The organism is Pseudomonas sp. P2S-1 (genome assembly GCF_057197725.1).
In genome coordinates this window covers 3,286,949-3,344,619 of record NZ_CM170068.1, presented here as the reverse complement: position 1 = coordinate 3,344,619, position 57,671 = coordinate 3,286,949, and the positions used below count along the sequence as shown (strand labels likewise).

Sequence of the window (57,671 nt, the reverse complement as noted above, 5' to 3'; positions counted from 1 at the left end):
GCGGCCGGGACCACCGGGATCGGCTGGCGGGTGATGTCGATGCCGAAGGTCAGGCAGCGTTCGTACACGGTGGGGAAGTGGCTTTTGACGAACTCCGCCGGCTTGTGGCTGATGTCCAGGTACACGCAATCGACACCCAGGCGCTTCATTTCATGGTCGATGGCCCGGGCCACGATGTCCCGCGGGGCCAGTTCGGCGCGCGGGTCGAAGCGCTCCATGAAGCGCTCGCCGTTGGGCAGCCTGAGCAGGCCGCCTTCGCCGCGCAGGGCTTCGGTGATCAGGAAGCTCTTGGCTTGCGGGTGATACAGGCAAGTGGGGTGGAACTGGTTGAATTCCAGGTTGGCGACCCGGCAGCCGGCGCGCCAGGCCATGGCGATACCGTCGCCGCAGGCACCGTCGGGGTTGCTGGTATAGAGGTAGACCTTGGCTGCACCGCCGGTCGCCAGCACCGTGAAGCGCGCGCCGAAGGTGTCTACTTCGCCACTGGCGCGGTTGAGCACGTAGGCGCCCAGGCAGCGCTCGCCGTCGAGACCGAGGCGGCGTTCGGTGATCAGGTCCACCGCCACGCGCTGTTCCAGCAGCTCGATGTTCGGACGCTGGCGGGCCTGGTCGAGCAGGGTCTTGAAGATCGCCGCACCCGTGGCATCGGCAGCATGGATGATGCGCCGGTGGCTATGGCCGCCCTCGCGGGTCAGGTGGAACTCGAAACCGCCGTCGTCTACGCTGGCGTGCTCGTCGCGGGTAAAGGGCACGCCCTGGTCGATCAGCCACTGGATCGCCTCGCGGCTGTGCTCGACGGTAAAGCGCACGGCGTCTTCATGGCACAGGCCGCCGCCGGCATTGAGGGTGTCCTCGACGTGGGACTGCACGGTATCGGTGTCGTCGAGCACTGCGGCGACACCGCCCTGGGCCCAGAAGGTGGAACCGTTGGCCAGGTCGCCCTTGCTCAGGACGGCGATGCGCAGGTGCGAGGGCAGGTTCAACGCAAGGCTCAGGCCCGCGGCACCGCTGCCGATCACGAGGACGTCATGTTGTAATTGTTGGCTCATGTCTTGGAATTTCCGCGCGGAGCGACCACGTAGGACACTGGAATAAGGGCAGTGGTATCGGCACAATGGTCAAGCGTTTATGGCATTGTGGAACTATCGTGAATCGGGGTGGGCTGCCTTTATAGCAGTCCCGGTGCCCTGATTTCCACGTCATGACATTCAACTGCCTGCAACCGATGGGAACTTTCCTGGAATCATGAATATCCATAGAGGGTTGCCTGTAGGTCAGCAGCCGTGATGACGGGAGGCAACAGCCGGTTTCAGCCGTTGCTCATGTATAGAAGACTGATTTTATGACGCAGCCGGCCAGGACCGCGCTGCGTTTTTCGTGCGAGCCAATCAAGGGCCGCAGGAAACTTGTCTGGAGGGGGAGAACTTTTGCACAAAGCCCGAGTCTATGGTTGCAAGCCTGAACGATGGCCAAAGCGACACTCCTCCAGGTTCACCGAGGAGTGTTCATGCTAACCCAGGAAGAGGATCAGCAGCTGGTCGAGCGCGTACAGCGCGGCGACAGGCGAGCTTTCGATCTGTTGGTGCTGAAGTATCAGCACAAGATTCTCGGGTTGATCGTGCGATTCGTGCACGACACCCATGAGGCCCAGGATGTGGCGCAGGAAGCGTTCATCAAGGCCTACCGTGCTCTTGGCAATTTCCGGGGTGACAGCGCGTTTTATACCTGGCTGTACCGGATTGCGATCAACACGGCGAAGAACTATCTGGTGTCCCGCGGTCGGCGGCCACCGGACAGCGATGTGAGTTCTGAGGATGCAGAGTTTTACGACGGCGATCATGGCCTCAAGGATCTCGAATCCCCCGAACGCTCGCTGTTGCGCGATGAGATCGAAGGCACCGTCCATCGAACCATCCAGCAGCTGCCAGAAGATTTGCGTACGGCGTTAACTTTACGTGAATTCGATGGTCTGAGTTACGAGGACATTGCCAGCGTCATGCAGTGTCCGGTGGGTACCGTGCGCTCTCGGATTTTCCGCGCTCGGGAGGCCATAGACAAAGCCCTGCAGCCTCTGTTGCAGGAAACCTGAGACAGCGGCGACAGCCAAGAGAGGAACCGCCATGAGTCGTGAAGCTTTGCAGGAATCGCTGTCCGCGGTGATGGATAACGAAGCGGACGAACTGGAGTTGCGTCGGGTACTGAGTGCCGTCGACGACCCCGAAACCCGTGCCACCTGGTCGCGTTACCAGGTAGCCCGTGCAGCGATGCACAAGGAACTGCTGATGCCGAAACTGGACATCGCCTCGGCAGTCTCCGCAGCGCTGGCTGAAGAAGCCACGCCGGTCAAGGTCGCTCGCGGACCATGGCGCAGTGTAGGCCGTCTGGCTGTCGCTGCCTCGGTCACCCTGGCCGTACTGGCGGGTGTTCGCCTGTACAACCAGGACGAAATCACCGGTGCGCAACTGGCTGCCCAGCAACCGGCTACCCAAGGCCTGGTGACCCCACAGGTACAGGGCCCGGCAGTCCTGGCCGGCTACAGCGAAAGCTCCGAGCAGGCTCCAGGCCCGATGGCCAACGGTGTTCTGCAAGGCCAGAGCGGCTGGCAAGACCAGCGTCTGCCAGGCTACCTGCGCCAGCACGCCCAGGAAGCTGCCGTGAAAGGTACTGAAAGCGCGCTGCCCTACGCTCGTGCAGCCAGCCTGGAAAACCGCTAAGGGCTTGAACACCTAAGGAGGATCATGCGCGCGCTACCTCTCATACCGCTCCTGTTAAGCGGCTGTCTGACCTTGCCGGCCCACGCCGCCAATTCGTCGACTGACGCCGCTGACTGGCTCAACCGCTTGGCCCGGGCCGAACAGCAGCAGAGTTACCAGGGTACTTTCGTTTACGAACGCAACGGCAGCTTTTCCACCCACGATATCTGGCATCGCGTCCAGAATGGCAAAGTCAGCGAGCGGCTCCTGCAGCTCGACGGCCCGGCCCAGGAAGTCGTGCGCGTGGATGGCCAGACCCAGTGCGTGAGCGGGGCCCTGGTGGCCGGAGTGGGCAATGCGACGCAGTCGTCGGCACGAGTGCTCGATCCTCTGAAACTGATGAACTGGTACGACCTGAGTGTCGCCGGGCAATCCCGGGTAGCCGGGCGCGATGTGGTGATCGTCACCCTGCGTCCGCGTGACCAGCACCGCTACGCTTTCGAGCTGCACCTGGACAAGGAAACCGCCTTGCCGCTGAAATCCCTGTTGATCAACGACAAGGAACAGTTGCTCGAACGCTTCCAGTTCACCCGTCTCGATACCCGCGACGTGCCTGATGATGCCGAGCTGAAGGCCAGCGCCAATTGCCATCCGGTTGCCCAGGCTGCCGTACCGGCCCACGAGGCGGTTGCCGGCTGGCGTTCGGATTGGCTGCCGCCGGGCTTCGAACTGGTCAACAGCAGCGTGCGCAAGGATGCCGACGGCAAGCACAGCGTCAGCAGCCTGATGTATGACGACGGTCTGGCGCGGTTCTCGGTGTTCCTCGAGGCCCTGGACGGCGGTGGCGGTTTCGACACGCGCACCCAGCTTGGCCCGACGGTCGCGGTTTCGCGGCAACTGACGACGCCGAAGGGCGAAGTGATGGTGACGGTGGTGGGGGAGATCCCCATCGGTACCGCCGAACACGTGGCCTTGTCGATGCGCCCGCAGGACGCCAAGGCAAGCCAGTAACGCAACCGGAGTTGTATCTGTCCAAGGATGACAAAGGATGAAAGGCATGTCCCAGAGCCGCTGACATGATTGGTAAGCCTTCAAGTTTGCAAATCCATCCAGATTTTTCTATAGGTCAGGCCTTCCGGGGTCTGGCCTTTCCTGCTGTTGCAGCCTCAAGAAATGCCGATGTTCCAGGCCTGGTCGCAGCCTTCGGGTTGCCGCCGGGCCTTTTGCATTGGCAGGTCCCTACTGCTTAACCACGCTCGTTGTGACGGGAGCCGTATGTCAATACCACGCTTGAAATCCTATCTATCGCTGTTTGCCGCCGTGTTCATGCTCGGCCAGATGGCCACCGCGCAAGCCGAAGCCCTGCCGGACTTCACCACCCTGGTCGAGCAGGCCTCGCCAGCGGTGGTGAACATCAGTACCAAGCAGAAGCTGCCGGAGCGCAAGTACGCCACCGGGCAGATGCCGGACCTGGAAGGCCTGCCGCCGATGTTCCGCGAGTTCTTCGAGCGCAGCATCCCGCAACAGCCACGCCAGCCGCGCGGTGATCGCCAGCGCGAAGCGCAGTCGCTGGGCTCGGGCTTCATCATTTCCGATGACGGCTATGTACTGACCAACAACCACGTGATCGCCGACGCCGACGAAATCATCGTCCGTCTGTCGGACCGCAGCGAGCTGCAGGCCAAGCTGGTCGGCACCGACCCGCGCACCGACGTGGCCCTGCTCAAGGTCGAGGGCAAGAACCTGCCGACCGTGAAACTGGGCGACTCGTCGAAACTGAAAGTGGGTGAATGGGTACTGGCCATTGGTTCGCCATTTGGCTTCGACCACTCGGTGACCAAGGGTATCGTCAGCGCCAAGGGCCGCACCCTGCCGAACGACACCTACGTGCCGTTCATCCAGACCGACGTGGCGATCAACCCGGGCAACTCCGGTGGCCCGCTGTTCAACATGAACGGCGAAGTGGTGGGTATCAACTCGCAGATCTTCACCCGTTCCGGCGGCTTCATGGGCCTGTCGTTCGCCATCCCGATCGATGTGGCCATCGATGTGTCGAACCAACTGAAGAAAGACGGCAAGGTCAGCCGCGGCTGGCTGGGCGTGGTGATCCAGGAGGTCAACAAGGACCTCGCTGAATCCTTCGGCCTGGACAAGCCGGCCGGTGCCCTGGTGGCCCAGGTCCTGGAAAACGGCCCGGCAGCCAAGAGCGGCCTGCAGGTGGGTGACGTGATCCTCAGCCTGAATGGCCAGCCGATCGTCATGTCTGCCGACCTGCCGCATCTGGTAGGTGGCCTCAAGGATGGTGCCAAGGCCAAGCTGGAAATCATCCGCAACGGCAAGCGCCAGGACCTCGACGTCACTATCGGCGCCTTGCCTGATGAAGACGCGGAAGTCACCACCACCCCGGGCGGCGCCGTCGAGCGCAGCAGCAACCGTCTGGGCGTGAGCGTGTCGGACCTGACCGCCGAGCAGAAGAAAACCCTCGAACTGCAGGGCGGCGTGGTCATCAAGGACGTCCAGGATGGTCCGGCGGCGCTGATCGGCCTGCGTCCGGGCGATGTGATCAGCCACCTGAACAACCAGGCGATCACCTCGGCCAAGCAGTTCACCGAGATCGCCAAGGAGCTGCCGAAGAACCGTTCGGTGTCCATGCGCGTGCTGCGTCAGGGGCGTGCGAGCTTCATTACCTTCAAGCTCGCCGAATAACAGATAGCCACAAGCTGTAAGCCATAAGCTGCAAGAAAGAGCGGATTGCGTTGCCTCCGCTTCTTCTTGCAGCTTTTCGCTTTTATGTGGGGCGAGGTTGCAAAGAGCTGTAGAAACGCCGCGAACTGCTGTTTCTTGCAGCTTGAAGCTTGAAGCTTGCCGCTTCGACAAACAGACCGCCCCGGCGAACGAATCTCCCACAACCCTTCGGCATCAGGTACAATTCCCGGCTATTTTTCGGCGGGCGTCCGGCCCGCGGCCTTTTTGAGTGTTGATCCGTGAGTGATTTGAGTCATATCCGCAATTTCTCCATCATCGCCCACATTGACCACGGCAAGTCGACCCTGGCTGACCGGTTCATCCAGATGTGCGGCGGCCTGAGCGACCGTGAGATGGAGGCGCAGGTCCTCGATTCCATGGACCTCGAGCGCGAGCGCGGGATCACCATCAAGGCCCACAGCGTCACCCTGCACTACAAGGCAGGCGACGGCAAAACCTACCAGCTGAACTTCATCGATACCCCCGGCCACGTCGACTTCACCTATGAAGTCAGCCGCTCGCTGGCCGCCTGCGAGGGTGCGCTGCTGGTGGTCGATGCCGGCCAGGGCGTCGAGGCGCAATCGGTCGCCAACTGCTACACCGCCATCGAACAGGGCCTGGAAGTCATGCCGGTCCTGAACAAGATGGACCTGCCCCAGGCCGACCCGGACCGCGTCAAGGACGAGATCGAGAAGATCATCGGCATCGACGCCACCGACGCCGTGGCCTGCTCGGCCAAGAGCGGCATGGGCGTGGACGAGGTGCTCGAGCGCCTGGTGCAGACCATCCCGGCGCCGGAAGGCGAGATCGACGCACCGCTGCAGGCGCTGATCATCGACTCCTGGTTCGACAACTACCTGGGCGTCGTGTCCCTGGTTCGCGTGCGCCACGGCCGCGTGAAGAAGGGCGACAAGATCCTGGTCAAGTCCACCGGCAAGGTGCACCTGGTCGACAGCGTCGGCGTATTCACCCCGAAACATACCGTCACCGCCGACCTCAAGGCCGGTGAAGTGGGCTTCATCATCGCCAGCATCAAGGAAATTCTCGGTGCGCCAGTGGGCGACACCCTGACCCTGTCCTCGACCCCCGAAGTCGAAGTGCTGCCAGGTTTCAAACAGATCCAGCCGCAGGTGTATGCCGGCCTGTTCCCCGTCAGTTCCGACGATTTCGAAGATTTTCGTGATGCGTTGCAGAAACTGACCCTGAACGACTCGTCGCTGCAGTACACCCCGGAAAGCTCCGACGCCCTGGGCTTCGGCTTCCGTTGCGGCTTCCTCGGCATGCTGCACATGGAGATCATCCAGGAGCGCCTGGAGCGCGAATACGACCTGGACCTGATCACCACCGCACCGAGCGTAATCTTCGAGGTCAAGCTCAAGACCGGCGAAACCATCTACGTCGACAACCCGTCGAAACTGCCGGACGTGTCCTCGGTCGAAGACTTCCGTGAGCCGATCGTCGCCGCGACCATCCTCGTGCCGCAGGAGCACCTGGGCAACGTCATCACCCTGTGCGTCGAGAAGCGTGGCGTGCAGCGCGACATGCAGTTCCTCGGCTCGCAGGTGCAGGTGCGCTACGACCTGCCGATGAACGAAGTGGTCCTCGACTTCTTCGACCGCCTCAAATCCACCAGCCGTGGCTATGCTTCGCTGGATTACCATTTCGACCGTTATCAGTCGGCCAACCTGGTCAAGCTCGATGTACTGATCAACGGCGACAAGGTCGATGCCCTGGCATTGATCGTGCACCGCGACAACGCGCACTACAAAGGTCGCGCGTTGACCGAGAAGATGAAGGAACTGATTCCTCGGCAGATGTTCGATGTCGCGATCCAGGCAGCCATTGGCGGCCAGATCGTTGCCCGGACCACGGTCAAGGCGCTCAGAAAGAACGTACTGGCCAAATGTTACGGTGGCGACGTGAGCCGTAAGCGCAAGCTGCTGGAGAAACAGAAGGCTGGTAAGAAACGCATGAAACAGGTGGGCAACGTGGAAATTCCACAAGAAGCCTTCCTCGCCGTGCTCCGGTTGGATAGCTAGGTCCTATGTCACTAAATTTCCCGCTGTTGCTGGTCATCGCAGTCTTTGTCTGTGGACTGTTGGCGTTGATCGATCTGTTGTTCCTGGCCCCGCGTCGGCGGACCGCCATCGCCACCTACCAGGGCAGCGTCAGCCAGCCCGACGTGGCGGTGGTCGAGCAGTTGAACAAGGAGCCGTTGCTGGTCGAGTACGGCAAGTCGTTCTTCCCGGTGCTGTTCATCGTGCTGGTGCTGCGCTCGTTCCTGGTCGAGCCGTTCCAGATCCCTTCGGGGTCGATGAAGCCGACCCTGGAAGTGGGCGACTTCATCCTGGTCAACAAGTTCTCCTACGGCATTCGCCTGCCGGTGATCGACAAGAAGGTCATCGAGGTCGGTGACCCGCAGCGCGGCGATGTGATGGTGTTCCGCTACCCGAGCGACCCGAACGTCAACTACATCAAGCGTGTGGTCGGCCTGCCGGGCGACGTGGTGCGCTACACCAGCGACAAGCGGCTGTACGTCAACGGCCAGCAGGTCGCCGAGCAATTGATCGGCACCGAGCCGGGCACCCTGGGCAGCGCCGAGCTGTACAAGGAAAAACTGGGCGAGGCCGAGCACCTGATCCGCAAGGAGATGAGCCGCTACCGCATGCCGCCTGACCAGCAATGGACCGTGCCTGCCGGGCACTACTTCATGATGGGCGACAACCGCGACAACTCGAACGACAGCCGCTACTGGGACGATCCGTCGATTCCCAAGGAGCTGCTGGGCATGGTTCCGGACCAGAACATCGTCGGCAAGGCCTTTGCCGTATGGATGAGCTGGCCCGAGCCGAAGCTCAGCCACTTCCCGAGCCTGTCCCGGGTCGGGCTGATCAAGTAACACCTTCACGGCGCTGTCCTCCCGGACGGCGCCGAATGCTTTTCTGGCATAGGCTGTAACGAGGGACCGGACGCGGTTCCCAGCCATCCAGGCCAGCAGCAATGAATCCAAAACGTTTTTCAGGATCCGCATTTGAACAAGGCTTTGATTTCGACGGCCGCCGGCCGGACTGAACCGAACGGCACCGGCGCATCGGCGTCGCCGCTGAACCACCACGAACCTCGTGTGGGGTCACTGTGAGCCCTTCCCTGAGTCGCCTGGAGCGCAAGCTCGGCTACACCTTCAAGAACCAGGAGCTGATGCTGCTGGCCCTGACCCACCGCAGCTACGCCGGGCGCAACAACGAGCGCCTGGAGTTCCTCGGTGACGCCATCCTCAACTTCGTCGCCGGCGAAGCCCTCTTCGAGCGCTTCCCGCAAGCCCGCGAAGGCCAGCTGTCGCGCCTGCGTGCGCGCCTGGTGAAGGGTGAGACCCTGGCCCTGCTGGCCCGCGGTTTCGAACTCGGCGACTACCTGCGCCTGGGTTCCGGCGAGTTGAAGAGCGGCGGCTTCCGTCGCGAGTCGATCCTTGCCGACGCCCTCGAGGCGCTGATCGGTGCCATCTACCTCGATGCCGACATGCAGACCGCCCGCGAGCGCGTGCTGTCCTGGCTGGCGGGCGAGTTCGATAGCCTGACCCTGGTGGACACCAACAAGGACCCGAAAACCCGCCTGCAGGAATTCCTGCAGTCCCGGGCCTGCGAACTGCCCCGCTATGAAGTGGTGGATATCCAGGGCGAGCCGCACTGCCGGACGTTCTTCGTCGAGTGCGAAGTGACCCTGTTGACCGAAAAAAGCCGGGGGCAGGGTGTCAGCCGGCGTATCGCCGAGCAGGTTGCTGCCGCTTCGGCACTGATCGCCCTGGGCGTGGAGAATGGCAATGACTGAACAGAACACTACCCGTTGCGGCTACGTCGCCATCGTCGGCCGTCCCAACGTGGGCAAGTCGACGCTGCTCAACCATATCCTCGGGCAGAAGCTGGCGATCACCTCGCGCAAGCCGCAGACCACCCGGCACAACATGCTCGGGATCAAGACCGAGGGTGATGTCCAGGCGATCTACGTCGATACCCCGGGCATGCACAAGAGCAACGAAAAGGCGCTCAACCGCTACATGAACAAGACCGCCTCGGCGGCGTTGAAGGACGTCGACGTGGTGATCTTCGTGGTCGACCGCACCCGCTGGACCGACGAGGACCAGCTGGTTCTCGAACGCGTGCAGTACGTGCAGGGCCCGGTGATCCTGGCGATCAACAAGACCGACCGCATCGAAGAGAAAGCCGACCTGATCCCGCACCTGCAATGGCTGCAGGAGCAACTGCCGAACGCCGAGATCGTGCCGATTTCCGCGCAGCAGGGGCACAACCTCGAATCCCTCGAAGCGCTGATCGCCAAGCACCTGCCGGAGAACGAGCACTTCTTCCCGGAAGACCAGATCACCGACCGCAGCAGCCGCTTCCTCGCCGCCGAATTGGTACGCGAGAAGATCATGCGCCAGCTCGGTGCCGAGCTGCCGTACCAGATCACCGTGGAAATCGAGGAATTCAAGCAGCAGGGCCACGTCCTGCACATCCATGCGTTGATCCTCGTCGAACGTGACGGGCAGAAGAAGATCATCATTGGCGACAAGGGTGAGCGCATCAAGCGCATCGGTTCCGAAGCGCGCAAGGATATGGAAGTGCTGTTCGACGCCAAGGTCATGCTCAACCTCTGGGTCAAGGTCAAGGGCGGCTGGTCCGACGACGAACGCGCCCTGCGTTCCCTGGGCTACGGCGACCTGTAATCCCCCGGGCCCGCTACCGTCCGGTAGCGGGCCGACTTTCCTGCGAACGCCATCATGGAACAGCCAGAGGCCCTGCCGGCCTACGTTCTGCATAACCGTGCCTATCGCGAAACCAGTGCCCTGGTGGATTTCCTCACGCCGCAGGGGCGCTTTCGTGCGGTCATGCGCCGGGCCCGGGGCAAGGGCGGCAGCCTGGCGCGACCGTTTCTGCCGCTCGAGGTCGAGCTGCGCGGGCGCGGCGAGCTGAAGAACGTCGGGCGCCTGGACAGTGTCGGCGTGGCCGCCTGGCTGAATGGCGATGCGCTGTTCAGCGGGCTCTACCTGAATGAACTGCTGATCCGCCTGCTGCCGGCCGAAGACCCGCATCCCGCCTTGTTCGCCCACTACGCCGCGACCTTGCAGGCTCTCGCCGAAGGGCGCCCCCTCGAGCCGCTGCTGCGCAGTTTCGAATGGCGCCTGCTGGACGAACTGGGCTACGCCTTCGCCCTCGACCAGGACGTCAACGGCGACGTCCTGGAGCCGGATGGCTGGTACCGCCTGCTGGTGGATGCCGGGCTGGAGCGGGTCTACCTGCTGCAACCGGGGCTGTTCAGCGGCCGCGACCTGGCGGCCATGGCCGAGGCCGACTGGGACGCACCGGGTGCGCTGGCTGCGGCCAAGCGCCTGATGCGCCAGGCGCTGGCGGTGCACCTGGGCGGTCGTCCGCTGGTCAGCCGCGAACTGTTTCGCAAGCGCTGAGCACGACGTATGCTGTCGGGCTCAACTTTCAGGAGAGCTTCTTCGTGACCCACAGCAACCGCATCCTTCTCGGCGTCAACATCGACCACGTGGCGACCCTGCGCCAGGCCCGTGGCACCCGATACCCCGACCCGGTCAAGGCCGCGCTGGACGCCGAAGAGGCGGGTGCCGACGGCATCACCGTGCACCTGCGCGAAGACCGCCGGCACATCCAGGAGCGCGACGTGCTGGTGCTTAAGGACGTGCTGCAGACGCGGATGAACTTCGAGATGGGTGTCACCGAAGAGATGATGGCTTTCGCCGAGCGCATCCGTCCGGCGCATATCTGCCTGGTGCCCGAGACCCGTCAGGAGCTGACCACCGAGGGTGGCCTGGATGTGGCGGGGCAGGAAGCGCGGATCAAGGCGGCGGTGGAGCGCCTGTCGAAGCTGGGTTCGGAGGTGTCGCTGTTCATCGATGCCGACGAGCGGCAGATCGAGGCGTCGCGCCGGGTGGGTGCGCCGGCTATCGAGTTGCATACCGGGCGTTATGCCGATGCGCATACCCCGGCGGAAGAAGCCGATGAGCTGAAGCGCATTGCCGATGGTGTGGCGTTCGGCTTGAGCCAGGGGTTGGTCGTCAATGCCGGGCATGGCCTGCATTACCACAATGTCGAGGCGGTGGCGGCGATCAAGGGGATCAATGAGCTGAACATCGGGCATGCGTTGGTGGCGCATGCCTTGTTCGTTGGTTTCAAAGGTGCCGTGGCGGAAATGAAGGCTCTGATCCTGGCCGCTAGCCGGGGTTGATCTTTCGGGCCTCATCGCTGGCAAGCCAGCTCCCACAGGGACCGCGTGCACCGCTGAACCTGTGGGAGCTGGCTTGCCAGCGATAGGGCCCTGAAATTCATTCAGGAAAAACCAGGCTGAACCGGGTCGGCCCATTCACCGCACTGATCACCTCGACCCGTCCGCCGTGCACCTGCATGATCGACCTGACGATCGCCAGCCCCAGCCCGGTTCCCCCGTCCAGCCGCGAACGACCGCAGCCCACCCGGTAAAACCGCTCGAACAGATGCGGTACGTGCTCCGCCGCAATTCCCGGTCCCTGATTCTCGACCCAGCAGCTCAGCCCGGCTTCCTGCGGCTCTATCCCGATCCGCACCGCTTGTCCCTCGGCGCCATGCCGGATGGCATTGCTCAGCAGGTTCGACAGCGCCCGCTGGATCATCAACCGATCCCCACGCACCGTGCCCCAGCCGCGCACCTTCAGTTCGATACCCTTGCTCTGCGCACTCAGCTCGAACAACTCCACCACCCGTCGCACCTCCTCGCCCAGCGCCACCGGATTCAACGGCACCCGGGTCGACGGCTGCTCTACCTGGGCGAGAAACAGCATGTCGGTGATGATCCGAGTCAGCCGGGTCAGTTCCTCGATGCTGTCCTCCAGCGCGACCTTGTAGTCCTCCGGCGGCCGTGCGCGGCTCAGGGTCACCTGGGCCTTGCCCATCAGGTTGCTGATCGGCGTGCGCAACTCGTGGGCGAGATCGTCGGAGAACTGCGCGAGCTGGCCGACGCCGTTTTCCAGGCGATCGAGCATGACGTTGATGCTCCGCGCCAGGGTTTGCAGCTCCAGCGGCAGGCCGTCTTCCGGCAGGCGATGGTTCAGTTCCTGGGCCGACACTTGCTCGGCAATCCGCCGGAAACGCCGCAGCGGCGCCAGCCCGCCCTGTACCAGGCGCCAGGCGCAGACGCCGATCAGCAACAGCAGCAAAGGCAGGGCGTACAGGGTAGAGCGCAGGTAGGCGTGGAGCAGGTCGAGGTCTTCGCTGCGGTTGACCGTCAGCAATACCTGCACCGCCGTGCCGTCCTGCAGGCGCATGCTGCGGGCGGCGGTGAGCAGCTGGTTGTTCTGGCTGTCGCGCCATTCGCTGAAGCCAAGGCGCGGTCCCACGATGATTGCTTCGACGGGGGCCTCCAGTATCGGCCCCAGACTGAGGCGCGCCGGGTGCCGGGCGCTATGCTCGACCACGCTGAGGCTGAGGTTGTCATGGCCCATCACCACATCCAGCAGCGGATGGGCGCGGGCGCTGAGGTCGCTGACCTTGAGGTCGATATTCAGGCTGTGCTCGATCTGCTCCATCTTGCGTTCCAGATGGTCGCGGGCGCGCTGGTCCAGCTCGCGGTCGAGGGCGAACACCGCCAGTGCCGCCAACAGCAGGACCAATGCGGCGCCCATCAGGATCACGCTCAGGCCCAGGCGCAGGGACAGCCGCGCCGGTTTCATTCGCGGGCTTCCAGCACGTAGCCGACGCCACGCAGGGTGTGGATCAGCTTGTCCTCGAAGGGATCGTCGATCTTCGCCCGCAGGCGGCGGATCGAGACTTCCACCACATTGGTGTCGCAGTCGAAGTTCATGTCCCAGACCAGCGAGATGATCTGCGTGCGCGACAGCACCTCGCCGCTCTGGCGCATCAGCAGGTGCAGCAGGGAGAACTCCTTGGCGGTCAGGTCGATGCGCTGGCCGTTGCGCCAGGCGCGGTGGCGGCCGGGGTCGAGCTCCAGATCGGCGACTTTCAGGGTGGTGGGTTGCAAGGGTTGTTCGCTGCGGCGCAGCAGGCTGCGCACCCGGGCCAGCAGTTCGGGGAATTCGAAGGGCTTGAGCAGGTAATCGTCGGCCCCCAGGTCGAGGCCCTTGACCCGGTCGGACAGGCGGCCGTGGGCGGTCAACATCATGATCCGCGTCGCCGACTGCGCGCGCAGGCGCTGCAGCACGGTCCAGCCGTCCAGTTCCGGCAGGTTGACGTCGAGGATCACCAGGTCGTAGGCCTGTTGCCGGGCCAGATGCAGCCCGTCGGCGCCGGTGCGGGCGCAGTCCACCACATAACCGTTTTCGCTCAGGCCCTGTTGCAGGTAATCGGCGGTGCGGACTTCGTCCTCGATGATCAATAGGCGCATGGCAGGCTCTGGCAGGGGAAAGGCGGCGATTCTCGAGCCTGAAGTAGCTTCAGGGTCAAGCGAGGGGAGGGGTATGGTATGACAGGGTGTTGCAGAGAGGGGGAAGGTTACGGATTTGTAATGTTGCAGCCATTTAGGGGTTAGGTGTTCTTCAGGGCCTCATCGCTGGCAAGCCAGCTCCCACAGTGACCGCGTGCACCGCCGGACCTGTGGGAGCTGGCTTGCCAGCGATGAGGCCGGAACTGCCAACCTTACTTCCGGGCGACCAGTACCGCTCGCCGAGGCGCCGGCAAGCCTTCGATGGTCCGGCTGTGATCCTGCGGATCGAGGAAGTCCCCCAGCGACTGGTACTTCATCCACTCGGTGCTGCGCTGTTCTTCCACGCTGGTGGTGCTCACATCCACGCAACGCACATCGCTGAACCCGGCCCGCCGCAGCCAGCGCTCCAGCGCCGGTACCGACGGCAGGAACCAGACGTTGCGCATCTGCGCATAGCGATCCTCAGGCACCAGCACCTGGTTCTCGTCACCCTCGATCACCAGGGTTTCCAGCACCAGTTCGCCGCCCTTGACCAGGCAGTCCTTGAGTGCCAGCAAGTGCTCGATCGGCGAACGTCGGTGATAGAACACGCCCATGGAGAACACCGTGTCGAAGCCTTCCAGCGCCGCCGGCAGGTCTTCCAGGGCGAAAGGCAGGTGCCAGGCCGGCAGGTCCGGCAGGTAGCGCTGCACCGCCTGGAACTGGCAGAAGAACAGCCAGTTGGGGTCGACGCCGATCACGCTGTCGGCACCGGCGCCGAGCATGCGCCACTGGTAGTAGCCATTGCCGCAGCCGACATCCAGCACGCGCTTGCCACGCAGGTCGAGGTGCGGGGCGACCCGCGACCATTTCCAGTCCGAACGCCATTCGGTGTCCACATGCACGCCAAACAGGTCGAACGGCCCTTTGCGCCACGGCGACAGGCCCATCAGCGCGGTACGGGCCTGCTCGCGGGTGGCGTCATCGCAGGCGAAGTCCAGGCGCAGGCCGTTAACCAGGTCGACTTCAGTCGGCATCAGCGCCGGCAGCCGATCCAGCGCGCTTTGCCAGCGCTCCAGGTCGCCATGGCCTTTTTCCAGCTTGGCATCGAGTTGCGCTTGCAGGCCTTGCGACCATTGGGCCAGAGGAGTACCCGCCAGGCGGCGGACCAGAGGAGAAAGATCGATCATGGCAGGGCAATCAGGGAGGCGAAGTTCAGGCACTGGAACCACGGCACCACCTTGGAGAACCCGGCGGCTTCAAGGCGCGCGCGGTGTTCTTCGAGGCTGTCGGGTTTCATCACGTTTTCGATGGCACTGCGTTTCTGGGCGATTTCCAGTTCGCTGTAGCCGTTGGCGCGCTTGAAGGCGATATGCAGGTCGGTGAGCAGGGCATGCTCGCCTTCGTCTTCGAAGCGCAGTTTTTCCGAGAGGATCAGCGCGCCGCCCGGCACCAGGGCCTGGCGGATCTTGCCGAGCAAGGCCAGGCGTGCGGCCGGCTCGATGAACTGCAGGGTGAAGTTCATCGCCACCACCGAGGCCGGTTGCAGCTCCAGCGCGGTGATATCGGCTTCCAGTACCTGCACCGGGAGCAGCTCCTGGTACATGGCGTCCTGGGCCTTCAGGTATTCCGCGCAGCGTTCGACCATGGCCGCCGAGTTGTCCACGGCCAGCACCCGGCAGCCTTCGCTGCGCACATGCCGACGCAGGGCCTGGGTCACCGCGCCAAGGGAACTGCCGAGGTCGTAGAGCAGGGTGTCGGGCTGGGCGAACTGCGCGGCGAGCACGCCGATGTTCTCGACGATGGTCGGGTAGCCGGGCACCGAGCGCTTGATCATGTCGGGGAACACCCGCACTACATCTTCGTTGAAGGTGAAGTCGGGCACCTGATCCAGCGCGGCGGAGAATAGACGATCGGGTTCTTGGCTCACGGTCTGTACACGGGATGGTCGAAAACGGGGCGACATTCTAGCCAAGTGGGGAAGCCGTGCCTATGCGTTGCCGGACGGATGCCCGGCTTCGCCCGGGTTTGCCGGAGCTTTCCCGCCTTGTGCGGCGAACCCCGCCGGCTTCGGCCCGGCCCGGCGGCGCCTAGGGTGGTCCACCTGCCTTGTGCAACAGGGCAGCCATTTTTGCCAAGGACCAGACCATGACCACCAAGGAAAACGAGTCGTTGCAGGCCCTCGATGCCCAGCAGCGTGCCGAATTCGTGCCCAAGCAGTATTTCGACGTCATTTCCAGGAGCGTCGACAACAACCGCATGCAGCCGGCGCTGATCTTCACCGCCGACAACCTGAGAAGCATCAAGCGCTACGCCCACTATGTGCTACGCCTGCCCAACAGCGTCGAGGCGATCAACGGCGCCCATGACCTGTCCTTGCTCGGCATCGATGCCGAGCAGGTGCACCGGCTCTACACCAACCTGCGTACCCATGTCGGCGCCTGGGACGTGCTGGAACGGGAAACCAAGGACCTCGGCACCCGCCTCGGTCTGTTCGCCGAGTCCTTTATCGAGGATGGCCGGAAACTGATCGACAAGCTCGCCACCACCGAGGCGTATCGCACGCTCAAGGCCCGTGTGCGCGATGCGGTCGACGAAGCCGCCCTGGCCGGGGTGACCTATCGGCGTCTCGGCGAGGAAGAGCGCCGGCAGGTCGCCAGCTTCGGCAACCACCTCCAGTTCATCAGCGAGGACATTGCCGAAGTGCGCCGGGATATCACCGCGGTCAAGGACCGCGCGCAATGGTTCACCGATGCCGTGGTCCGTCAGTTGCGCCCGGAAACCGATGCGCTGACCCGCCAGATCAAGGACATCAGCCCGGAAAGAGTCATCGATGAACTGCGCCAGCAACTCGCCCCGCTGGACAAGGAAATCGAGGAGATGGATATCGCCTACCAGAAGCTCGTCGGCCTGGCCTTCACCGGGCTGGTCTTCGGCCCCATCGGCGTGGCGATCACCGGCGGCATCTACGGCGCCCAGGCCGAGGCGGCACGTTCGACCAACAAGCGCCTGCGCCTCGAGCGCGAATGGCTGGTGCAGCAGATCAAGGCGATCAGCCCGATGGTCGGGGTATTCGAAACCACCACCCTGCAGATCGCCGACCTGAAATTCCGCCTGACCGAAGTGCAGACCGCCGCGAAGAACCTCGAGGATGTCTGGAGCATGCTGGGCGTGTATGTCGAACAGTCCGGCGAAGAGCTGGGCCTGATCGGCACCGACGTCGAACTGGCGACCTTCATCCTGCGCTTCGAGCGGGTCCTGCGCCCGTGGCAGAACATCCGTGACATCTCTTCGCAACTGTCGAAGCTCTTCAATGAAACCGTGGACGAGATCAGCAAGGAAGGAACCTTCTCATGAACCAGCCGAACGCCCAGTCGTTGCCCGATATCAGCCGGATGAACGACCTGAAGGAAGATTTTCTCAAGCAGCTCTACAGCACCAACGGGGCCCTGCTGCCGTCGCTGCGTGAGCAGTTGAACGGCCTGTCCACTCGGCTGCTCGACACCGATCGCCTGCTGTCCGAACGGGTGCTCAGCGGCCTGGTGCTGGTCGGCAACCACAAATGGGCCGACCTGGCGCTGGTCCTCGCGCAGAATCCCGGGCAGGCCCAGGTGCTGGAGCAGGATGCCCTGCGCGACAGGCAGCGCCTGCAAGCCAAGGGCGAGGAAATCGCCGAGGCCCTGGCGCTGCTGGGCAAGACCCGGCTTCCTGTGGTGGATGAGCGCAGCGACTCGCTCGCCGAACAGCGCGACGCGCTGAGTGCCTCGATCGCCAACCAGGAAGCGCGGATCGACGACTTCACGGTACAGATCGATGCCATGAGCGAAGTGATCCGCGCCTTCGAGGTGCCGGACGTGCAAAGGATCTTCAAGAGCATGATCCCGACCGAGGCGGAAATCGCCCTGGTACAGAAACTGCTGCTCAAGGGCGTGGACCCGGACAACCTGGTCGCGGCGGCGCGGATCTTCGTCGACAAGGTGGCCGGGCTGCTCGAAGGGCGCAAGCTGAGCGAGGTGATCAGGCTGCGCACGCGCAAGGTGCACGAGCGCGGGGTACTGACCGACGAAGTCTGTGACTGGAGTGCCCGCCGTGCGGCGCTGGAGTGCGAACTGGGGCAACTGCCCAAGGTCGCGGCCCTGGGCGGCGTGCGTGACCAGTGGCTGGAACAGGCCGGGACCTTGACCCGGGGCTGGACCGAGCGGGTCGAGGCGGTTGGCGAGCAGACCGAACTGCAGGCCATGGCCGACGCCCTGTGCGTAATGGAGACGTGGCTGCTGGCGGTACGGCGGCGCTACGAAGAGCTCTAACGCACCTTGATCACGCAGTCGAGATGGCGCGCTGGTGCTTCTTCCGGGGCCCAGGGTTGCTGGTAGACCAGGACCAGATGGCCCTCGCCGGCGGCCTTGGCCCGGAAGCGCCAGGTGGACAGGCCGTCGCTGCCGACCATGCCGTCGCTGTCGTTGCTGCGATAGACCTCCGGGCCCAGGGCGCCGAGTAGCGCTGACGCGGAGTCCTGCAACTGCCAGCGATAGCCGGTGCTGGGGTTGCTGGGCAGGGTGAGGGTCAGGGCCTGGCCGATGTTCAGGTCGATCGGGCACTGGCTCTGCTTTTCCACCACCACCGGTTCGGTGCGGGTGGTGTCGTGGGAGCAGGCGGCGAGCAGGGTGAGGCCCGACAGCAGGGCGGTACGGCGGATCGTCATGCAGCACTCCGGAGCGCGATGGGCTTTGGTATCGGCTCCGGAGCTTAAACCGGATGGGTTGTCGGGTTCTACCCGAAGTGATCGGGTGACTTCGAGGGCCCTATCGCTGGCAAGCCAGCTCCCACAGGGTCCGCGGTGCATGCGATCCCTGTGGGAGCTGGCTTGCCAGCGATGAGGCCCTCAAAAACTCAGCTGAACAAGACCTTTGCCACATCCCCGAAGCGCTTGGCGAAATGCACTGTCAGCCCGTCCTTCAGGTACTCCGGCAACTCCAGGAAATCACCCCGGTTCGCTTCCGGCAGGATCAGCTCGAAGATCTTCTGCCGCCGCGCCGCGATCACCTTCTCGCGTACCCCGCCAATCGGCAGGACCGCCCCGGTCAGGGTCATTTCGCCGGTCATCGCCACGCCTTTCTTCGGCACCTGGTCCCGGGCCAGCGACAGCAGCGCGCTGGCCATGGTCACGCCGGCACTCGGGCCATCCTTCGGCGTCGCTCCTTCCGGTACATGCAGGTGGACGAAGGCTTCGTTGAAGAAGGTCGGATCGCCGCCGAACTGCTTCAGGTGCGAGCTGATGTAGCTATAGGCAATTTCCGCTGATTCCTTCATCACGTCACCCAGTTGCCCGGTGAGCTTGAAGCCGCGGTTCAGGGTGTGGATCCGCGTCGCTTCGATCGGCAACGTGGCGCCACCCATGCTGGTCCAGGCCAGCCCGGTGATCACGCCCTTGCCGGCCAGCACCTGCTCGCTGCGGAACACCGGCATGCCGAGGGCCGCTTCGAGGTCCTTGGGGCCGATCTTGATGTTCGCGTCCGGCTCGTCGAGCAAGCGCACCACCGCCTTGCGCACCAGCTTGCCCAACTGTTTCTCCAACTGGCGTACCCCGGCCTCGCGGGCATAGCCCTCGATCACCGTGCGCAGCGCGGCATCGCTGATGCTCAGGCTGGTCTTGGCCACGCCGGCCTTCTGCAACTGCTTGGGCCACAGGTGGCGCTTGGCGATCGCCAGTTTTTCCTCGGTGATGTAGCCGGACAGGCGAATCACTTCCATCCGATCAAGCAACGGGCCGGGAATCGAGTCGAGGGTGTTGGCGGTACACACGAACAGCACCTTGGACAGGTCCAGGCGCAGGTCCAGGTAGTGGTCGAGGAAATCGACGTTCTGCTCCGGATCGAGGGTTTCCAGCAGCGCCGAGGCCGGGTCGCCCTGGTAGCTCTGGCCCATCTTGTCGATCTCGTCGAGCATGATCACCGGGTTCATCACCTCCACGTCCTTCAGCGCCTGCACCAGCTTGCCCGGCTGGGCGCCGATGTAGGTGCGGCGGTGGCCCTTGATCTCGGCCTCGTCGCGCATGCCGCCGACGCTGAAGCGGTAGAACGGCCGGCCCAGGGACTCGGCGATGGACTTGCCGATACTGGTCTTGCCCACCCCCGGCGGGCCCACCAGCAACACGATGGAGCCGCTGATCTCGCCCTTGTAGGCGCCGACCGCGAGGAATTCGAGGATGCGGTCCTTGACGTCATCCAGCCCGGAATGGTGCTGGTCGAGGACCTTGCGCGCGTGCTTGAGGCTCAGCTTGTCTTCGCCGTACACGCCCCAGGGCAGGGCGGTGGCCCATTCCAGGTAGTTGCGGGTGACGGCGTATTCCGGCGAGCCGGTCTCGAGGATCGCCAGCTTGCCCATCTCTTCGTCGATGCGCTTCTGCGCGGCGGCGGGCAGGGTCTTGCCGTCGAGGCGCTGCTTGAACTGCTCGAGGTCGGCGCTGCGGTCGTCCTTGGTCAGGCCCAGCTCCTGCTGGATGACCTTGAGCTGTTCCTTGAGGAAGAACTCGCGCTGGTGCTCGCCGATCTGCCGGTTCACCTCGGCGGAAATCTCGTTCTGCAGGCGCGCGACTTCGACTTCCTTGCGCAGCATCGGCAGGACTTTTTCCATGCGCTTGAGGATTGGCACGCAGTCCAGCACTTCCTGGAGTTGCGGGCCGGTGGCCGAGGTCAGCGCGGCGGCGAAATCGCTCAGCGGCGACGGGTCGTTGGGGCTGAAGCGGTTGAGGTAGTTCTTCAGCTCTTCGCTGTACAGCGGGTTGAGCGGCAGCAGTTCCTTGATCGCATTGATCAGCGCCATGCCGTAGGCCTTCACCTCGTCGGTGGGCTCGGGGCTCTGGTGCGGGTATTCGACTTCCACCAGGTACGGTGGGCGATGGTGCTTGAGCCAGGTGCGGATGCGCACCCGCGTCAGGCCCTGGGCGACGAACTGCAGCTTGCCGTTCTCGCGGCTGGCGTGGTGCACCTTGACCAGGGTGCCATACAGCGGCAGCGCCGAGGTGTCGAAATGCCGGTGGTCCTGCAGCGGCTCGTCCATGAAGAACAGGGCCAGGCTGTGGTGCGGGGTCTTGGCCACCAGGTCGAGGGTTTCCGCCCAGGGTTCTTCGTTGACGATCACCGGCAGCACCTGCGCGGGGAAGAACGGGCGGTTGTGGATCGGGATCACATAGACCTTGTCCGGCAGTTGCTGGCCGGGCAGGGCGAGGGTGCGGCCGGTCGGGTCGGTGTCGTCGAGATGCTCGACTTCGGCGTATTCGTCGGGATGTTCCGGGAGATCCTGCTGGTCGCTCATGGGGCACCTGCGTGAATGACTATGGTGCTTAGATGGGGCGGTAGAAGGGTGGTTTCAATGCCTGACGGCTTTTGTCGGGAAGGCCGCAGGAAACAAGGAGCTTAGTGCATGTACGGAGAGTTGATCGCGAAGTGCTACTGTTGGCGTCTGTCGCCCGTGTCGGGCCAAAGGAGTCGCCAATGGAAGCTGCACTGAAGCGCATCACGCGGGAACTGCAGGACATCAGCAAGGATCCGCCGGCCAATTGCTCGGCAGGGCCCCAAGGCGAAAGCCTGTTTCACTGGAAGGCCACGATGATGGGGCCGATGAACACGCCCTACGAGGGCGGGGTGTTTTTTCTCGATGTGCAGTTTCCCAAGGACTATCCGTTCAAGCCGCTGAAGCTGGCCTTCGAGACCCGGGTCTGGCATCCGAATATCGGTGAGAACGGAGAGATCGGGCTGGAGGTGCTCGACGAGAACTGGAGCCCGGCGCTGACCTTGTCGAAGGTGCTGTTGAGCGTGCAGGCGCTGCTGGCGGATCCGGAGCCGCGGGGGGCGCTGAATCTGGAGGCGGCCGGGGAGTATCAGCGGGTGCGGGCGCAGTTCGACAAGACGGCGCGGGAGTGGACCCGGACGTTTGCCATGTAGATTTGCAGTGGGTTTGAGGGCCCTATCGCTGGCAAGCCAGCTCCCACAGGTTTCGCGGTGCACGCGGTCCCTGGACTGCCCCCGAAAAGTTGGACAGCTTTAGCCAGCGGCCTGAGCCCTGTAATCGACGGGGCTTAGGCCATTTAGCCTCAGCTTGATGCGGTCATGGTTGTAGTAGCGGATGTACTCATCTAGGCCGGTGATCAGCTCTTCGACGCTCTCAAACCGTTTCAAGTAGAAAAACTCCGACTTGAGCGTGCCGAAGAAGCTTTCCATAGCGGCGTTATCCAGGCAATTCCCTTTGCGCGACATGCTCTGCTTTACGCCGCGCTGCTCAAGCTTTTCTCGGTATTGGCGCTGCTGATAATGCCACCCCTGATCAGAGTGAATGACCAGCTTCGGCTCCTTTCCCAAGCTACTCAGGGCTTTTTCCAGCATGTTCCCCACCAGCTCATAGCTGGGCCGGCGAGCGATCTCGTAGGCCACGATCTCACTGTTGTACAGGTCCATCACTGGTGAGAGGTAGAGCTTTTGCTGAGCCACTTTAAACTCGGTTACGTCAGTTACCCACTTCTGATTGGGCCGCTGGGCGATGAAGTTCCGCTCCAGCAGATTCTCGGCAATCCTGCCTACCTCTCCTCGATAGGACCGATATTTTTTAGGCCGCACTACCGCCTGCAAACCTTGGTCTGCCATCAGTCGCTCCACAACCTTCTTGTTCACCAGGACGCCTTGATTCTTGATCGCCAGCGTCACGCGCCGATACCCATAGAGCCCTTTTTCCTTGTGATAGACCTGACTCACTAGTTCTTTCAGATGGGCGTGTTTATCCGGCCTTTGAAGGCTTTTGAGCTGGTAATAGAAGGTGCTGTTCGACAACTCAACCAAGTCCAGCAACGCTGACAGCGGGAACCGGGTTCGGAGTCTGGAAACGATCAGCGTTTTTTCTCTTGCCTTCGCTCCTTCTCCTCTCTCAAAGCCTTCAGCTCCTTTAGGACAGCGTTCTCCATGCGCAGATACTCGAGTTCCGCCATGAGCTGATCTCGTGGCTTCAGCGCGTCGTCGGTATCAGTGGGTTTGAGTGGCTTAATCTTCTTGGACACGTCGGTAGGCTTTTTTCGTTGAGAGGCAGAGGAGGCAAGGTTGCCACTGTAGTACTGGTCCTCCCAAATGCCTATCCGAGAGGACTGGCCCAAGCCAAAATGCGCTGCCGTTTGACGCAGGGAAAGCCGGTGCTCGCGCATGTGCTGCACAACTCTGCGCTTGAAGTCGATGTGGTAGCGCTGACTATGAGGTATGGAACTGATAGTGGAGCGAGCTTTGTAGCTGGCCACCCAGCGCCTCAGCAGGCTGAAATCGATGTTGAAATGCTGGGCTACCTTTCGAAAACCATCACTGCCCTCTAGATAGGCAGTGATGGCTGCCAGCTTGAACTGTTCGGTGTACTTCATAACTCCCCCAAGGGTTGGATTAGTCTCCAATTTCTTGGGGGCAGTCCATCCCTGTGGGAGCTGGCTTGCCAGCGATGAGGCCCTCAAGAGCAATCAGTTAGGCAATTTGTAAGCGATGATGTAGTCGCCCATCTTGGTCCCCAGGGAGCCATGCCCGCCGGCCGTCACCAACACATACTGCTTCCCGTCCTTCCCGGTATAGGTCATCGGCGTCGCCTGCCCACCCGCCGGCAGTCGCGATTTCCACAGTTCCTTGCCGGTATTCACGTCATACGCCCGCAGATACTGGTCCAGGGTCCCGCTGAGGAAGCCCAGGCCACTGGCGGTGACGATCGAGCCGCCCATGCTCGGCACACCGATCGGCAGGCCAATCGGGATCGGCGAGCTGTCGCGGCTGGTGCCGTTCTTGTGCTTCCACACCACCTTGTTGCTGAGCAGGTCGATGCCCGCCACATAGCCCCAGGCCGGGGCCTGGCAGGGTACGCCCAGCGGCGACATGAACGGGTGCATGGTCACCGCATACGGCGCACCGGTATTGGGCTGCACGCCGCTGGTCTCGCTCTCGCGCTTGCTGCCCTCGGCCACCTCGGCACGCGGCACCATCTTCGAGACGAAGGCCATGTAGTTCGGGCTGGTGAACAGCAATTGGCGCACCGGATCCACCGACACGCTGCCCCAGTTGAACACCCCGACGTTACCCGGATAGACCAGCGAGCCCTGCTCCGACGGCGGGGTGTACTGGCCTTCGTAGCGCAGCTGGCGGAACTGGATGCGGCAGAGCATCTGGTCGAACGGGCTGGCGCCCCACATGGCCTGTTCGGTCAGGTCCGGGCCGAGCAGGTTGAGGTCGGAACGGGCCTGGGTCGGCGAGGTGTGGTCGCCCGGCACCGCGCCTTGCGGCGTCGGGATCTCGTGGATCGGCACGATGGCGGTGCCGTCGCGACGATCAAGCACGTACAGGCTGCCTTGCTTGGTCGGGGCGATCAGCGCCGGCTTGACGCCATCGGCGGTCTTCAGGTCGAGCAGGGTCGGCTGGCTGCCGACGTCCATGTCCCACAGGTCGTGGTGGGTGAACTGGTAGTTCCAGCGCACCTTGCCGGTGGCCAGATCCAAGGCGACGATACCGGCGCTGAATTTCTCCGCGCCTGGGGTGCGGTCGGCGCCCCACTGGTCCGGGGTCTGGTTGCCCAGGGGCAGGTAGACCATGCCGAGGTTCTCGTCGACGCTGGCCAGCGACCACATGTTCGCCGAGTTGCGGCTGTAGGTCTTGCCCGGGGCCAGCGGCTTGGTGTCGTCCGGGTTGTTGCTGTCCCAGTTCCACACCAGGTGGCCGTCGTGCACGTCATAGGCGCGGATCACGCCGGACGGCTCGTTGGTCGATTCGTTGTCGGTGACGTGGCCACCGATGATCACCAGGCTGCGGGTAATCGCCGCCGGCGAGGTGGAGTAGTAGCCGCCGGCGGTGAACGGGCCGATGCCCTGGGTCAGGTCGATGGTGCCCTGGTTGGCGAAGCCTTCGCAGACCTTGCCGTTGTCGGCGTTGAGCACGATCAGGCGGGCGTCGGCGGTCGGCAGGTAGAGGCGGCGCGGGCAAGCGCGGGCCACGGCCTGACCGGCTTCGCTGATCTTCGGCGCGGGGCTGCCGTCGGCGTTGACGTAGCTGTTCTCGTCGTAATAAGAGACGCCGCGGCAGGTCATGTGGGCGAAGCCCTTGAAGCTGCCGGTCGGGCTCTTGACCTGCGGGTCGAAGCGCCAGATTTCCGCGCCGGTGTCCGGGTCCAGGGCCAGCACCTTGCTGTGCGCGGTGCAGGCGTAGAGCTTGCCGTTGACCTTGAGCGGGGTGTTCTGGTTGGTCAGCTCGACCGGGTCATCCGCGCTGGGCATGTCGCCGGTGCGGATGCGCCAGGCTTCTTCCAACTGGTAGATGTTGGTCGGGGTGATCTGCCGCAGTGGCGAATAGCGGTCACCGTACTCGGTGCGGCCATAGGCCTGCCAGTCGCCGGCAGGCATGTCCGGGGCGGTGTTGAACAGGGTGGTGGTGTCACGCCCCAGCTCGCCCTTGATCTCGCCCGGGTGGGTGAACTGGCTGCCAATGGCGGTGGCGCCGGAGGCGATCACGGCGACACCGAGGATCGCCAGGTTGATACGCGCCGGCTGGCCGGCCAGGCCGCGCAGCGGACGCCGCGCCCAGGGCAGCAGCAGGACCACGCCGAGGGCGAACCACAGGGACAGGCGCGGCACCAGTTGCCACCAGTCCAGGCCCACTTCCCACAGGGCCCATGCCGTGCTGGCCAGCAGCACCAGGCCGTACAGGCCGAGGGCGTGCTTGCGCAGGGCCAGGAGCATGATCCCGGACACGGCGAAGCCGATGCCGGCGATCAGGTAATACAGCGAGCCGCCCAGTTGCATCAGCTTGATGCCGCCGGCGACCAGGGCCATGCCCATCAGCAACAGCAGCACACCGAGCAGTCTCGGTAGCCAGCGGGTTCCGTCTGCGCTCATTGAAGGTTCTCCATCAGTGTTGAAATCGTCAGGCCCGCGGGCCGGTTAAAAGTGGCTCTGGATCTTCAAACCGCCGACCAGCGCATCGTCCACCGCCTGTACCCCGCCCGGATGGCGGATGTACTGCAGGTTCGGGCGCAGGGTGAGCCAGTTGGCCAGGTGGATGCCGTAATACAGCTCGGCGCTGTATTCGGTGTCCTGGACCGGCAGGAAGGCGGGATCGTCGAAATCGTCGAGGCCGGCGGCGCGGTTGTGCGCCTGGGCGTTCTTGCGGAAGGCGGGGTTGACGTGCACGCGGGCCACGGCGAAACCGATATCGTCCTGCGCCCTGGCGTCGAACGGCCCCCTGTACACCACACCTGCCTGAACGTAGTTGTCGATGGCATTGGTCTTCTTGTCGTGCAGCGTGGCATTGGCGAAAACGCTCAGGCCACGGGAATGATCGCTGGCCAACGACGTCACCTGCTGCTGTGCCCCCAGCCAGAAACCGTGCTTGCTCGAACGGCTGCGGTAGTTCTGGCCGCTCAGTGCGGCGGACTGGTCGTTGTCGTCGCGGTAAACATCCTTGGCATTGGCATTACTGTAGTAGTAGCCCGCCCGATATTCCCCTTTAAGGCCTCTGATTGCCGGGCTCCAGACCAGTTCAACCGGGAACATGGCGCCCTGGGTGCCGCTGCCGCTGAGTTTGAAGCCATTGTTGCGCTCCAGGTTGGACGGGTTCTGCTCGAAGGCGCCGACCTGGGCGTAGAGCTCGGGCGTGAGGTTGTAGCGCACCCGTGCCGCCCACTGGCTGACCGGCCAGTTGTACCAGCTGTCGCCGACCCAGTTGCCGACCTGGGAGCCGCAGAAGGCCAGGTTCTGGAAGTCGCAGGGGAAGCTGTTGAAGTCCTCGCCTTCGCCGAAGCGGCCGAGTTTCACGTCGAGGGCGCCGTCGAAGTACTTTTGCTTGATCCACAGTTGCGTCAGCCGCCAGGTCTGGCCGCGGCCCCAGACTTCCTGGGCCGAGGTGAAGCCGCCGACCCGCGGGTCGTTGATGCGGTCGTTGCTGATGTTGTTGCCATGACGCTCGGTGACGGTCAGCTGGAACTCGGTGGCGTGCCAGCCGAGGATCTTCTCCAGGTCCAGATGGCTGCCGAAGGCGAACTGGTCGCTGTAGCGTGCGGTGCGGTCATGGTCGTAGCCGCCGTGCAGGTTGCTGCCCATCTCGCCGGTGTAGTCGAGGCTGAAATCGTAGCCGCGTTCGGCCAGGTCGCTGCGGGTGCCGTTCCAGTCGCCGAGCATCCAGGGGGAGTCGGCGTCGAACATCGGGGTGGCCTGGCTGGTGGCGGCCAGGGCGCATAACAGCGGCGCAACGAGGAGACGGGAAGCAGTGTGGCAGGGCATGAGATAGCGCTATCTTTTGATTGTTGAAGAAAACGGCAGATATCCCGGCGGGGGGAGTTCGCCAGGATTCTTCGGTAAATTCGGGGTGATTAAGCGTTTCAGCTTGGGGCGGGGAGGATATAGAGGATTGATGGGGTTGGAAAGGTTGGAGGTTGTCAGGGTGTTTTGTGGGATTGGTAATAATCCTGTGGTGATCATCAGGGCCTCATCGCTGGCAAGCCAGCTCCCACAAGGTCTTGCACCGCTCTTGAGGGCAGCGGTGAACCTGTGGGAGCTGGCTTGCCAGCGATTGGGGGCGCCCCGGATCAGAAGGTCGTACGCAGCCCCACCTCCACACTCCGCCCCGCAGCCGGCGCCACATCCCGCAGGATCGAGCTGGCATAGCGCACAGTCTGGTCAGTCAGGTTTTCACCGCGGACAAACGCCAGCCACTCGCTTTCACCCACATTGAACCGATACCCGACACTGGCCCCCAGGGTGGTGTAGCCATCGGTGCTGGTCTCGTTGGCCGGCTTGCGGTGTTGCGACGCGGCATGCTGCACGTCGACCCGCGCCTGCCAGCGATCCAGATTCCACACCAGCCCGCTGTTCAGGCGCAGCGGCGCAATGCGCGGCAGGTCCTCGCCGGTATCCAGGTTCTTGGCCCGGGTGTAGTCGCCGGACAGCTCCAGGGCGAAGCTGCCGTAGCGGTTTTCCAGCAACTGCCAGCGGTCCTGTGCCTCGATCCCGTAGAAGCGCGCACGCACGCCGCTGTACAGGTACTCGGGAAGATCACCGTCGTCATGATCATGATCATGATCATGGTCGTGGTCATGATCGTCGTCGCCATGGTCATGCCCTTCGCGCAGTTCGCCGCTGGACAGCAGGCCGATGTAGTTGCGGAAGTGGCTGTAGAACACGCCCACGCTGCCCTTGTGCGTGCCGTTGTCGAAGCGCAGGGCGAGGTCGCCGGAGATCGCCTTTTCCTTCGACAGGTTCGGATCGCCCACTTCGTAGGCCCCGGTGGCGACGTGGGCGCCGTTGGCGTACAGCTCGTAGAAGGTCGGCGCGCGCTCGGTGTAGCCGAGGCTGGCGGCCAGCGACCAGATCGGCGTCAACTGGTAGACCGCACCGGACGACAGGCTGGCGGCGGTGAAGCTGCTGGAACTGTCGGCTTCGGCGAAGCGTTCGTTGCCTTTCGCGTCCGGATCGACCTTGGTGTGTTCCAGGCGCCCGCCCAGGCTCAGGGCCAGGCGGTCGGTGGCCTGCCATTGTTCGAGGACGAACAGGGCGACGCTGTCGGTATCGGTCTGCGGTACGAAGGCTTCTTCGCCGAGGGCGGAGAATTCGTTGCGGTTGACCTGCGCGCCGATCACCCCTTCCACCGGCCCCAGCGGCTGGTGACGGGCTTCGACCCGGGCCTCGTAGCCCTTGTTCTTGAAGGTGGTGTGGACCTCGCCTTCCTCCAGCTCGCTGTGCTTGTAGTCGGTGTAGCCGAGGTCGACCTTCACCGAACTGAACGGCCCTTCCAGATCACGGATTTCCGAGGCGAAGCCGTAGTGGTCCTGTTCCATGGCCAGGCGCACGCCGGACTCGGCCACCGAGCCATAGTTGCCGTCGTAACGGCTGTAGGACACGCCGGTGTAGCCGTGCTCCCAGGTGTAGGAACCACCGATGGCGCCGCCGTCCTGGCGACCGTCGCTGTTTTCCAGGCGATGGCGGCTGCCGGGTTCGTCGGCATCGCGGACCTTCGAGCTCTTCGCGTAACCGGGAATGCGCAGGTCGTTGAACTGGCGGCTGTTGGCGTCCAGGTGCAGGGCGAACTGGCCGTTGCCGGCTTCCAGCTTGCCCGCCGCGCTGCGGGTGGTGTCGGCGCCGCCGTAGCGCAGTTCGCCGGCACCGTGGATGCCCTCGATGGCCTCGGTCGGGATGCGGTTATCGAAGGTGTTGACCACCCCGCCAATGGCGCTGCCGCCATAGAGCAGGGCCGCCGGGCCGCGGACGATTTCCACGCGCTCGACGTTCACCGGGTCCAGCGGCACGGCGTGGTCGTAGGACAGCGACGACGCGTCCAGGGCGCCGACGCCATTGCGCAGGAGACGAATCCGATCACCATCCAGGCCGCGAATGATCGGGCGGCTGGCGCCCGGACCAAACCAGGTGGACGACACGCCTGGCTCGCCATTCAGGGTTTCGCCGAGGCTGCCTTTCTGTTGCAGCAGCAGTCGATCGCCTTCGAGCACGCTGCTCGGGGTCGCCAGTTGTGCGTTGCCCAGCGGGTTGGCGGTGATCACCTGGGGCTCGAGTTCCAGCGCCTGGCTGGGCGAGGAGGCCAGCCAGAGCGCGACGGCGAGGGGGGAGAGGGGAAGGGACAGGTAACGCATGCGGGGTCCTTGGCAGAGGTTATGTTTGGTTACACTATAACATTGCAATGAAATCAAATTGCAATCCGCCGTGAAGGCCATCCCGCGAACTAGACTGCTGGAAGCATTTGCCCTGATGTGAAAAGGGACCTAAGGTGCGCACCTTCGTTTGGCTGGAGCACTGGCATGACCGCCACTGACAAGAACCCGCTGCATGGCATGACCCTGGAACAGATCCTCACTGCCCTGGTGGCCCGCTACGAATGGCCCGGGCTGGCGCAGCGCATCGATATCCGTTGCTTCAAGAGCGACCCGAGCATCAAGTCGAGCCTGACCTTCCTGCGCAAGACGCCGTGGGCAAGGGAGAAGGTGGAAAGCCTGTATCTGAAGATGCTGCGTGATATCAAGCGCGAGCAGTAAACCGATGACCGCCGCCGCTGCAGTGCTTGGCTGGTTCGGCCTGACGGTGCAGCTGTACCTGATCCTGCTCGCCCGCTGGCAGGACGACGCCAGCCTGCTGGGCGGGCTGGTGAATTTCTTCGGCTTCTTCACCGTGCTCAGCAATATCCTCGTCGCCACCGTGCTCACCTCCGATGCGTTCGGCCGCGAGTCGGCGGCCCGGCGTTTCTGGCAGGCGCCCTGGGTGGCGTCCGGGGTGCTGGCGAGCATTCTCTTCGTGGGCATCGCCTACAACCTGCTGCTGCGCCATCTCTGGCAGCCGCAAGGCTGGCAATGGATCGCCGACAACCTGCTGCACAACGTGATGCCGCTGCTGTTCGCGCTGTATTGGTGGTGGCGTGTGGAGAAGGGCACCTTGCGGATTGGCCATGTGCTGGCCTGGTCGGTGTATCCGCTGGTGTATTTCGGCTATGCGCTGTTGCGCGGGCAGATAATCGGGTTCTATCCCTATCCGTTCATCGACGTAGCCGCGCTCGGCTACGGGCGGGTGGTGCTCAATGCGCTGGTGATGTTCGCCGCGTTCATGCTGCTCGGGCTGGGTGTCATCGGCCTGGACCGCTGGCAGGGCCGACGCCTGGCCAAGGCCAGGACGCGTCCCTGACAGCAGTTATCACTCGTCGTCGTGCGGATCGAGGCGCCAGTAGGCGGCGGCCTTGAGCCGGTCATCGGCGACGCCTTTCTCCTCCAGCAGCAGCGCCTTGGCCTTGCGGGTCAGGGCCTTTTCCAGGGCGACCCAGGCATACAGTTCGCCGGCCGGCAGTTGCAGGCCGGCCAGCACCTCCAGCACCGACTGCGCGTGCCGCTCGACCCAGATCACATGCACATCGGCCTTGCTCGGCAGCGGCTGGCGCTCTTGCGCGTCCTCGATCTCGATCACCGCCAGCACCTTGCGCCCGGCGGAGAGTTCTTCGAGGCGCCGGCCGATGGCCGGAATCGCGGTTTCATCGCCCACCAGCAGGTAGCTGTCGAAGATATCCGGGACCACCAGCGAGCCCCGTGGCCCGGCGATATTCAGGGTGTGACCGGGTTTGGCCTGGGCTGCCCAGGTCGAGGCAGGGCCGTCGCCATGCAGGACGAAATCCAGGTCCAGTTCATTGTTGACCAGGTCGATGCGCCGCGGGGTGTACTCGCGCATGGTCGGCTTGACGCCTTCCTTGGGCAGGTCGAGGGCGTCCATGGCGGCCTGTTCGGCGGGGTTGTTGGCGAACAGCAGCTTGACGTGGTCGTCGCTGCCCAGGCTGATGAAGCCTTGCAGTTGCGCGCCGCCGAGGGTGATGCGGCGCATGCGCGGGGTCAGGTCGACCACCTTGAGTACCGTCAGCTGACGGTGCTTGATCTCGTGCATGACGCGGTGGATGGTGTTTTCGCTCGAAGTCATTCGGAAAGCTCCTGGGAAGGGGAGGTGACAGGTCCGGCAACGATGGCTTTCGCGGTTTCATTGAGCAGGGTGCGTACCCGCTCTATTTCTTGTGGGTTCCAGCGCCCGCTGTGCATCTGCAGGGCATGGCGCAGGTTGTGCACGGCTTCGTGGATCTCCGGCGGACGGTCGTGGCCGCGCAGCGAGCGCTTGCTCACTTCGATGCGGGTGCGCACGCCGTCGAGGGCGACGGCCTGCTCCTTGAGGGCTTCGCGGCCGGCCTCGGTGGCCTGGTAAAGCTTCTTGCTGCCATGGACTTCGCCGGTGATCAGTTCGCTTTCTTCAAGGAAGGTCAGGGTCGGATAGATGACCCCGGGGCTCGGGCTGTAGTTGCCGTCGAACAGGGATTCGATCTGGCGGATCAGGTCGTAGCCGTGGCACGGCTGCTCGGCGAGCATGGCCAGCAACAGCAGTTTTAGATCGCCCGGGGCGAAGACCCGCGGGCCGCGGTCGCCGCGCTCGCGACGGCGTTCGAGGCCTTCGGGTTCGCGGTGGGAGTGAGGGTGATCGCGCATGGGAGGGGCTCCTGGTTGCTTGCGATATGTCTTAAGATATTACTCAAGATATATCTTATTGCAAGTCCAGGTGCTGAAAGGTGTGTTGAAGCAAAGGGCCTCATCGCTGGCAAGCCAGCTCCCACATGACCCTGTGGGAGCTGGCTTGCCAGCGATGAGGCCCTCAAGAACAACAAAGAATTAATGTGCCTGGGTAACACTCGACCCAGGCTCCGCCGTCAACGGCACCGAGCACTGGGTATTGCCGCCCGGCTTGAGATACGGCAGCAGCATCGGCGCCATGCCCTTGAGCACCTGCACCGGCAGCGCCGAGGTGAATTTGAACGACTCCGCCGCCCGCCCCGGTACGAATGCGGTCAGGGTGCCGAAGTGGTTGTCGCCGAGATAGAACACGAAGGTCGCCGTGCGGTTCAGCGAGCGCGAGCCGATCAGCCGGCCTCCCGCACCAAAGCTCTCGATCCGGTTATCCCCGGTCCCGGTCTTGCCGCCCATGGTCAGCACGGTGCCGTCATCCAGCTTGAAGGTCCCCGACACCCGGCGCGCCGTACCGGCATCCACCACCTGCGACAGCGCGCCGCGCAACGCCCGGGCCACCTCCACGGAGAGCACCCGCTCGCCACGATCCGGATCCCCGGCCAGGCTCACTTCATAAGGCGTACCCGCAGCGAAATGCAGGGTATCGATGCGCAACACCGGCAAACGTACGCCATCGTTCTGGATGATCCCGATCAGCTCGGCCAGGGCCGCCGGACGGTCGCCGGAGCTGCCGATGGCGGTGGCCAGCGAGGGCACCAGGTGATCGAAGGGATAACCGACACGCTTCCAGCGCTGATGGATATCGAGGAACGCCTCCACCTCCACCAGGGTGCGGATACGACTGTCGCGCGCGCCCTTGTGCTTGCTCTTGAACAGCCAGCCGTAGACTTCCTGGCGCTCGAAATGGCTGGCCATCGTCGCTTCCTGGAAGCTGGCGCTGGGGTGCTTGAGCAGGTAGCCGACCAGCCACAGGTCCAGCGGATGCGACTTGGCGATAAAGCCCTGGTCCGGCAGGTCGTACTTGCCCGGGCCGTAGGAAGCGTAGAGGGTTTCCAGGCGCTCGTCGCTGAGCGGATCCTTCTTGCCGCCGGCCGGCTTGGCGACCACGCCCTCTTTTTTCATATGGGCGCGGACGAAGGCGTTGAAGGTGGTCTGGTCGGCTTCCGGGAACAGGTAGCGATGCACGGCGGCGAGGCGGATCGGCGTGACCCGCAGGCCATCGAGGAAGGTATCCAGGCGTTCCTGCGAGGTCTTGCGCTGGTACTTTTTCCAGAAGCGGCGCAGGAAATCTGTGCCTTCGCGGTCGGCGAAACGGGCCAGGTATTCCTGGCGCCGCGGTTCGGCATCGTCCTTCAGCAATGCCGCGCTGTTGCCCGGCGCCTGGTAGGTGCTGTAGCGCACCAGGTCGCGCATCAGGCGGATGAAGGGCAGGTTGATCGACTCGCGCAGGGCGTCCTTGAGCGTCGGGATGCGCCCGTTGTCTTCCTTGCGGAAGTTGTTGAATACATGCAGGCCGCCGCCGGTGAAGAAGGCTTCGCCGGGGCTGGCGGAATACTTGCGTTCCAGGGCAGCGTCGAGCATCGCGCTGATATCGCGGTCCTTGCTCTGGATCAGCCAGTCGATGGACCAGCGAGTGATGAAGTCGACATCGGCGACCTCGACCTTCGTCAACTCCGGCACCGACATCTTGCCGTAGCGGTCATGCAGCTCGGAGATGATCTCCAGGTAGCTGGTCAGCACCCGCAGCTTGGCGGTGGAGCCCAGTTCCAGCTTGCTGCCTTCGTTGATATCGAAGGGCTGGTCGGTGCTGTCGGTCTGCACCCGCACCCGCGAACCGTCCGGGGTGCGCTCCATCAGGGTGAAGCTGTAGCGTACCTGGGTGGTGCTGGTGGGGGTCAGCAGGCGCTCGCCGAACAGGCCCATTTTCGCCGCGAACTCGGGGTTGGCGAGGTCACGCAGGTACTGGCTGATCTGTTCCTGCAAATCCGATTGCAGGGTGCTGGTGGCCGACAGGTCGAGGCGGTCGAGGTCGTACAGCGGCCGGTTGAGCATGCTCGACAGGCGGCTGCGGGCCACGCTGATGCCCTTGTTGGTGACGATCGGCACGATGGTCGGCTGGGCCACCCAGTCGCGGTAGATCGCCTTGCTTGCCAGGGCGGCGTCAGACAGCGGTTTGTCGATGATGTTGTTGGCCGCGAGCAGGCGGATATGGCTGTCGGTGAGGGTCGCCAGCTCGTTGCGGCCCTTGGACAGGAAGTGCGAAGGCCGGCGCTGGGCGATCATCAGCGAGAGCACCTGGCGCAAGGCCAGGCCGCGGGCGGCAAGGGTGTCCGGGTCGGTGGCGGTGGACGCCAGCAGGCGGTTGACCTCGGCGAAGTCGGCGCCGTACCAGACCCGCAGGCCCTCGGCCATGCCATGCACTTCGCCATGCCCCGGCACCGCCGACAGCGGCACGCTGTTGAGGTAGTCGCGGACGATGCGCTGGCGCGCTTCCAGGGTCTGCGGCCCGTCCTGGTAGGCGCGCACGCTGGCGGAGATCATCTGGCGGATCTTCTCGGCGCCGGAGACGGTCAGGCCGTCCGGTGAATGGCGATATTTTTCCAACTGGGTCGCCAGGGTGCTGCCGCCGGCCGACTGGCCGGGCAGGGCCAGGTACTTGGCGACCTGGGTATAGGCGGCCTTGGCGAAACGCGGCCAGTCCACCGCCGGATTGCCCTTGGGATCGTTGGGGTCGAGCAGGTCGCGGTTCTCGATGAACAGCAGGCTGTGCACCATCACCGGCGGGATCGAGGCGAAGTCCGGATACAGGTGCTGCGGATACTGATATTGGTACAGGACGCTGCCCTTGCAGTCGGTGATGCTCAGGCCGCTCTGGATTTTCTCGGTATAAGGCACGAAAAAGCCGTGATCGACGTAGTTCATCAGCGCCGGGGAAAAGCGCGTCTGTTCCACCACCACGTAGTCCCGCTTCAACAGGCGCGGGATGAATTCGCCGAGGGCGCTGTAGCCTAGGCGTTTGTCGAAGGGGCCGTCGCCGGGATAGACCATGGCGTCGCTCGGGCCCTTGTGCATCGAATAGCTCAGGGTCGCGGCAAAGCGGCTGAACTCCCGGGACTGGATGGCCGAGGTCTGCATTTCCTTGCTCGCCGCGTAGGCCAGCAGGCCCAGGGTGATCAGCACGATCAGCAGGATCAGCCACCACAGGAAACGCAACCGGGAGCGGCGCGGCGGTGGCGGTGGGGACGGCGGTACTTCCGATTGTTCAGCGGCTGCCAGGTTACTGCCGTTATCCGAGTGCCACTGTGCGCCCATAGTCTTAAGCCTGATTTCGTTATTTCTCTTGCTTTGGCTGAAGCTTAGACGCTGGCCGGGGGGCGGGAAAAAATTGTTGGTGATCGTCGGGTATTTCCCAAAACGTGGTGGGAAATGTCCTGTTCTGATGGTTGATCGTTTGCACGCGCCTCGTCTGACTAGGGTGGTGGGCTGGTTCCTGTCCTGAACAGCGAGGATTGCCTCATGTCCACCCTGAAGCGCGAACTGGGCGAGCGCCATGTGCGCCTGATCGCCCTCGGTGCCTGTATCGGCGTCGGTCTTTTTCTCGGCTCGGCCAAGGCCATCGAAATGGCCGGGCCGGCGATTCTCCTGACTTACCTCGCCGGCGGCCTGGTGATCCTGGTGATCATGCGCGCCCTTGGCGAACTGGCGGTGCATAACCCCGTGGCCGGTTCGTTCAGCCGTTATGCCCACGACTACCTTGGCCCGCTGGCGGGCTTTCTCACCGGCTGGAACTACTGGTTCGCCCTGATGGTGATCTGCGTCGCGGAAATCAGCGCGGTGGCCATCTACATGGGCGTCTGGTTTCCCGACACAGCGCGCTGGCTCTGGGCCCTGGCGGCGCTGGGCAGCATGGGCGCGATCAACCTGCTGACGGTGCGCGCCTTCGGTGAATTCGAGTTCTGGTTCGCGCTGATCAAGGTGGTCACCATCATCGCCCTGATCCTTGGCGGGATTGGCATCATCGCCTTTGGCCTGGGCAACGACGGCGTGGCCACGGGGATCGCCAACCTCTGGCGTCATGACGGCTTCATGCCCAATGGCTGGGGCGGGGTGCTGATGTCGCTGCAACTGGTGATGTTCGCCTACTTCGGCACCGAGTTGGTCGGCCTGGCTGCCGGAGAGACGAAACAGCCGGAAACCACCATTCCCCGGGCCATCGGCTCGATGTTCTGGCGGGTGCTGCTGTTCTATGTCGGCGCGTTGCTGGTGATCCTGTCGATCTATCCCTGGCACGGCATTGGCAGTGGTGGCAGCCCGTTCGTGCTGACCTTCGAGCGCCTGGGGATCCGCACGGCGGCGGGGTTGATCAATTTCGTGGTGATCACCGCAGCGTTGTCGGCGTGCAATGCGGCGATCTTCAGTACCGGGAGGATGCTCTGTGCGCTGGCGGAGAAGGGGCAGGCACCAGCGTTGTTCGGGCGTACCACCGTAGCCGGGGTGCCGCGCAATGCCTTGCTGCTGTCGCTTGCCGTGTTGCTGCTGGGCGTGCTGGGCAATTACCTGGTGCCGGAGCAGGTGTTTCTCTGGGCCACAGCCATCGTCACTTTTGGTGCGATCTGGACCTGGGCGGTGATTCTGCTGGCGCAGCTCAGGTTCCGTGCCGGGTTGAGCCCGGAAGAACGCGGGCGGCTGGGCTATCCGATGTGGCTGTGGCCGTGGAGTTCGTACCTGGCCCTGGGGTTTCTCGGGCTGGTGCTGGGGGTGATGGGGTATTTCGGGGATCTGCGCGTGGCCCTGTATGTGGGGCCGGTTTTTTTGCTGGGGTTGGCGGGTATTTATCACTGGCTGAAGATTTGATGGGGACCGCTTTGCGGTCCTTCGCGGGCAAGCCACGCTCCTACAGGAGATCGCGTTCCAAAGTAGGAGCGTGGCTTGCCCGCGAAGGGCCGCAGAGCGGCCCCAAAAGGCTCACACCGCCCTGGCTGGCACGACTCGGGTCAGTTGCTTGTTCCAGTCCAGCCACAACGCCAGCCCCATCATCAACCCAAGCCCCAGCAATGCGGTCAGTACCTGCATCGCCCAATGATCACCCGCCAGCGCATTGCCCATATCCGCCAACGGTGCCAGCAGCACGCCGAAGCAGAACACCTCCAGCGAATACCGCCCCATCCGGCAGCTCTGCCGCGCCAGCCAGGTTTCCACCCAGGGGCCGCTCGGCAGCAGCTTCGCCGTGCAGTACGCCAAGGCGAGGAAATGCAGCAAGCGCGCCGGCGACAGGTTGGTCTTGCTGATCGGGTACAACCACTCCGCCAGCACCTTCGGCATCATTGCGTCATGCACCTCGGGCCAGCGCCACGACAGGGCGATCGCCGCACAGACCACCACATAGACCGCCGAGACCACGAACAACGGCTGGCGCAGCAATGGCCGCAACTCCGGCGCCTGCGCGCGCTGCCCGTTGATCGCCACCGCACCGCCGAGGATGAACAGCAACTGCCAGGCCAGCGGATTGAAGAACCACACCCCGCCTTCCTGGGCCGCCAGGTTCCACTGGAACATCGGCGCCATCAGGTACAGCGCCGCCGACACCCCGACCACGTATTCCGCCTTCCTCATCAGCAACGGCAGCACCAGCGGCAGGCCGAGCAGCAGCAGGATGTACAGCGGCAACGGGTCCATCAGGTTGGGCTTGAAGCGCAGCAGCAACTCGTCCACCAGTGCCTGCTGCGGGTTGCCGAGGAAATAGTAGAGGCCCATTTCCTCGATCATGTCGCGGGTTTCCACATGGTTGTTGGCGACGAAGACAATGCCCATCAGCAGCACCAGCAGGAAGATATGCACCACGTACAGCACCCACGCCCGGCGCAGGATGCGCACGCAGGCCACCACCCAGCCATCGCGCAGCGCCACCTTGCCGTAGGCCAGCACCGCCGCGTAGCCGGCGAGGAACACGAAGATCTCCGCCGCATCGCTGAAGCCGAAGTTACGCACGGTCAGGTTGGCCAGCGGGTTGCCGGGAATGTGGTCCCAGAAGATGAAGACCAGCGCCAGGCCCCGGAAGAAGTCGATTCGATGGTCGCGGGCGTTGGTCATGGCGAGGGCTCTTGCACAGGGTGTTTCAGTAGAGGATCGACGGCAGCGATCCCCGGTTCCGCGCCGTCGGTCTTTACCGATCGGCGGCGCGGAGGGTGGGCAGTTTTGGCGGAGATTGCAACGGTGGGATGTTACTGGATGTCTCTCAAGCCGCCGCCTCGCTGTGCGGCTCGAAGCTGTCCGCCCGCGCCATGCGCCACATGCGCTGGTAGAACTCGCCGCTGATCTCGCCACTGAGCAGCTCACCCGGCTTGAGGAACACATGCAACTGGGAGAACAGCTTGATCTCGGTGGCCGACATGCGCCGCACCAGGTGCTTGGCCTCCAGTTGCGACGGGTGATCGAGGCCGGCGGCGGCGAGCATCTCGGCCAGGGCCTTGAGCGTATTGCGATGGAAGTTGAACACCCGCTCGGCCTTGTCCGGCACCACCAGGGCGCGCTGGCGCAGGCCGTCCTGGGTGGCGACGCCGGTCGGGCATTTGTTGGTATGGCAGCTCTGCGACTGGATGCAGCCGATGGCGAACATGAAGCCCCGCGCCGAGTTGGCCCAGTCGGCGCCGATGGCCAGGACGCTGGCGATATCGAAGGCGCTGACGATCTTGCCGCTGGCACCGAGCTTGATCTTGTCGCGCAGGTTCAGGCCGACCAGGGTGTTGTGCACGAACAGCAGGCCCTCGCGCAGCGGCACGCCGATATGGTCGGTGAACTCCACCGGCGCCGCGCCGGTCCCGCCTTCCTTGCCGTCGACCACGATGAAGTCGGGGAGGATGCCGGTCTCCAGCATGGCCTTGGCGATGCCCATGAACTCCCACGGATGGCCCAGGCAGAACTTGAAGCCCACCGGCTTGCCGCCGGACAGCTCACGCAACTGGGCGATGAAGTGCATCAGTTCGATCGGCGTGGAGAACGCGCTGTGCCGTGACGGCGATACGCAGTCCTCGCCCATCATGATGCCGCGGGTCTCGGCGATTTCCTTGGTCACCTTGTGCTTGGGCAGGATGCCGCCATGGCCGGGCTTGGCGCCCTGGCTCATCTTGATCTCGATCATGCGCACCTGCGGGTTCTGTGCCTGCGCGGCGAAGCGCTCGGGATCGAAGCGGCCGTCGGCGGTGCGGCAGCCGAAATAGCCGCTGCCCAGCTCCCAGGTCAGGTCGCCGCCATGTTCGCGGTGATAGGGGCTGATGCTGCCCTCGCCGGTGTCATGGGCGAAATTGCCCAGCTTGGCCCCCATGTTCAGGGCGCGGATCGCGTTGGCGCTCAGCGAGCCGAAGCTCATCGCCGAAATATTGAATACCGACGCCGAATACGGTTGCGTGCACTGCGGCCCGCCGACGATCACCCGGAATGCGGTGGGGTCGGTCAGCGGCGCCGGACGCATGGAATGGCCGATGAACTCGAAACCGGACTGGTACACATCGATCAGGGTGCCGAACGGCTTGTCCGACTGCTCGTTCTTTGCGCGGGCATACACCAGCGAACGCTGCGCCCGGGAAAACGGCAGGGCATCGCTGTCGGACTCCAGCAGGTACTGGCGGATCTCCGGGCGGATGCCCTCGACCAGGTAGCGGATATTGCCGAGGATCGGATAATTGCGCCGTACCGCATGGCGTTTCTGCAGCAGGTCGAATAGCCCGATCAGGCTCAGCACCCCGGTGGTCAGGGCGAACGGCCAGAGCCAGTCGTGATGCAGGAAGGGCAGGCAGGCGAGGGTGAAGATGACGCAGGCGACGAAGAAGGCGTAGCGGCTCAGGAGTGACAGGCTCATACGGTTTCCTTGTGGGGCACGTCAGGCAAGCCATAAACCATATAGCGGATGGGGAATTGTATCCAGTCAGATGCCGCGGATCAGACGCTCCCGCAGCGAACTTTCATCTTGCGGATCGACCTCCGGCCACAGCTGTACCGTCCCTGCCACCAGCGCCCCTGTCGGCATCCCGTCCCGATACAGCAACCGATTCCCCGCCAGCGCCGGCACCTTGTTGCCTGGCAGAAGACTGCCACTGAGATTCAGCGGATCACTGCCGCTGACCACGATCAGGCTGCCATCCAATGGCCGCCGGCGAACCCCGCGCAACACGGCGATGGCTTCCGGCAAGGCGAACTGTTCCCCGGCCAGCCCGCTGACGAAACGACCGCCACGGATCTCGCCCCGTGCTTCAAGACGATGGAAGGTGCGCAGCAATTCCCGCCAGCTCGGCAACCAGTCAGCCTCGCGTTCCAGCAGGCGCCAGAACACCACGCCGTAGCGGCGTAGCAGGACGCGGGCGATATGTTCGTGGCTGTCCTCGCGGTCGACGCTGCCCCGGCGCAGCAAGGCCCAGCGCCCGGCATCTTCCATGCCGCCGAACAGCGGCCCGCGTCCGCGCCGGCTGCTGTGGGCCTGACGCTTGCTCGCCGGGGTGATCAGTGCGCGCAAGCCGGCGAAGCTATCGGCGCTGACCAGCCCGGCGGCGACCAGCTCCTGCAGGGCGTTTTCCAGTTCGGTGGGCAGCAGCCGGGCCTCGTCGCGCAGCTCGTCGTAGAACAGCGCGCCATGCTCGCTCAGCGCGGTATGAGCCTTCTGCGCACGAGGCGACAGCGCTTCGATAGCGAACGGTTGCCCGAGCCCTTGCCACAAGCCGAGCCGGCTACGGGGCAGCAGCACCAGTGGCGTGCTGCGCAAGGTATTGGCCGCCGCCTTGGCCGAGGGCCCGAGGCGGGCCCAGGCGAACTTGCCGGCACGGCATGCCTCGTCCAGCCAGCGCGGGCTGTAGTCGCTCAGGCGTGCCGGCAGCAGATCGCTTTCCCAGGCCCCGGCAGCAGCGGCGTAGCCTTCGAACTGCTCCAGCACTTCGCCCAGCGCGGCATTGCCTTGCAGGCGCCCAGCGCTGGAAAGGTGCTGCCAGTCGAAGAGAAAACGCATGAAATCCTGAAGGCTGACCGGCTCTATTTCCCGGCGCAGGCGCTTGATGGTGTAGCGGTGGATGCGCGCCAGCAGATGCCGTTCGCACCATTGCTCCAGCGGCTGGTCCGGGTGGAACTGCCCACGCAACACATAGCCTTCGCTTTCGAGTCGGGCCAGCGCCTGGTTCACGGCGGACAGCGGCAGGAGCAGCGGCGCGGCGATCTGCTCCGGCGTCAGCGGGCCGAAACCACTGAGGCGGGCACGGACCAGTTCCAGCACGGCGCTGTCTTCGTCGATCGTCTCATCGAAACCCGGCAGCAGGTCCAGCGGCGGTTCGACAATGGACCCGGGATAGACCGCCAGCAGCAGGTTCAGCCGCTCCCGTGCCAGCCACAGTCCGTTGACCCGACAGGCACGTCCAGCCTTGGCCAGCGCTTGCAGCCATTCTTCCCAACCGGGATTGGCCGTCACTTCGTCGGCACTGATGGCCGCCAGGGTCATCAGCGCCTCATGCATCTCGTCGCTGCGATTCGGCGTCGGCCAGGCTTCGGCGGCCACGGCGGCAATCGCATCGCGGTCCAACGCTCCCAATTCATCGCCACTCTGCGGCTCGCTCCAGCGCCGGTTGAGCACGGCCTGGGTGCGCCGTTCTTCCAGCGGCGCATCGTCGAGAAAGGCATAGGGCCGGGCATTGAGAATCGCCGCAGCAAGCGGCGAGGGCGCCGGCAGGTCGCGGCAGATCAGGCGGATATCGCCGCTTTCGATGCGCCGCAACAGCGCCAGCCAGCCCTCGGCATCCATGGCTTCGTGCAGGCAGTCGTCTAGGGTCTGCTCCACCAGCGGGTGATCCGGCACCTCGCGCTCGCCGACGATATTTTCCAGGCAGGCCAACTGGTCCGGGAATACCGCCGCCGTCAGGTCTTCGCTGCGCATGCGCTGGATCTGCGGGGCGATGCGCTTGCCGCCGGCAAAGCGCGGCAGGGCCAGGGCGACCCCGGCGTTCCAGCGCCAGCGCACGCCGAACAGCGGCGCATCGAGCACCGCCTGGATCAGGATGTGCTCGGCGCTGGCACTGGGCAGGTAGCGCCAGACTTCTTCCAGGGGAAAGCTGTGTCCGGCCGACAGCGACAGGATGATCGCGTCCTCGCTGGCCGCCGCCTGCAATTCGAAGTTGAAAGTGCGGCAGAAGCGCTTGCGCAGGGCCAGGCCCCAGGCGCGGTTGATGCGGCTGCCGAAGGGCGAATGGATGATCAACTGGGTGCCGCCGGACTCGTCGAAGAAACGCTCCATCACCAGGGTGTCCTGGGACGGCAGGGCGCCCAGGACCTGGCGGGTGCGGCCAAGGTAATCCAGCAGCTGTTCGGCGCTGTCCGGACCGAGTCCGAGGGTCGCAGCGAGCCAGTCCAGCAGCGGCTGTTCGCGACCCTCGCTGTGTTGCAGGCGCTGGTCGATCTCTGCCTGCAGGCGGGCCACGGCGCGGGACAGGTCATCGCTGCGCCCCGGCGCTTCACCGAGCCAGAACGGGATATTCGGTGGCAGGCCCCGGGCATCCTCGACCCGCACCTTGCCCGGCTCGACCCGCAGGATGCGGTACGAGGCATTGCCGAGCTGGAAGATATCCCCGGCGATGCTCTCGACGGCGAAGTCCTCGTTGACGCTGCCGATGGTCAGCGCCTGGGGCTCCAGGAGCACGGCGTAGTCTGCGTTGTCGGGGATGGTCCCGCCGCTGGTCAGGGCGGTCAGCTGGCTGCCGCGGCGACCACGTAGCTCGCCACTCACTGCATCACGATGCAGGTAGGCACCACGCACACCCTGGCGCCCGCTGTAGCCCTCGGCGAGCATGCGCAGCAGGGCGAAATAGTGTTTGTCATCGAGCCCGGCGTAGGGCTGGGCGCGGCGGAAGCAGTCGAGCAGCGCCTGCTCCGGCCAGGGCTGGCAACTGACTTCGGCGATGATCTGCTGGGCCAGCACATCCAGCGGCGCACGGGGAATCACCACCTCGTCCAGCTCGCCGCGGCGCACGCAGTCGAGCAGGGCGACGCACTCGATCAGGTCATCGCGGCTGGTGGCGAACAGGCGGCCCTTGGGCGTGCCCTCGACCTGGTGTCCGGAACGCCCGACCCTTTGCAGGAAGGCGGCGATGGAGCCCGGCGAAGCGATCTGGCAGACCAGTTCCACGTCGCCGATATCGATACCCAGCTCCAGCGAGGCGGTGGCCACCAGCACCTGCAACTCGCCGCGCTTGAGGCGTTGCTCGGCGTCCAGGCGGGCTTCCTTGGCCAGGCTGCCATGGTGCGCGGCCACGGCCTCGCGGCCGAGGCGATCGCTCAGGTGCCGGGCCAGGCGCTCGGCCAGGCGCCGGGTGTTGACGAAGACCAGGGTAGTGCGGTGCTCGCGGGCGAGCACGGCGAGGCGGTCGTAGACGCTGTCCCAGACATCGTTGGCCATCACGGCGCCCAGCGGCTGCGGCGGCACTTCGATGCCCAGGTCGCGTTGGCGGGCGTGACCGATATCGACAATGGCGCAGGTGCGCTCGGCGCCGACCAGGAACTGCGCCACCCGTTCCACCGGACGCTGCGTCGCTGACAGGCCGATGCGCCGCAGCGGGCGCTCGCACAGCGCTTCGAGGCGTTCCAGGGTCAGGCTCAGGTGGCTGCCGCGCTTGTCGCCGGCGATGGCATGGATTTCGTCGACGATCACCGTGTGCACGGTCTTCAGGCCCTTGCGCCCGGATTCCGAACCGAGCAGCACATACAGGGACTCCGGCGTGGTCACCAGGATATGCGGCGCTTGCCGGCGCATCGCCGTGCGCTCTTTCTGCGGCGTGTCGCCGGTGCGCACGGCGGTGCGGATGCGCGGCACCGGCAGGCCCGCGCGTTCCAGCTCGGCGCTGATCCCGGCCAGCGGGTTCTGCAGGTTGATCTGGATATCGTTGGACAGCGCCTTGAGCGGCGAGACGTAGACCACCCGGGTTTCGTCCGGCAACTGGCCGTCGTGCTCCAGGCCCTGTTCGAACAGTTCGTCGAGCACGGCGAGAAAGGCGGTGAGGGTCTTGCCGGAGCCGGTGGGCGCCGCCACCAGCAGCGACTGGCCGGCGTGGATCAGCGGCCAGGCGCGGGCCTGGGCGGCGGTGACCGTGGCGAAGCTGCGGCGGAACCAGGCGCGGACGGCCGGGTGGAAGGCGTCCAGTACCGGATGGTCGAGGGCGGGAAGATTCATCCTCTGGTTATGCGGCCTTTGGCGAAGGCTTGCAAGAGGCCACTGGTCAGCTGTGGCGCGGGCGTGGGATCCTTGCCCGTCTTTTTTTTCGCTGTGAGCCGTCGTCATGAGCAAGACCATCCGTATCGCTGCCGCCCTGTTGATCGACCCGCGTGGGCAGACCCTGCTGGTGCGCAAGCGCGGCACCCTGGCGTTCATGCAGCCGGGGGGCAAGATCGAGGCGGACGAAGCGCCGGTCAAGGCGCTGGCGCGGGAGCTGTTCGAGGAGCTGGGGTTGCGCATCGATGAGGCGCAGGCCAGTTATCTCGGCAACTTCAGCGCACCGGCCGCGAACGAGCCGGGGTTCGAGGTGGTGTGCGAGCTGTTTCGGGTGGAGACCAGTGCCGAGGTGGTGCCGGCGGCGGAGATTGAAGAGGCGGTGTGGGTGGATGGGGTGAGTGCCGGGGCCTTGGAGCTGGCGCCGTTGACCCGGGATTTGATCCTGCCTCTATACCGTGGTGACTGAACCACCATCGCTGGCAAGCCAGCTCCCACAAGGTTCAGCGGCGCCGCGGACACTGTGGGAGCTGGCTTGCCAGCGATGAGGCCCTGAAGAACAACAAAGAACCCACTGCAAAGGAGTGCTCTCGATGATCCCCCTCAACGACTGGCTGCTGTTCACCGGCGCCGCCCTGCTCATGGTCCTGACCCCGGGACCGAACATGATCTACCTGATCTCCCGCTCCATCTGCCAGGGCCGCATGGCCGGGGTGACCTCGTTGCTCGGTGTGGTCGCCGGCTTCCTGATCCATATGACCGCCGCCGCCATCGGCCTGACCGCGCTGTTCATGGCCGTGCCGCTGGGCTACGACATCCTGCGCTGGGCCGGTGCCGCCTACCTGTTGTGGATGGCCTGGCAGGCCGTGAAACCCGGTGCCCGTTCGCCCTTCGAGCCGCGCGAGCTGGTCCCGGACTCGCCGCGCAAGCTGGTGCTGATGGGCTTTCTCACCAGCCTGCTGAATCCCAAGGTGGCGATGTTCTACCTGTCGATCCTGCCGCAGTTCATCACCCCGGAGCACGGCTCGGTGCTGGCCCAGAGCCTGATCCTTGGCTTTACCCAGATCAGCGTGAGCTTCACCGTCAACCTGCTGATCGCGCTGTTCGCCGCCGGCATTTCCGCCTGGTTCATGCGCTATCCGCTGTGGCTGATGCTGCAACGCTATGTGATGGGCTTTGTCCTCGCCGCCCTGGCGCTGCGCCTGGTGCAGGAGCAGCGCAAGCTGGCTTGATCCGGAGCTTCAAGCGCCAAGCTGCAAGCGGCAAGTAATCTGCGTTTGGCTTGCAGCTTTACCTCACCGCACTGACACCATCGAGCGTGGAGAATGAGGTGTCCTTGGCAGTTAGCAGGAAATCGCGCATGTACGGCGCATCGAGCATATCGGTGCGCACCGCCGCATAGAGCGTGGCGAACAGGCCTTTCTCCCCCAGGCGCTTGGCCTTCACATAGCCCCGCGAGCTGTACTCGTGCAGCGCCCAGTGCGGCATGCCGCACACGCCACGGCCGCTGGCCACCAGCTGCATCATCATCACCGACAGCTCCGAGGTGCGCACCTGCGCCGGTTCGATATCGGCCGGCTCCAGGAAGCGGGTGAAGATATCCAGACGATCACGCTCCACCGGGTAGGTGATCAGGGTTTCCCTGGCCAGGTCTTCCGGCACCACGTAGGGCTTGCCGGCCAGCGCGTGCTGGTTGGCCACGGCAAGCATGGCCTCGTAGGTGAACAGCGGCACATAGGTGATCCCGGCCAGGTCCAGCGGGTCGGAGGTCACTACCAGGTCGAGGTCGCCCCGGGCCAGGGCCGGCAGCGGCGCGAAGGCGAAGCCCGAGGCGAGGTCCAGCTCGACTTCCGGCCAGGCATCGCGGAACTGGTCGATGGTCGGCATCAGCCACTGGAAGCAGCTGTGGCATTCGATCGCCATGTGCAGGCGCCCGGCGGTGCCACCGGCGAGGCGGGCGATATCCCGTTCGGCACCGCGCAGCAGCGGCAGGGTGGCGTCGGCCAGTTGCAGCAGGCGCAGGCCGGCGCTGGTGAAGCGAATCGGCTTGGTCTTGCGCACGAATAACTGCATGCCCAGGCGTTCTTCCAGCTCCTTGAACTGGTGCGACAGCGCCGATTGGGTCAGGTGCAGGCGCTCGGCGGCCTCCACCAGGCTGTCGGCTTCGCGCAGGGCGTGCAGGGTTTTCAGATGGCGGATTTCCAGCACCCGGCATTCTCCATGAGGAATTTTTGAGGAAAACGGAATGGCGGTGAGTTTGTCTCATGCAGCGCCGGCTGTCGACCGGCGCTGCCCGAACGGTTACTGCGAGGCCGGCAGGCGGAACAGCTCGGCGAAGTGCTTTTTCGCCATCGGCCGGCCGATATCACCGCGCCAGATGCGCTCGGCACCCTCGCCCTGGGCCAGTTGCCATTGCAGGCCGAGGCGGCGTTGCTCGGCGGTTTTCAGATGGGCCTTGGTGAAACGCTCGAAGCCCGGGGTCTGCGACGGGTAGTGGAAATGCGCGTACCACAGGCTGTAGGGCTGGCCCCGGGTCAGGTCGCGGACCTCGTATTCGAGGAGGTAATCCGCTTGCCCTTCGACCCGCTTGGGCAGTTTGCCCAGGGTGCCGATCTTGCGGATATCCACGGCCTTGTGTTCGATCAGGTAATCGAGCATGCCCTCGTTGGGCGTCTTGCTCGCCAGTGACTGGCGGATGCGCAGGGTCCGTCCGCTGGCGACCAGTTCGTCGGCCGTGTGCCGCAGGGTGGCGATCAGCTCGGCCTGGGGGTTCTGTTCGGCGATACGCTCGGCGCGGACCCGCAGTTCGCCCGCCTCGCTGAGCAGCAGATGCTCCAGGTCGCGCGGCAGCATGTCGCTGCGGGCGTAGCTGTCGACCTTGTCCCGGTAGGCCGGCAGCTTGTCCAGGCGTTCGCGGGCTTCGCGCAGCAGGCGGTGGATGTCCACCGGTGTTCCCGGCTTCGAACTGCCCGGCTCGTCAAGCCGGCGCCAGCGCCCGGCACTGCCAGGGACATAAACCTCGGTGCGGTCATTGACCCGGTTGATGGTGATGCGCCGTTGCGGTCCGCCGGCATCTTCCTCGATGCCGATGAAGAACTGGTGGTCCTCGGTCTCGAACAGTTTACGCGCCACCGATGGACCGCGTCCGGGCACCGGGGCCGGTTTCGCGGCGGGCTCGGGAATCTTCTGTTTCCAGCGCTCGGCCAGTTCGCTGATCGATTGCAGGTGCTCCAGCAGCGGCTCGACGAAGTCATGGTCGAAGCAGTGTGCGTAGCTGGTGGACCAGGCCCGCAGGTTGTAGCCGTAGCGCTCGAAGGTGTCGATGCAGGCTTCCAGCATGCGCTTGCGCTGGTCGCCGCTGCTGCGGACTTCCGGCAGGTGGAACAGGTTGTTGAGGCTGCGGTCGACTTCGGTCCGCGCCTGGGCCACCGGAATCTGCAGATAGAACCAGGATTCGTCGGTCGCGGTTTCGTAGCGGTTGATCACTTCCAGGTAGTTGCGCACCTTGAGGATGTCGCAGGTGGCCTGGTTGAAGTTGCGCCGTGCGTAGCTGATGTCGGCGGCGACCTTGGCTTTCTGCGTGGCGTTGGTGATGCGCTTGCTCCACAGCTCGATGGCGTGGGTGTAGTTGGCCACCGCCTGCAGCTTGCCGATCAACTGGACCCGCAGGACCTTGCGCCGCTTCATGATCTCGAGATGGCGGGCGACGTCGGTGGCCGGGGTGTTGCGGGTCTGGTCGACCAGCTTGTCGACCTGGTCGAGGATTTCCGTGGCGCTGCGCTTGACCCCGTTGAGCTCGTTGGCCATGCGGTTGACCTGCAGCCAGGCGACCCGGCTCATCAGGTCGCGGGCGCGGGTACGGTTGTTGCCGGCGCTGAGCTGCGCCAGTTCCTCCAGTTCGGGGTAGACCTTGTCGGCGATCTGCCGCTCCCAGGCGTACTGGTTGGCCAGCTTTTCTGCCTGGCGGTAGCGCTGGCCATCGTCGGTCATGCGGTTGAACAGGCGCTGCTCCTCGCCGGTGCTCAGGTTCAGCCGGTGCAGTTCGCGCAACTGGTAGTCGGTGCTGTGTTGCAGGGCCCGCAGGCGGCGCAGGCCGGGATCGACCCACCAGCGCGGCAGGCGCTCGCGGATCACCGCCGGCCACAGTGGGTCGAGGCCGTCGGCGATCACCCCGATGACGTTGCCGCCGCCGCTGACCGGGCTGACCACGTTGACGCCGTAGAGCGCGCCATGGGTGTCCCAGTGGCCGCTGTCGTCGCGGGCGATCGGTTGCGGGTAGCGCTTCGCCGGGGTGCCGGCCAGGCGCCAGGTATGCCGTGCCGGGTCGAAGGTCACCTGGTACAGACGCCCATGGTTGAGGATGAAGTCGCCCTTGGCATGCCGGTAGACCCCGTCACTGTCCTCGATGATTCCGCCCAGGGACAGCTCGCCGGCGTATTCGTAGCCGCTGAAACGCTGGACTGCCGTGCGCCCGGCGATACGCCGGGCGGGCAGGCGGGCCAGGCCGTTCAACGTGCGCTGGCGGGTGATCCGGCGCAGCACTACCGGATCGATACTGAACCCCGGCAGCAGGTCCATCACGCCGTCGAGCAGGCTCATCAAGACCCACTCGAGCTGTTGCAGTGCCTCGCCGCTGTCGCCGCGCTGGAACGCCGCGGCCGCCTGGTTGGCCGCCAGCCAGCCATCGAAGGCTGCCACCAGGGTGCCGACGAAGGGCACCGCGCCGAGGGCCATCCTGATGTAGTTGAAGACCATGCCGCTTTCCAGGGCGTAGCGCTCCATGAACAGGTCGTGGCGCGAGCGCGAGGTGGAGCGGTGGGCGACGATCAACCGGCCCTTGTGCGCGTCGCACAGGTGCGCGGCCAGTCCGGTGCCCGTTGGCCAGGCCAGGCCGATGGCGATGAGGCCGTCGAACTGGCGGACACAGGCCGCATTGATCCGGCTGACATGGGCGGCGACCTCGCCCTCCAGGGCGCGGCCGGCCAGGTACTCGGCCATGCTTGCGTCGAAGCACAGGCGGAACAGCGCCTTGCGCGCGCTTTCCAGGCTGTCGAACTGGCGCAGGAACTGGCCGTCGGGGCTGTCCGGGAGGTAGAGCAGGGTGGTGTCGGCAGCGTGGATCAGGGTGACACCGGAAAGCCCGCTGGCGTGGCCTTCGGTGTCCTCGCCGCCGCTGGCCAGGAGCACCGGCAGGAGGCTGGCCTGGCGGTTGCCCTGGTCGATGGCGGCATCCAGCAGCGCCTTGCCCTGTGCATCGATCCGCTGCTGGCCCAGGGCCGCTTCGCCCTGGATGCGCAACATCAGGCGCAGCGGGTCGAGCAGGCATTCTTCGCGATGCTCGGCGGCGAAGGTGGCTTCGTTGGCGGTGCCCATGAAGGCGTCGAGGATTTTCTGCTCATAACGCTGGGCCACGTCCAGGTCGCTGACCATGGCGCCCAGCCAGTCCTGGGTGATGCCGGCCAGGACCCGGGCCTGCCCGGCGCTGTCGCCGCCGCTGACCAGCACCTGCATGAAGTGCAGGCGCTGCTGCATGGACAGGTCGATGTTCTGCAGCGCCAGGTCCTCGAGGCTCAGGCGACTGCGTGCGCTGCTCGGCACCGTGATCAGCTTGACCGGCGTGCCTGGCGCGCCCGAGCCGGGGACAGGGTCGCGGCCGTAGGTGACGCTGTCCGGCAGGTCGAGTTGCACCTGTACGTCGCGGCTCAGGTCGAAGGCCTGGCGCAGGCGCCCGGCGACCTGGTGGCGGGCGAATTCGCCGCGCAACGGCAGGGCGGCGGCCAGGTAGCTGCGCGAGCGGTGCACGGCGCCGAGATAGTCCTCGATCAGGCCCTTGAACGCTTGGCGCTCGCTGGCGCCGAGCCGGTGCAACCAGGCCGGGGCCTGGCGGGAGAGGATCAGGCTGCGCTGTTGTTCGAGCAGATGCTGGCGCGCGCTATCGCGAGCGGCATGGGCCGGTACCCGCAGTGTGTCGAGGGCGTCCTCGCGCAAGGCGTGCAGGCCCGCTTCAAGAGATGCACCGCTGCTGATGGCCTGCAACTCGCGCAGGGCGGCTTCATATTTTGATAGCTGCCGGGCGAGGCTGTGGTCGAAGGCATCTTCGGCCAGGGGCAGGACGCCGAGGCTGTTGGTGCCAGGCGCCAGCTTGAGGAACTCCCGCTCCAGAGCCTGGCGCGAGGCGAAGCCTTGCAGACCGCCGCCAGCGCCCGGCCAGCAAAGCAACACCGGCTGGGGGGCGGACAACTGGCCCTGGTCATCGCTGTGGCCGAGCAGCAGCACGCCCTCCAGCTCATGCACGCCGAGCTGGTCGTGGCGTTGCAGGTAGAGCGTGGCGGCGATCACCGGGTCCAGGCGTTGTGCGGCTTGCGGGGCCAGCAGCACGGCGTCGAGCAGGGCGCGGTGGTGGTGGTCCAGCAAGCCCAGCGCCTGCTGGATATGCGCCTCCGCGCGCAGGCCGGTGATCCGCGCCTGTTTCAGTGCCTGGTAATGCTCGCTGGTGCGGTCGGGGACGGTTGCGGCGAGCAAGGCCGAGGCGGCGGCGAAGCTGGCGGTTTCCGTGCCGGCAAGGGTATCGAGGGTGTCGAGCAGGCTGGCCGGCAGTTGTCCGGCGTTGGCCTCGGCCAGGGTTTCGAAGGCGGCGAGCTGTTGCTCGACCTTGGCCATCCGGGCGCTGAAGGGCAGGTCGTGATAGAGGCTGCCGAAGCTGTCGGCGCTGCGCGGGGCCTCGTCGTCGAGCAGGGGGATGGCCGGGGCCTCGGCCAGCAAGGGCGTGCTGCTGCGCCAGTGATCGAAGGCAAGGGCGGCCTCTGCCGTGTCGGCGTCGAGGCGCCGGATGCGCACGGCACCGAGCAGGCGCTTGAAGGCGCTGTCCAGCGGCGCGGCAACGTTTTCGTGGTCGATGCCGACGCAGCCGTCGAGCAGGTCCTGGCGGTCCAGCAGGTATTGCTCCAGCGCCGTGTGGTTGTCGAACGCCTGCAACGCCGGGCTATGGCCCGGCAGGTAGAGCAGGTGTCCGGCGATCACCAGTGCGCCGGGCAGGGAGCGCTGGCTGCCAGAAGCCAGGCGGCCGTGGGGGATGCTGGCCTGGCGGGTGTGGTGCAGGTCTGGCAGGTGTTCGCTGTTCACCCGGCCCTCGGCGAAGGCAAGGGCGCAGGCCGCCTGGTAATGCCGGCGAAAATGGCCGGCGGCGTCGGTGTGGCGGGCGACGCCGGTATGGCGCGCGCGGCCGTTCCACCAGGCCTGCCACTGATGGTCGCGTTCGTCGCGGGTTTGCCCGATATCGATGGCCGGGGCGTCGCGCAGCAGCTCGAACAGGCGCTGGCGGCTTTGCTGCAAGGCGCGGGTGGCAGCGAGGAACCGGTTTTCGTCGAGGTGGCGGGGGCTATCGAGGTGGCGGGTGAGGTCGAAATCGACCACGTCCGTCAGGGGGTGGTCCGGGGTGTCGAGCATGGGGGCTTGTCCTTGAGAGTGGGCCGGGAAAGGCGGATTTCAGGGCAAGCCATCAGGGGCAGGGCGGTAGTTATGTGTTGTTCTTCCCGGCCCTATCGCTGGCAAGCCAGCTCCCACAGGGTTTGCGGCGCCTGCAGTTCCCTGTGGGAGCTGGCTTGCCAGCGATAGGGTCCGCAATGGCAACACAAGGCCACTCGGCAGGGTTCATGAAATTGTCACCGAACTGTGGCAGCGCGCTGGCACAAACATCATCACACTCGCGCTCTACTGGGGATTTCGTTTTCGGTGTTTCTTCCATGCGGGTTTATTTATTTCTTCTGGCGCTGTTATGCGCCTGTTCTTCGTGGGCCGCGCCGCGCTGCGATGTGCACGCGCCGGTCCAGCAGGCTCAACTGCAACAGGTCAGCCTCGCCTACCAAAGCGTCGGCCGCGCCAGCGATCCGGCCCTGCTGCTGGTCATGGGCCTGGGCGGGCAACTGATCCACTGGCCCGACGAGGTGGTCGAGGCGTTGTGCAACCAGGGCTTCCGGGTGATCCGCTACGATAACCGCGATGTCGGCCTGTCGCACTGGAACCAGCCGCCCGCCGACGCCAGCCTGACCTACGAGCTGGTGCGCTATCGCCTGGGCTTGTCGGTGAATGCGCCCTATACCCTTGAAGACATGGCCGAGGACGGCCTGGAACTGATGCACTACCTGGGCGCCGAACGCTTCCACGTACTGGGCGTGAGCATGGGCGGGATGATCGCCCAGCATGTCGCCGCCATGGCGCCTGACAGGGTCGAGAGCCTGACCCTGATCATGTCCAGCTCCGGCGCCCAGGGCCTGCCGGCCCCGAGCCCGGCGCTGATCCGCCAGTTGGCCCAGCGCAGTGCGCCGAACCGCGAGGTGGCGATCGAGCAGCAGGCCGACCTGCTGGCCGCGCTGGGCAGCCCGCAGGTGAAGGATGATCGTCAGGTGCTGTTGCATCAGGCGGCGCTGTCCTATGACCGCGCCTTCAATCCGGACGGGGTGAAGCGCCAGATCATGGCGATCCTCGCCGAGCCGAGTCGGGTCGAGCTGCTCAATCGCCTGCGGGTGCCGACCCTGGTGGTCCACGGCACCGCCGACCCGCTGTTGCCGGTGATGCATGGTGTGCACCTGGCGGCGCATATCCAGGGCAGCCAACTGGCCCTGATTCCCGGCCTGGCCCATCGTTTCCAGGAGCCGTTCAAGGCGGCGCTGCTGGCCGCGGTGCTGCCGTACCTGCAATCACACCGGGCCGACGATATCCGTCATATCGCCCAGCGTTAGTGCAGGCGCACCCAAACGCTGACGAGAATGCCTGCCGCGACCAGCCAGGCCAGCGCCGCCAGGGCCAGCGAGGCCTCCAGGCGCAGGCGATCCACGAGGAAATACAGCGCGGCGAGATAGACGAAGTACGGAATGATCGACCACATGCCGAAGACGATGGTGGTCTTCAGATCGTCCAGCGAACGGCCCTTGCCGACGATGTAGTGGGCGATCAGGGCGAAGGTGGGAAACAGCGGCACCAGCCCGGCGATGTAGTAGTTGCGGGTCTTGGCCAGCATGGCGAGGATCACCACCACCGCAGCGCCGAGACAGGCCTTGAGTATCAGGTCCATTCGCTTCGTCCTCAGCCCAGTCCGTACTTTTTGACTTTGTCGAACAGGGTGGTCTTGGCCATGCCCAGCTCCTGGCTGGCCTGGCTGAGATTGCCCCCGGTGCGTTGCAGCGCGTCGCTCAGCAGGTTGCGCTCGAAGGCTTCCACCGCCTCGGCGAAACCCACCCCCTGCGAGGTGGCGGCGCCGGCCTTCTTGAACGCCGGCAGGCCGAGGGCGAAGCGCTCGGCGACGTTGCGCAGCTCGCGCACGTTGCCCGGCCAGTCGTGGCTCATCAGACGTGACAGGGTCTGGCTGTCCAGTTGCGGCGCCTCGCGGTCGAAGCGCAGCGAGGATTGCTGGAGGAAGTGCTCGAACAACTGCAGGATGTCTTCGCGGCGCTCGCGCAGCGGCGGCAGTTCCAGGGTCACCACGTTGAGCCGGTAGTACAGGTCGCTGCGGAACTGGCCACTCTGGCCCAGGGCTTCCAGGTCCGACTTGGTCGCTGCGATCACCCGGCAATCCACCGGAATGCTCTGGTTCGAACCGAGGCGCTCCAGGGTGCGTTCCTGCAGGACCCGCAGCAATTTGATCTGCAGGTTGATCGGCATGGTCTCGATCTCGTCGAGGAACAGCGTGCCGCCATTGGCGTGCTCGATCTTGCCGATGCGTCGCTTGCCCGCGCCGGTAAAGGCGTTGGCCTCGTGGCCGAAGATCTCGCTTTCGAACAGGTTCTCCGGCATCCCGCCGCAGTTGAGGGCGACGAAGGGCTGGCCCTGGCGGCGGCTGAAGTCGTGCAGGCAACGGGCGACCAGCTCCTTGCCGGTGCCGGTCTCGCCTTCGATCAGCACGTTGGCCGAGGTGTCGGCGACGTTGGCGATCAGCTCGCGCAGGTTCTGCATGGCCGGCGAGCGTCCGATGATCCGGCCTTCCAGGGTGCTGCGCTCGGCCAGTTGGCGGCGCAGGGCGAAGACTTCCCGGGCCAGGCCACGCTGTTCCAGGGCGCGGCGCACCACGTCGACCAGGCGCTCCGGCGAGAAGGGCTTTTCCATGAAGTCGTAGGCGCCGTTGCGCATGGCGCCGACCGCCATGTCGATATCGCCATGGCCGGTGATCAGCACCACCGGCAGGCTGCTGTCGCGGGCCTTGAGCCGGGTCAGCAGTTCCAGGCCATCGATGCCGGGCAGGCGGATGTCGCTGACGACGATCCCGGCGAAATCATCGCCGATCCGCTCCAGGGCCTGTTCGGCGCTGCCCACGCCTTCGCTGACGATATCTTCCAGGGCCAGCGCCTGCTGGCAGCCGAGCAGCACATGCGGGTCGTCTTCGACGATCAAAACGGTCAGGGGCGATGTGTTCATAAGGACTCGGCGGGTTCAGTGGGCGCGGGGAGCAGCGGCAGGCTGAGGACGAACGCGGTGCCGCCGCTGGCGGGGTGCTCGACGTTCAGGCTGCCACCGGCAGCGGCGGCGAGGCTGGCGGACAGGGTCAGGCCGAGGCCCAGGCCGTGCTCGCCGGGTTTGGTGGTGAAGAAGGGTTCGAACAGGTGCTTGCGCGCCTCGTCATCGATGCCGTGGCCGTTGTCGCGTACGCGCAGGCGGTATTTGCCGTCCTGCACTTCGCCTTCCAGCCACAGCTCCGGCAGCGGCACGGCGGCCATGGCGTCGAGGGCGTTGCCGATCAGGTTGACGAGGATCTGCTCCAGGCGGGTCTGGTCGATCTTTAGTTGTTGCTCGCTGTAGTGGCTGTGCAGCTTCAGGTGGCAGCCTTCGATACGCGCGGCGAGCACCTGCAGGGTGGCGTCCACCGCCTTGGCCAGCGAGGCCTGGCCGCGGTCATCGCCGCGCCGGGCGAAGGAGCGCAGGCTGGCGGTGATGCGGCCCATGCGGTCGATCAGGTCGTTCATGGTCAGCAGGTTGGCGCTGGCGATTTCCAGGGAGCCCCGCTGGAGGAAGCGCACGGTATTGCCGGACAGGGTGCGCAGCGCCGCCAGCGGCTGGTTCAGCTCGTGGGCAATGCTGGTGGACATCTGTCCGATGGCCGCCAGTTTGCCGGCCTGGACCAGTTCGTCCTGGGCATGGCGCAGGGTTTCCTCGGCCTGGCGGCGTTCGCGGATCTGCGCCTTGAGGCGGTCGTTGCTGGCGCGCAGGTCGGCGGTGCGTTCGGCGATCTTGCGTTCCAGCTGGTTGTTGGCTTCTTCCAGGGCTTCCCGGGCCGCCAGGCGAGTGGCAATCACCTTGCGCCGCTCGTTCCAGGCGATGGCGAGGATGGTCAGCAGGGCGAAGGCGATGGCAACCAGTACGCCCTGGATGATCGATTCGCGGCGCAGGTCCTGCAGCGGGGTCAGCAGGGTGAAGTGCCAGGGGGTATCGGCAAGACGGCGGGTCTGGGCCAGGTAGGACACCTCATGGGTACCGTCCTCCAGGCGGGCGTTCGCCGGGAAGGTCAGCTTCTCCTGGTCGTCGCCGAGTTTTTCCCGGGCCAGCGGTTGCAGCTCGTTGAGGGAGAACCAGTAGTACTGCAGGCTGCGGGCCAGGCGTTCTTTCACTTCCGCGGTCAGCGGGCGTACCGACTTCAGGCGCCGGGCCGGATCGCTGGACAGGATGATGATGCCGTTCTCGTCGGTGACGAAGGCTTCCAGGCGCGCGCGCTGCCAGCGTTCTTCAAGGGCTTCGAGGCGCACCTTGATCACTGCGACGCCGATGATCTTGCCGTGTTCTTCCAGACCGTGGGCGAGGAAGTAGCCGGGTTCGCCGGTGGTGCTGCCGATACCGTAGAAACGCCCCGGCTGGCCGCGCACGGCGTCCTGGAAATAGGCACGGAACGACAGGTCTTCACCGAGGAAGCTGTCGACGTCGCGCCAGTTGCTGGTGGCCTGGACCCGGCCCGTGGTGTCGAGGACGAAGATCGCCCGGCTGCGGCTGCGGCGGTTCAGGCCCTCGAGGTATTCGTTGACCGCCTGGCGGTGTTCGCCGTCGGGTTCGGTGAGCAGCTTCGACACGCTGTCTTCCAGCTCCAGCAGGCTGGGCAGGTAGGTGTACTTGCTGATTTCGCTTTCGACCGTGCGCGCGTGCAGCTCGAGCTGGCGCTCGCCGTTGTCGCTCAAGGTGCGGATGCCGTTGTGCTCGCTGACCAGGTAACCGGCGACACCGAGCCCGATCGTCAGCAGCAGGATCAGCGGCGGAATCAGCAGTTGGCGGATGAGACGGGGTTTCACGGCAAGGGCAGGCTTGGCTGGGCGAAAAAGCGTAGGGTCGCATTTCATCACAGAGGCCTTGTAACGACCAGCGCCCCGCGTGTGCGGGGCGCTGTTTGCTTAGTGCTGCAGGATCTTGCTGAGGAAGTGCTGGGTGCGCTCGTGGCGGCCCGACGGATCGCCGAAGAAGTCATCCTTCTGGCAGTCCTCGATGATGTTGCCCTTGTCCATGAAGATCACCCGGTTGGCGACCTTGCGCGCAAAGCCCATTTCGTGGGTCACGCACATCATGGTCATGCCTTCGTGGGCCAGCTCGACCATCACGTCCAGTACTTCGTTGACCATTTCCGGGTCCAGCGCCGAGGTCGGCTCGTCGAAGAGCATGACGATCGGGTCCATGGACAGCGCCCGGGCAATCGCCACGCGCTGCTGCTGGCCGCCGGACAACTGGCCGGGGTGCTTCTTGGCGTGGGCCGAGAGGCCGACGCGGTCGAGCAGGGCCAGGCCCTTCTTGGTCGCTTCCGCTTCGCTGCGGCCGAGCACCTTGCGCTGGGCGATGGTCAGGTTCTCGGTGATGCTCAGGTGCGGGAACAGCTCGAAGTGCTGGAACACCATGCCGACCCGGGAGCGCAGCTTGGGCAGGTTGGTCTTCGGGTCGGCGATCGAGGTGCCGTCGACGATGATGTCGCCCTTCTGGAAGGGTTCCAGGGCGTTGACGCACTTGATCAGGGTCGACTTGCCGGAGCCGGACGGCCCGCAGACCACCACCACTTCACCTTTCTTGACCTCGGTGTTGCAGTCGGTCAGCACCTGGAAGTCGCCGTACCACTTGTTGACGTTCTTGATGGAAATCATACGGTTATCCTTTTCTGCAGACGCTTGACCAGGAAGGAAGCGGAGAAGCTGATGACGAAGTAGACGGCGCCGGCGAACAGCAGGAACTCATGGGAGCGTCCGATGATGTCGCCGTTGGCGCGAGCCGAGTTGAGGAAGTCCACCAGGCCGACGGTGTACACCAGCGAGGTGTCCTGGAACAGGATGATGCTCTGCTGCAGCAGCAGCGGGGTCATCTTGCGGAACGCCTGGGGCAGGATGATCAGGCGCATGGTCTGGCCGTAGGTCATGCCCAGGGCCTGTGCCGCACCCATCTGGCCCTTGGAGATCGACTGCACGCCGGCACGCACGATCTCGCAGAAGTAGGCCGCCTCGAACATCATGAAGGCCACGACGCAGGAGGTGAACGCCCCGATCGGGGTGTCTTCGCCGGTGATCCAGCGCAGCACGAACGGCACTGCCAGGTAG

Annotated in this window: 43 protein-coding genes (2 of these 43 running past the window's edge); 19 read left to right on the top strand and 24 right to left on the bottom strand. The window is 64.8% G+C overall.

The features are described 5' to 3' along the window. Positions 1–1,049 carry the 5' portion of an L-aspartate oxidase gene (gene nadB / locus AC2CQI_RS14705; RefSeq protein ID WP_484577133.1) on the bottom strand. 565 nt of this gene lie to the left of the window's left edge, so 1,049 of the gene's 1,614 nt are visible here — the first part of the coding sequence; the start codon lies at positions 1,047–1,049; the stop codon falls past the left edge of the window. A 458-nt stretch (positions 1,050–1,507) separates the two neighbouring features. Between nadB and rpoE the strand changes: the two genes are divergently transcribed. The 10 genes from rpoE to pdxJ all read left to right on the top strand — a co-directional run bounded on the left by rpoE (position 1,508) and on the right by pdxJ (position 11,684). Then, on the top strand, positions 1,508–2,089 hold the full coding sequence (rpoE, locus tag AC2CQI_RS14700; protein ID WP_003252049.1) for an RNA polymerase sigma factor RpoE/AlgU: 582 nt from the start codon (positions 1,508–1,510) through the stop codon (positions 2,087–2,089). A gap of 31 nt (positions 2,090–2,120) precedes the next feature. After that, complete coding sequence (locus tag AC2CQI_RS14695) at positions 2,121–2,714, top strand: sigma-E factor negative regulatory protein (protein WP_484577132.1); 594 nt, start codon at positions 2,121–2,123, stop codon at positions 2,712–2,714. A 24-nt stretch (positions 2,715–2,738) separates the two neighbouring features. Beyond that, complete coding sequence (locus tag AC2CQI_RS14690; RefSeq protein ID WP_484577131.1) at positions 2,739–3,704, top strand: MucB/RseB C-terminal domain-containing protein; 966 nt, start codon at positions 2,739–2,741, stop codon at positions 3,702–3,704. Positions 3,705–4,019: 315 nt separating this feature from the next. After that, entirely contained in the window at positions 4,020–5,399 is a 1,380-nt protein-coding gene (locus AC2CQI_RS14685) for a DegQ family serine endoprotease (protein ID WP_484580620.1), read from the top strand. A gap of 278 nt (positions 5,400–5,677) precedes the next feature. After that, positions 5,678–7,477 (top strand): translation elongation factor 4, encoded by a 1,800-nt coding sequence (gene lepA / locus AC2CQI_RS14680; protein ID WP_075801365.1) that lies wholly within the window; start codon positions 5,678–5,680, stop codon positions 7,475–7,477. A gap of 5 nt (positions 7,478–7,482) precedes the next feature. Then, positions 7,483–8,337: a signal peptidase I gene (lepB, locus tag AC2CQI_RS14675; RefSeq protein WP_075801364.1), complete on the top strand. Its 855-nt coding sequence runs from the start codon at positions 7,483–7,485 to the stop codon at positions 8,335–8,337. 236 nt (positions 8,338–8,573) lie between these two features. Further along, positions 8,574–9,263, top strand: coding sequence for a ribonuclease III (gene rnc, locus AC2CQI_RS14670; protein WP_075801363.1), 690 nt, complete (start codon positions 8,574–8,576; stop codon positions 9,261–9,263). Continuing rightward, positions 9,256–10,158, top strand: a complete 903-nt coding sequence (gene era / locus AC2CQI_RS14665; RefSeq protein WP_075801362.1) for a GTPase Era — start codon at positions 9,256–9,258, stop codon at positions 10,156–10,158. Before rnc ends, era begins: the two co-directional genes overlap by 8 nt. Before the next feature lie 54 nt (positions 10,159–10,212). Beyond that, positions 10,213–10,896 carry a DNA repair protein RecO gene (gene recO / locus AC2CQI_RS14660; protein ID WP_075801361.1) on the top strand — a complete coding sequence of 228 codons (684 nt, stop codon included), beginning with the start codon at positions 10,213–10,215 and terminating at the stop codon, positions 10,894–10,896. Between the two features lie 44 nt (positions 10,897–10,940). Beyond that, positions 10,941–11,684, top strand: coding sequence for a pyridoxine 5'-phosphate synthase (gene pdxJ, locus AC2CQI_RS14655; RefSeq protein ID WP_484577130.1), 744 nt, complete (start codon positions 10,941–10,943; stop codon positions 11,682–11,684). A gap of 97 nt (positions 11,685–11,781) precedes the next feature. Here the strand turns inward: pdxJ and AC2CQI_RS14650 are convergent, their stop codons facing one another. The 4 genes from AC2CQI_RS14650 to cmoA all read right to left on the bottom strand — a co-directional run bounded on the left by AC2CQI_RS14650 (position 11,782) and on the right by cmoA (position 15,816). Beyond that, positions 11,782–13,161, bottom strand: a complete 1,380-nt coding sequence (locus tag AC2CQI_RS14650; RefSeq protein WP_075801359.1) for a heavy metal sensor histidine kinase — start codon at positions 13,159–13,161, stop codon at positions 11,782–11,784. Further along, the gene (locus tag AC2CQI_RS14645) at positions 13,158–13,832 is read right to left on the bottom strand and encodes a heavy metal response regulator transcription factor (RefSeq protein ID WP_484577129.1); all 675 of its coding nucleotides are present in this window, start codon (positions 13,830–13,832) and stop codon (positions 13,158–13,160) included. The genes AC2CQI_RS14650 and AC2CQI_RS14645 overlap by 4 nt, the downstream gene beginning before the upstream one ends. Before the next feature lie 251 nt (positions 13,833–14,083). After that, the gene (cmoB, locus tag AC2CQI_RS14640; RefSeq protein WP_075801357.1) at positions 14,084–15,040 is read right to left on the bottom strand and encodes a tRNA 5-methoxyuridine(34)/uridine 5-oxyacetic acid(34) synthase CmoB; all 957 of its coding nucleotides are present in this window, start codon (positions 15,038–15,040) and stop codon (positions 14,084–14,086) included. Then, positions 15,037–15,816, bottom strand: a complete 780-nt coding sequence (cmoA, locus tag AC2CQI_RS14635; protein ID WP_484577128.1) for a carboxy-S-adenosyl-L-methionine synthase CmoA — start codon at positions 15,814–15,816, stop codon at positions 15,037–15,039. Before cmoA ends, cmoB begins: the two co-directional genes overlap by 4 nt. Before the next feature lie 182 nt (positions 15,817–15,998). On the opposite strand from cmoA, the gene AC2CQI_RS14630 reads away from it, so the two are divergent. Together AC2CQI_RS14630 and AC2CQI_RS14625 are read left to right on the top strand one after the other, a co-directional pair. Next, positions 15,999–17,207 carry an alpha-xenorhabdolysin family binary toxin subunit A gene (locus tag AC2CQI_RS14630; RefSeq protein ID WP_484577127.1) on the top strand — a complete coding sequence of 403 codons (1,209 nt, stop codon included), beginning with the start codon at positions 15,999–16,001 and terminating at the stop codon, positions 17,205–17,207. Then, a complete protein-coding gene (locus AC2CQI_RS14625) occupies positions 17,204–18,157 on the top strand; it encodes a hypothetical protein (RefSeq protein ID WP_484577126.1) in 954 nt (317 codons plus the stop codon). Before AC2CQI_RS14630 ends, AC2CQI_RS14625 begins: the two co-directional genes overlap by 4 nt. On the opposite strand, the gene AC2CQI_RS14620 is transcribed toward AC2CQI_RS14625, so the two are convergent. Next, the gene (locus tag AC2CQI_RS14620; protein ID WP_075801353.1) at positions 18,154–18,552 is read right to left on the bottom strand and encodes a protease inhibitor I42 family protein; all 399 of its coding nucleotides are present in this window, start codon (positions 18,550–18,552) and stop codon (positions 18,154–18,156) included. The two genes, AC2CQI_RS14625 and AC2CQI_RS14620, sit on opposite strands and share 4 nt — an antisense overlap. Before the next feature lie 188 nt (positions 18,553–18,740). After that, the gene (gene lon / locus AC2CQI_RS14615) at positions 18,741–21,164 is read right to left on the bottom strand and encodes an endopeptidase La (protein ID WP_484577125.1); all 2,424 of its coding nucleotides are present in this window, start codon (positions 21,162–21,164) and stop codon (positions 18,741–18,743) included. A 179-nt stretch (positions 21,165–21,343) separates the two neighbouring features. Here lon and AC2CQI_RS14610 point away from each other — a divergent pair, with 179 nt between their 5' ends. After that, on the top strand, positions 21,344–21,793 hold the full coding sequence (locus AC2CQI_RS14610; protein ID WP_075801351.1) for a ubiquitin-conjugating enzyme family protein: 450 nt from the start codon (positions 21,344–21,346) through the stop codon (positions 21,791–21,793). A 99-nt stretch (positions 21,794–21,892) separates the two neighbouring features. Here AC2CQI_RS14610 and AC2CQI_RS14605 read toward each other — a convergent pair. From AC2CQI_RS14605 to AC2CQI_RS14590, 4 genes are all read right to left on the bottom strand, one after another. Continuing rightward, positions 21,893–23,244 (bottom strand): IS3 family transposase gene (locus tag AC2CQI_RS14605; RefSeq protein WP_484577124.1). Its coding sequence is split into 2 segments (ribosomal slippage): positions 21,893–22,764 and positions 22,764–23,244, totalling 1,353 coding nucleotides; the frame shifts between segments, so codons are not numbered across the junction. 93 nt (positions 23,245–23,337) lie between these two features. After that, complete coding sequence (locus tag AC2CQI_RS14600; RefSeq protein ID WP_075801350.1) at positions 23,338–25,746, bottom strand: glucose/quinate/shikimate family membrane-bound PQQ-dependent dehydrogenase; 2,409 nt, start codon at positions 25,744–25,746, stop codon at positions 23,338–23,340. Between the two features lie 45 nt (positions 25,747–25,791). After that, on the bottom strand, positions 25,792–27,129 hold the full coding sequence (locus tag AC2CQI_RS14595) for a carbohydrate porin (RefSeq protein ID WP_484577123.1): 1,338 nt from the start codon (positions 27,127–27,129) through the stop codon (positions 25,792–25,794). A 305-nt stretch (positions 27,130–27,434) separates the two neighbouring features. After that, on the bottom strand, positions 27,435–29,492 hold the full coding sequence (locus tag AC2CQI_RS14590) for a TonB-dependent receptor (protein ID WP_484577122.1): 2,058 nt from the start codon (positions 29,490–29,492) through the stop codon (positions 27,435–27,437). Positions 29,493–29,657: 165 nt separating this feature from the next. Here AC2CQI_RS14590 and AC2CQI_RS14585 point away from each other — a divergent pair, with 165 nt between their 5' ends. Then, positions 29,658–29,891 (top strand): VF530 family protein, encoded by a 234-nt coding sequence (locus tag AC2CQI_RS14585; RefSeq protein ID WP_075801347.1) that lies wholly within the window; start codon positions 29,658–29,660, stop codon positions 29,889–29,891. Positions 29,892–29,895: 4 nt separating this feature from the next. After that, entirely contained in the window at positions 29,896–30,531 is a 636-nt protein-coding gene (locus AC2CQI_RS14580; RefSeq protein ID WP_484577121.1) for a Pr6Pr family membrane protein, read from the top strand. Positions 30,532–30,540: 9 nt separating this feature from the next. Here the strand turns inward: AC2CQI_RS14580 and AC2CQI_RS14575 are convergent, their stop codons facing one another. From AC2CQI_RS14575 to AC2CQI_RS14565, 3 genes are all read right to left on the bottom strand, one after another. After that, positions 30,541–31,308, bottom strand: coding sequence for a siderophore-interacting protein (locus AC2CQI_RS14575; RefSeq protein WP_075801345.1), 768 nt, complete (start codon positions 31,306–31,308; stop codon positions 30,541–30,543). Further along, on the bottom strand, positions 31,305–31,862 hold the full coding sequence (locus tag AC2CQI_RS14570) for a PadR family transcriptional regulator (protein WP_484577120.1): 558 nt from the start codon (positions 31,860–31,862) through the stop codon (positions 31,305–31,307). The genes AC2CQI_RS14575 and AC2CQI_RS14570 overlap by 4 nt, the downstream gene beginning before the upstream one ends. 180 nt (positions 31,863–32,042) lie before the next feature. Continuing rightward, the gene (locus AC2CQI_RS14565) at positions 32,043–35,210 is read right to left on the bottom strand and encodes a transglycosylase domain-containing protein (protein WP_484577119.1); all 3,168 of its coding nucleotides are present in this window, start codon (positions 35,208–35,210) and stop codon (positions 32,043–32,045) included. Positions 35,211–35,414: 204 nt separating this feature from the next. Between AC2CQI_RS14565 and AC2CQI_RS14560 the strand changes: the two genes are divergently transcribed. Continuing rightward, positions 35,415–36,752: an amino acid permease gene (locus tag AC2CQI_RS14560; RefSeq protein ID WP_484577118.1), complete on the top strand. Its 1,338-nt coding sequence runs from the start codon at positions 35,415–35,417 to the stop codon at positions 36,750–36,752. A 111-nt stretch (positions 36,753–36,863) separates the two neighbouring features. On the opposite strand, the gene AC2CQI_RS14555 is transcribed toward AC2CQI_RS14560, so the two are convergent. The 3 genes from AC2CQI_RS14555 to AC2CQI_RS14545 form a co-directional block, all read right to left on the bottom strand. Continuing rightward, positions 36,864–37,988, bottom strand: a complete 1,125-nt coding sequence (locus AC2CQI_RS14555; RefSeq protein WP_484577117.1) for an OpgC family protein — start codon at positions 37,986–37,988, stop codon at positions 36,864–36,866. 145 nt (positions 37,989–38,133) lie between these two features. Then, positions 38,134–39,753 carry an FMN-binding glutamate synthase family protein gene (locus tag AC2CQI_RS14550; protein WP_075801340.1) on the bottom strand — a complete coding sequence of 540 codons (1,620 nt, stop codon included), beginning with the start codon at positions 39,751–39,753 and terminating at the stop codon, positions 38,134–38,136. Positions 39,754–39,819: 66 nt separating this feature from the next. Further along, positions 39,820–44,091, bottom strand: coding sequence for a DEAD/DEAH box helicase (locus AC2CQI_RS14545; protein ID WP_484577116.1), 4,272 nt, complete (start codon positions 44,089–44,091; stop codon positions 39,820–39,822). 106 nt (positions 44,092–44,197) lie between these two features. Between AC2CQI_RS14545 and AC2CQI_RS14540 the strand changes: the two genes are divergently transcribed. Further along, positions 44,198–44,596 carry an NUDIX hydrolase gene (locus AC2CQI_RS14540; protein WP_484577115.1) on the top strand — a complete coding sequence of 133 codons (399 nt, stop codon included), beginning with the start codon at positions 44,198–44,200 and terminating at the stop codon, positions 44,594–44,596. A gap of 124 nt (positions 44,597–44,720) precedes the next feature. Next, the gene (locus AC2CQI_RS14535; protein WP_484577114.1) at positions 44,721–45,359 is read left to right on the top strand and encodes a LysE family translocator; all 639 of its coding nucleotides are present in this window, start codon (positions 44,721–44,723) and stop codon (positions 45,357–45,359) included. Between the two features lie 58 nt (positions 45,360–45,417). Here AC2CQI_RS14535 and metR read toward each other — a convergent pair whose 3' ends face one another. Both metR and AC2CQI_RS14525 read right to left on the bottom strand, forming a co-directional pair. Continuing rightward, positions 45,418–46,335, bottom strand: coding sequence for a transcriptional regulator MetR (gene metR / locus AC2CQI_RS14530; RefSeq protein ID WP_484577113.1), 918 nt, complete (start codon positions 46,333–46,335; stop codon positions 45,418–45,420). Between the two features lie 93 nt (positions 46,336–46,428). Next, complete coding sequence (locus tag AC2CQI_RS14525; protein ID WP_484580562.1) at positions 46,429–51,573, bottom strand: dermonecrotic toxin domain-containing protein; 5,145 nt, start codon at positions 51,571–51,573, stop codon at positions 46,429–46,431. Between the two features lie 296 nt (positions 51,574–51,869). On the opposite strand from AC2CQI_RS14525, the gene AC2CQI_RS14520 reads away from it, so the two are divergent. Next, positions 51,870–52,865, top strand: a complete 996-nt coding sequence (locus tag AC2CQI_RS14520) for an alpha/beta fold hydrolase (RefSeq protein WP_484580561.1) — start codon at positions 51,870–51,872, stop codon at positions 52,863–52,865. Here AC2CQI_RS14520 and AC2CQI_RS14515 read toward each other — a convergent pair. The 5 genes in view from AC2CQI_RS14515 to AC2CQI_RS14495 are tightly spaced (at most 51 nt apart) and all read right to left on the bottom strand, a layout consistent with a single transcriptional unit that may run on beyond the window. Beyond that, positions 52,862–53,188, bottom strand: coding sequence for a GlpM family protein (locus tag AC2CQI_RS14515; protein ID WP_178391954.1), 327 nt, complete (start codon positions 53,186–53,188; stop codon positions 52,862–52,864). The genes AC2CQI_RS14520 and AC2CQI_RS14515 overlap by 4 nt on opposite strands. Positions 53,189–53,208: 20 nt before the next feature. Beyond that, positions 53,209–54,534, bottom strand: a complete 1,326-nt coding sequence (aauR, locus tag AC2CQI_RS14510; protein ID WP_075801332.1) for a two-component response regulator AauR — start codon at positions 54,532–54,534, stop codon at positions 53,209–53,211. Next, entirely contained in the window at positions 54,531–56,438 is a 1,908-nt protein-coding gene (gene aauS, locus AC2CQI_RS14505; protein WP_484580560.1) for a two-component sensor histidine kinase AauS, read from the bottom strand. Before aauS ends, aauR begins: the two co-directional genes overlap by 4 nt. A 51-nt stretch (positions 56,439–56,489) precedes the next feature. Next, positions 56,490–57,224: an amino acid ABC transporter ATP-binding protein gene (locus tag AC2CQI_RS14500; RefSeq protein WP_075801330.1), complete on the bottom strand. Its 735-nt coding sequence runs from the start codon at positions 57,222–57,224 to the stop codon at positions 56,490–56,492. Beyond that, positions 57,221–57,671 carry the 3' portion of an ABC transporter permease subunit gene (locus AC2CQI_RS14495; RefSeq protein WP_484580559.1) on the bottom strand. 221 nt of this gene lie beyond the right edge of the window, so the window shows 451 of its 672 coding nt (coding positions 222–672); the start codon falls outside the window, past its right edge — the gene reads right to left on this strand; the stop codon is at positions 57,221–57,223. The genes AC2CQI_RS14500 and AC2CQI_RS14495 overlap by 4 nt, the downstream gene beginning before the upstream one ends.

Excerpts from the sequence above, each read along its gene's own strand:
- AC2CQI_RS14695 (WP_484577132.1), top strand. The coding sequence starts at position 2,121 with ATGAGTCGTGAAGCTTTGCAGGAATCGCTGTCCGCGGTGATGGATAAC.
- cmoA (WP_484577128.1), bottom strand. The coding sequence starts at position 15,816 with ATGTCGCCCCGTTTTCGACCATCCCGTGTACAGACCGTGAGCCAAGAA.
- lepB (WP_075801364.1), top strand. The coding sequence starts at position 7,483 with ATGTCACTAAATTTCCCGCTGTTGCTGGTCATCGCAGTCTTTGTCTGT.
- AC2CQI_RS14630 (WP_484577127.1), top strand. The coding sequence starts at position 15,999 with ATGACCACCAAGGAAAACGAGTCGTTGCAGGCCCTCGATGCCCAGCAG.
- AC2CQI_RS14550 (WP_075801340.1), bottom strand. The coding sequence starts at position 39,753 with ATGAGCCTGTCACTCCTGAGCCGCTACGCCTTCTTCGTCGCCTGCGTC.
- AC2CQI_RS14620 (WP_075801353.1), bottom strand. The coding sequence starts at position 18,552 with ATGACGATCCGCCGTACCGCCCTGCTGTCGGGCCTCACCCTGCTCGCC.
- AC2CQI_RS14520 (WP_484580561.1), top strand. The coding sequence starts at position 51,870 with ATGCGGGTTTATTTATTTCTTCTGGCGCTGTTATGCGCCTGTTCTTCG.
- recO (WP_075801361.1), top strand. The coding sequence starts at position 10,213 with ATGGAACAGCCAGAGGCCCTGCCGGCCTACGTTCTGCATAACCGTGCC.
- AC2CQI_RS14590 (WP_484577122.1), bottom strand. The coding sequence starts at position 29,492 with ATGCGTTACCTGTCCCTTCCCCTCTCCCCCCTCGCCGTCGCGCTCTGG.
- AC2CQI_RS14600 (WP_075801350.1), bottom strand. The coding sequence starts at position 25,746 with ATGAGCGCAGACGGAACCCGCTGGCTACCGAGACTGCTCGGTGTGCTG.
- AC2CQI_RS14645 (WP_484577129.1), bottom strand. The coding sequence starts at position 13,832 with ATGCGCCTATTGATCATCGAGGACGAAGTCCGCACCGCCGATTACCTG.
- AC2CQI_RS14650 (WP_075801359.1), bottom strand. The coding sequence starts at position 13,161 with ATGAAACCGGCGCGGCTGTCCCTGCGCCTGGGCCTGAGCGTGATCCTG.
- aauR (WP_075801332.1), bottom strand. The coding sequence starts at position 54,534 with ATGAACACATCGCCCCTGACCGTTTTGATCGTCGAAGACGACCCGCAT.
- AC2CQI_RS14585 (WP_075801347.1), top strand. The coding sequence starts at position 29,658 with ATGACCGCCACTGACAAGAACCCGCTGCATGGCATGACCCTGGAACAG.
- AC2CQI_RS14525 (WP_484580562.1), bottom strand. The coding sequence starts at position 51,573 with ATGCTCGACACCCCGGACCACCCCCTGACGGACGTGGTCGATTTCGAC.
- AC2CQI_RS14500 (WP_075801330.1), bottom strand. The coding sequence starts at position 57,224 with ATGATTTCCATCAAGAACGTCAACAAGTGGTACGGCGACTTCCAGGTG.
- AC2CQI_RS14625 (WP_484577126.1), top strand. The coding sequence starts at position 17,204 with ATGAACCAGCCGAACGCCCAGTCGTTGCCCGATATCAGCCGGATGAAC.
- cmoB (WP_075801357.1), bottom strand. The coding sequence starts at position 15,040 with ATGATCGATCTTTCTCCTCTGGTCCGCCGCCTGGCGGGTACTCCTCTG.
- AC2CQI_RS14560 (WP_484577118.1), top strand. The coding sequence starts at position 35,415 with ATGTCCACCCTGAAGCGCGAACTGGGCGAGCGCCATGTGCGCCTGATC.
- AC2CQI_RS14685 (WP_484580620.1), top strand. The coding sequence starts at position 4,020 with ATGCTCGGCCAGATGGCCACCGCGCAAGCCGAAGCCCTGCCGGACTTC.
- AC2CQI_RS14690 (WP_484577131.1), top strand. The coding sequence starts at position 2,739 with ATGCGCGCGCTACCTCTCATACCGCTCCTGTTAAGCGGCTGTCTGACC.
- rpoE (WP_003252049.1), top strand. The coding sequence starts at position 1,508 with ATGCTAACCCAGGAAGAGGATCAGCAGCTGGTCGAGCGCGTACAGCGC.
- AC2CQI_RS14565 (WP_484577119.1), bottom strand. The coding sequence starts at position 35,210 with ATGGGCGCACAGTGGCACTCGGATAACGGCAGTAACCTGGCAGCCGCT.
- AC2CQI_RS14575 (WP_075801345.1), bottom strand. The coding sequence starts at position 31,308 with ATGACTTCGAGCGAAAACACCATCCACCGCGTCATGCACGAGATCAAG.
- AC2CQI_RS14570 (WP_484577120.1), bottom strand. The coding sequence starts at position 31,862 with ATGCGCGATCACCCTCACTCCCACCGCGAACCCGAAGGCCTCGAACGC.
- AC2CQI_RS14540 (WP_484577115.1), top strand. The coding sequence starts at position 44,198 with ATGAGCAAGACCATCCGTATCGCTGCCGCCCTGTTGATCGACCCGCGT.
- AC2CQI_RS14555 (WP_484577117.1), bottom strand. The coding sequence starts at position 37,988 with ATGACCAACGCCCGCGACCATCGAATCGACTTCTTCCGGGGCCTGGCG.
- era (WP_075801362.1), top strand. The coding sequence starts at position 9,256 with ATGACTGAACAGAACACTACCCGTTGCGGCTACGTCGCCATCGTCGGC.
- lon (WP_484577125.1), bottom strand. The coding sequence starts at position 21,164 with ATGAGCGACCAGCAGGATCTCCCGGAACATCCCGACGAATACGCCGAA.
- AC2CQI_RS14545 (WP_484577116.1), bottom strand. The coding sequence starts at position 44,091 with ATGAATCTTCCCGCCCTCGACCATCCGGTACTGGACGCCTTCCACCCG.
- AC2CQI_RS14595 (WP_484577123.1), bottom strand. The coding sequence starts at position 27,129 with ATGCCCTGCCACACTGCTTCCCGTCTCCTCGTTGCGCCGCTGTTATGC.
- AC2CQI_RS14610 (WP_075801351.1), top strand. The coding sequence starts at position 21,344 with ATGGAAGCTGCACTGAAGCGCATCACGCGGGAACTGCAGGACATCAGC.
- AC2CQI_RS14535 (WP_484577114.1), top strand. The coding sequence starts at position 44,721 with ATGATCCCCCTCAACGACTGGCTGCTGTTCACCGGCGCCGCCCTGCTC.
- aauS (WP_484580560.1), bottom strand. The coding sequence starts at position 56,438 with ATGAAATGCGACCCTACGCTTTTTCGCCCAGCCAAGCCTGCCCTTGCC.
- AC2CQI_RS14580 (WP_484577121.1), top strand. The coding sequence starts at position 29,896 with ATGACCGCCGCCGCTGCAGTGCTTGGCTGGTTCGGCCTGACGGTGCAG.